Source organism: Streptomyces sp. NPDC055239, assembly GCF_053606205.1.
In genome coordinates this window covers 54364-96682 of the sequence record NZ_JBSGRD010000024.1, presented here as the reverse complement: position 1 = coordinate 96682, position 42319 = coordinate 54364, and the positions used below count along the sequence as shown (strand labels likewise).

51 protein-coding genes (1 of these 51 cut by a window edge) are annotated in these 42319 nt (G+C 69.6%); 21 read left to right on the top strand and 30 right to left on the bottom strand.

What is annotated here, in order from left to right; all coding sequences use genetic code 11:
• On the top strand, window positions 1-591 hold a 591-nt coding region (locus ACWFRJ_RS43285), incomplete at its 5' end, for a TetR/AcrR family transcriptional regulator (RefSeq protein WP_453544360.1).
• Between the two features lie 34 nt (window positions 592-625).
• Here the strand turns inward: ACWFRJ_RS43285 and ACWFRJ_RS43280 are convergent.
• A complete protein-coding gene (locus ACWFRJ_RS43280; RefSeq protein ID WP_453544358.1) occupies window positions 626-1531 on the bottom strand; it encodes an NADP-dependent oxidoreductase in 906 nt (301 codons plus the stop codon).
• A gap of 174 nt (window positions 1532-1705) precedes the next feature.
• Between ACWFRJ_RS43280 and ACWFRJ_RS43275 the strand changes: the two genes are divergently transcribed.
• Entirely contained in the window at window positions 1706-2074 is a 369-nt protein-coding gene (locus ACWFRJ_RS43275; protein ID WP_453544373.1) for a MerR family transcriptional regulator, read from the top strand.
• A 22-nt stretch (window positions 2075-2096) separates the two neighbouring features.
• On the opposite strand, the gene ACWFRJ_RS43270 is transcribed toward ACWFRJ_RS43275, so the two are convergent.
• From ACWFRJ_RS43270 to ACWFRJ_RS43255, 4 genes are all read right to left on the bottom strand, one after another.
• Window positions 2097-3014: a hypothetical protein gene (locus ACWFRJ_RS43270; RefSeq protein WP_453544356.1), complete on the bottom strand. Its 918-nt coding sequence runs from the start codon at window positions 3012-3014 to the stop codon at window positions 2097-2099.
• A 43-nt stretch (window positions 3015-3057) separates the two neighbouring features.
• Window positions 3058-3276, bottom strand: coding sequence for a hypothetical protein (locus ACWFRJ_RS43265; protein WP_453544354.1), 219 nt, complete (start codon window positions 3274-3276; stop codon window positions 3058-3060).
• Window positions 3277-3478: 202 nt separating this feature from the next.
• Window positions 3479-3769 carry a hypothetical protein gene (locus tag ACWFRJ_RS43260; RefSeq protein ID WP_453544352.1) on the bottom strand — a complete coding sequence of 97 codons (291 nt, stop codon included), beginning with the start codon at window positions 3767-3769 and terminating at the stop codon, window positions 3479-3481.
• Window positions 3769-4095 carry a hypothetical protein gene (locus ACWFRJ_RS43255; protein WP_453544350.1) on the bottom strand — a complete coding sequence of 109 codons (327 nt, stop codon included), beginning with the start codon at window positions 4093-4095 and terminating at the stop codon, window positions 3769-3771. The genes ACWFRJ_RS43260 and ACWFRJ_RS43255 overlap by 1 nt, the downstream gene beginning before the upstream one ends.
• Window positions 4096-4230: 135 nt before the next feature.
• On the opposite strand from ACWFRJ_RS43255, the gene ACWFRJ_RS43250 reads away from it, so the two are divergent.
• Window positions 4231-4494, top strand: a complete 264-nt coding sequence (locus tag ACWFRJ_RS43250; protein WP_453544348.1) for a GntR family transcriptional regulator — start codon at window positions 4231-4233, stop codon at window positions 4492-4494.
• 164 nt (window positions 4495-4658) lie between these two features.
• On the opposite strand, the gene ACWFRJ_RS43245 is transcribed toward ACWFRJ_RS43250, so the two are convergent.
• On the bottom strand, window positions 4659-5699 hold the full coding sequence (locus tag ACWFRJ_RS43245) for an AraC family transcriptional regulator (RefSeq protein WP_453544346.1): 1041 nt from the start codon (window positions 5697-5699) through the stop codon (window positions 4659-4661).
• 90 nt (window positions 5700-5789) lie between these two features.
• On the opposite strand from ACWFRJ_RS43245, the gene ACWFRJ_RS43240 reads away from it, so the two are divergent.
• The gene (locus tag ACWFRJ_RS43240; RefSeq protein WP_453544344.1) at window positions 5790-7007 is read left to right on the top strand and encodes an MFS transporter; all 1218 of its coding nucleotides are present in this window, start codon (window positions 5790-5792) and stop codon (window positions 7005-7007) included.
• Window positions 7008-7016: 9 nt separating this feature from the next.
• On the opposite strand, the gene ACWFRJ_RS43235 is transcribed toward ACWFRJ_RS43240, so the two are convergent.
• The 3 genes from ACWFRJ_RS43235 to mshA all read right to left on the bottom strand — a co-directional run bounded on the left by ACWFRJ_RS43235 (window position 7017) and on the right by mshA (window position 10699).
• Window positions 7017-8699 carry a glycoside hydrolase family 55 protein gene (locus ACWFRJ_RS43235; RefSeq protein ID WP_453544342.1) on the bottom strand — a complete coding sequence of 561 codons (1683 nt, stop codon included), beginning with the start codon at window positions 8697-8699 and terminating at the stop codon, window positions 7017-7019.
• A gap of 127 nt (window positions 8700-8826) precedes the next feature.
• Window positions 8827-9360: a YbjN domain-containing protein gene (locus ACWFRJ_RS43230; RefSeq protein ID WP_453544340.1), complete on the bottom strand. Its 534-nt coding sequence runs from the start codon at window positions 9358-9360 to the stop codon at window positions 8827-8829.
• Window positions 9353-10699: a D-inositol-3-phosphate glycosyltransferase gene (gene mshA / locus ACWFRJ_RS43225; protein ID WP_453544338.1), complete on the bottom strand. Its 1347-nt coding sequence runs from the start codon at window positions 10697-10699 to the stop codon at window positions 9353-9355. The genes ACWFRJ_RS43230 and mshA overlap by 8 nt, the downstream gene beginning before the upstream one ends.
• A gap of 281 nt (window positions 10700-10980) precedes the next feature.
• Here mshA and ACWFRJ_RS43220 point away from each other — a divergent pair, with 281 nt between their 5' ends.
• The 3 genes from ACWFRJ_RS43220 (at window position 10981) to ACWFRJ_RS43210 (ending at window position 14887) form a co-directional block, all read left to right on the top strand.
• Window positions 10981-11778, top strand: a complete 798-nt coding sequence (locus ACWFRJ_RS43220) for a class I SAM-dependent methyltransferase (protein ID WP_453544336.1) — start codon at window positions 10981-10983, stop codon at window positions 11776-11778.
• Between the two features lie 242 nt (window positions 11779-12020).
• Window positions 12021-13070: an NlpC/P60 family protein gene (locus ACWFRJ_RS43215; protein WP_453544334.1), complete on the top strand. Its 1050-nt coding sequence runs from the start codon at window positions 12021-12023 to the stop codon at window positions 13068-13070.
• 386 nt (window positions 13071-13456) lie between these two features.
• Window positions 13457-14887 carry a PP2C family protein-serine/threonine phosphatase gene (locus tag ACWFRJ_RS43210; RefSeq protein WP_453544332.1) on the top strand — a complete coding sequence of 477 codons (1431 nt, stop codon included), beginning with the start codon at window positions 13457-13459 and terminating at the stop codon, window positions 14885-14887.
• A gap of 46 nt (window positions 14888-14933) precedes the next feature.
• On the opposite strand, the gene ACWFRJ_RS43205 is transcribed toward ACWFRJ_RS43210, so the two are convergent.
• The 4 genes from ACWFRJ_RS43205 to ACWFRJ_RS43190 all read right to left on the bottom strand — a co-directional run bounded on the left by ACWFRJ_RS43205 (window position 14934) and on the right by ACWFRJ_RS43190 (window position 17864).
• Window positions 14934-15275, bottom strand: coding sequence for a DUF2516 family protein (locus ACWFRJ_RS43205; RefSeq protein WP_453544330.1), 342 nt, complete (start codon window positions 15273-15275; stop codon window positions 14934-14936).
• Between the two features lie 160 nt (window positions 15276-15435).
• Window positions 15436-16050 (bottom strand): hypothetical protein, encoded by a 615-nt coding sequence (locus ACWFRJ_RS43200; RefSeq protein WP_453544328.1) that lies wholly within the window; start codon window positions 16048-16050, stop codon window positions 15436-15438.
• A 31-nt stretch (window positions 16051-16081) separates the two neighbouring features.
• Window positions 16082-16588 (bottom strand): helix-turn-helix domain-containing protein, encoded by a 507-nt coding sequence (locus ACWFRJ_RS43195; protein WP_453544326.1) that lies wholly within the window; start codon window positions 16586-16588, stop codon window positions 16082-16084.
• Window positions 16589-16811: 223 nt separating this feature from the next.
• Window positions 16812-17864 (bottom strand): hypothetical protein, encoded by a 1053-nt coding sequence (locus tag ACWFRJ_RS43190; RefSeq protein WP_453544325.1) that lies wholly within the window; start codon window positions 17862-17864, stop codon window positions 16812-16814.
• Between the two features lie 303 nt (window positions 17865-18167).
• On the opposite strand from ACWFRJ_RS43190, the gene ACWFRJ_RS43185 reads away from it, so the two are divergent.
• On the top strand, window positions 18168-18356 hold the full coding sequence (locus ACWFRJ_RS43185; protein ID WP_453544323.1) for a hypothetical protein: 189 nt from the start codon (window positions 18168-18170) through the stop codon (window positions 18354-18356).
• 67 nt (window positions 18357-18423) lie between these two features.
• Here the strand turns inward: ACWFRJ_RS43185 and ACWFRJ_RS43180 are convergent, their stop codons facing one another.
• Window positions 18424-18870 carry a hypothetical protein gene (locus tag ACWFRJ_RS43180; protein ID WP_453544321.1) on the bottom strand — a complete coding sequence of 149 codons (447 nt, stop codon included), beginning with the start codon at window positions 18868-18870 and terminating at the stop codon, window positions 18424-18426.
• 238 nt (window positions 18871-19108) lie between these two features.
• Here ACWFRJ_RS43180 and ACWFRJ_RS43175 point away from each other — a divergent pair, with 238 nt between their 5' ends.
• From ACWFRJ_RS43175 to ACWFRJ_RS43165, 3 genes are all read left to right on the top strand, one after another.
• Window positions 19109-19870 carry a polysaccharide deacetylase family protein gene (locus tag ACWFRJ_RS43175; RefSeq protein WP_453544319.1) on the top strand — a complete coding sequence of 254 codons (762 nt, stop codon included), beginning with the start codon at window positions 19109-19111 and terminating at the stop codon, window positions 19868-19870.
• 77 nt (window positions 19871-19947) lie between these two features.
• Window positions 19948-20367, top strand: coding sequence for a helix-turn-helix transcriptional regulator (locus ACWFRJ_RS43170; RefSeq protein ID WP_453544371.1), 420 nt, complete (start codon window positions 19948-19950; stop codon window positions 20365-20367).
• 10 nt (window positions 20368-20377) lie between these two features.
• Window positions 20378-20794, top strand: coding sequence for a VOC family protein (locus ACWFRJ_RS43165; protein ID WP_453544317.1), 417 nt, complete (start codon window positions 20378-20380; stop codon window positions 20792-20794).
• Window positions 20795-20804: 10 nt separating this feature from the next.
• On the opposite strand, the gene ACWFRJ_RS43160 is transcribed toward ACWFRJ_RS43165, so the two are convergent.
• A complete protein-coding gene (locus ACWFRJ_RS43160) occupies window positions 20805-21284 on the bottom strand; it encodes a pyridoxamine 5'-phosphate oxidase family protein (RefSeq protein WP_453544315.1) in 480 nt (159 codons plus the stop codon).
• 49 nt (window positions 21285-21333) lie between these two features.
• On the bottom strand, window positions 21334-22320 hold the full coding sequence (locus ACWFRJ_RS43155) for a GlxA family transcriptional regulator (RefSeq protein WP_453544369.1): 987 nt from the start codon (window positions 22318-22320) through the stop codon (window positions 21334-21336).
• A 131-nt stretch (window positions 22321-22451) separates the two neighbouring features.
• Between ACWFRJ_RS43155 and ACWFRJ_RS43150 the strand changes: the two genes are divergently transcribed.
• The gene (locus tag ACWFRJ_RS43150; protein WP_453544313.1) at window positions 22452-23360 is read left to right on the top strand and encodes an NAD(P)-dependent oxidoreductase; all 909 of its coding nucleotides are present in this window, start codon (window positions 22452-22454) and stop codon (window positions 23358-23360) included.
• Between the two features lie 45 nt (window positions 23361-23405).
• On the opposite strand, the gene ACWFRJ_RS43145 is transcribed toward ACWFRJ_RS43150, so the two are convergent.
• The gene (locus tag ACWFRJ_RS43145; RefSeq protein WP_453544311.1) at window positions 23406-23984 is read right to left on the bottom strand and encodes a TetR/AcrR family transcriptional regulator; all 579 of its coding nucleotides are present in this window, start codon (window positions 23982-23984) and stop codon (window positions 23406-23408) included.
• 91 nt (window positions 23985-24075) lie between these two features.
• Here ACWFRJ_RS43145 and ACWFRJ_RS43140 point away from each other — a divergent pair, with 91 nt between their 5' ends.
• The gene (locus ACWFRJ_RS43140) at window positions 24076-24522 is read left to right on the top strand and encodes an anthrone oxygenase family protein (protein WP_453544309.1); all 447 of its coding nucleotides are present in this window, start codon (window positions 24076-24078) and stop codon (window positions 24520-24522) included.
• Window positions 24523-24621: 99 nt separating this feature from the next.
• Window positions 24622-25047: a DUF4267 domain-containing protein gene (locus tag ACWFRJ_RS43135; RefSeq protein ID WP_453544306.1), complete on the top strand. Its 426-nt coding sequence runs from the start codon at window positions 24622-24624 to the stop codon at window positions 25045-25047.
• A gap of 74 nt (window positions 25048-25121) precedes the next feature.
• On the opposite strand, the gene ACWFRJ_RS43130 is transcribed toward ACWFRJ_RS43135, so the two are convergent.
• The 3 genes from ACWFRJ_RS43130 to ACWFRJ_RS43120 form a co-directional block, all read right to left on the bottom strand.
• Window positions 25122-25979: an SRPBCC family protein gene (locus tag ACWFRJ_RS43130; RefSeq protein ID WP_453544305.1), complete on the bottom strand. Its 858-nt coding sequence runs from the start codon at window positions 25977-25979 to the stop codon at window positions 25122-25124.
• A gap of 22 nt (window positions 25980-26001) precedes the next feature.
• Window positions 26002-26316, bottom strand: a complete 315-nt coding sequence (locus ACWFRJ_RS43125; protein ID WP_383276138.1) for an ArsR/SmtB family transcription factor — start codon at window positions 26314-26316, stop codon at window positions 26002-26004.
• A 110-nt stretch (window positions 26317-26426) separates the two neighbouring features.
• On the bottom strand, window positions 26427-28499 hold the full coding sequence (locus ACWFRJ_RS43120) for a HelD family protein (protein WP_453544302.1): 2073 nt from the start codon (window positions 28497-28499) through the stop codon (window positions 26427-26429).
• 67 nt (window positions 28500-28566) lie between these two features.
• Between ACWFRJ_RS43120 and ACWFRJ_RS43115 the strand changes: the two genes are divergently transcribed.
• The gene (locus ACWFRJ_RS43115) at window positions 28567-29343 is read left to right on the top strand and encodes a TetR/AcrR family transcriptional regulator (RefSeq protein WP_453544300.1); all 777 of its coding nucleotides are present in this window, start codon (window positions 28567-28569) and stop codon (window positions 29341-29343) included.
• A 61-nt stretch (window positions 29344-29404) separates the two neighbouring features.
• Here ACWFRJ_RS43115 and ACWFRJ_RS43110 read toward each other — a convergent pair whose 3' ends face one another.
• Complete coding sequence (locus ACWFRJ_RS43110; protein ID WP_453544298.1) at window positions 29405-30226, bottom strand: TetR/AcrR family transcriptional regulator; 822 nt, start codon at window positions 30224-30226, stop codon at window positions 29405-29407.
• Window positions 30227-30361: 135 nt separating this feature from the next.
• Here ACWFRJ_RS43110 and ACWFRJ_RS43105 point away from each other — a divergent pair, with 135 nt between their 5' ends.
• Window positions 30362-31366, top strand: coding sequence for an ABC transporter ATP-binding protein (locus tag ACWFRJ_RS43105; protein WP_453544296.1), 1005 nt, complete (start codon window positions 30362-30364; stop codon window positions 31364-31366).
• Window positions 31359-32105 carry an ABC transporter permease gene (locus ACWFRJ_RS43100; RefSeq protein ID WP_453544294.1) on the top strand — a complete coding sequence of 249 codons (747 nt, stop codon included), beginning with the start codon at window positions 31359-31361 and terminating at the stop codon, window positions 32103-32105. Before ACWFRJ_RS43105 ends, ACWFRJ_RS43100 begins: the two co-directional genes overlap by 8 nt.
• A 23-nt stretch (window positions 32106-32128) precedes the next feature.
• Here the strand turns inward: ACWFRJ_RS43100 and ACWFRJ_RS43095 are convergent, their stop codons facing one another.
• The 3 genes from ACWFRJ_RS43095 to ACWFRJ_RS43085 form a co-directional block, all read right to left on the bottom strand.
• A complete protein-coding gene (locus ACWFRJ_RS43095) occupies window positions 32129-34000 on the bottom strand; it encodes a phosphotransferase (RefSeq protein WP_453544292.1) in 1872 nt (623 codons plus the stop codon).
• A gap of 184 nt (window positions 34001-34184) precedes the next feature.
• On the bottom strand, window positions 34185-34898 hold the full coding sequence (locus tag ACWFRJ_RS43090) for an HAD family hydrolase (RefSeq protein WP_453544290.1): 714 nt from the start codon (window positions 34896-34898) through the stop codon (window positions 34185-34187).
• A gap of 29 nt (window positions 34899-34927) precedes the next feature.
• A complete protein-coding gene (locus tag ACWFRJ_RS43085) occupies window positions 34928-35821 on the bottom strand; it encodes a GntR family transcriptional regulator (RefSeq protein WP_453544367.1) in 894 nt (297 codons plus the stop codon).
• 125 nt (window positions 35822-35946) lie between these two features.
• On the opposite strand from ACWFRJ_RS43085, the gene ACWFRJ_RS43080 reads away from it, so the two are divergent.
• Complete coding sequence (locus tag ACWFRJ_RS43080; protein ID WP_453544288.1) at window positions 35947-36135, top strand: hypothetical protein; 189 nt, start codon at window positions 35947-35949, stop codon at window positions 36133-36135.
• A 17-nt stretch (window positions 36136-36152) separates the two neighbouring features.
• Here the strand turns inward: ACWFRJ_RS43080 and ACWFRJ_RS43075 are convergent, their stop codons facing one another.
• Entirely contained in the window at window positions 36153-37028 is an 876-nt protein-coding gene (locus tag ACWFRJ_RS43075) for a FadR/GntR family transcriptional regulator (RefSeq protein WP_453544365.1), read from the bottom strand.
• Window positions 37029-37282: 254 nt separating this feature from the next.
• On the opposite strand from ACWFRJ_RS43075, the gene ACWFRJ_RS43070 reads away from it, so the two are divergent.
• On the top strand, window positions 37283-37462 hold the full coding sequence (locus ACWFRJ_RS43070) for a hypothetical protein (RefSeq protein ID WP_453544286.1): 180 nt from the start codon (window positions 37283-37285) through the stop codon (window positions 37460-37462).
• Window positions 37463-37570: 108 nt separating this feature from the next.
• On the opposite strand, the gene ACWFRJ_RS43065 is transcribed toward ACWFRJ_RS43070, so the two are convergent.
• Both ACWFRJ_RS43065 and ACWFRJ_RS43060 read right to left on the bottom strand, forming a co-directional pair.
• Window positions 37571-38566, bottom strand: a complete 996-nt coding sequence (locus ACWFRJ_RS43065; protein WP_453544284.1) for an asparaginase — start codon at window positions 38564-38566, stop codon at window positions 37571-37573.
• Window positions 38567-38628: 62 nt separating this feature from the next.
• Window positions 38629-39249, bottom strand: coding sequence for an RsiG family protein (locus ACWFRJ_RS43060; protein ID WP_453544282.1), 621 nt, complete (start codon window positions 39247-39249; stop codon window positions 38629-38631).
• A 178-nt stretch (window positions 39250-39427) separates the two neighbouring features.
• Here ACWFRJ_RS43060 and dtd point away from each other — a divergent pair, with 178 nt between their 5' ends.
• A complete protein-coding gene (gene dtd / locus ACWFRJ_RS43055) occupies window positions 39428-39865 on the top strand; it encodes a D-aminoacyl-tRNA deacylase (protein WP_453544280.1) in 438 nt (145 codons plus the stop codon).
• A 38-nt stretch (window positions 39866-39903) separates the two neighbouring features.
• Here the strand turns inward: dtd and ygfZ are convergent, their stop codons facing one another.
• The 3 genes from ygfZ to ACWFRJ_RS43040 are packed head-to-tail and all read right to left on the bottom strand — an operon-like array spanning window position 39904 to window position 41957.
• On the bottom strand, window positions 39904-40869 hold the full coding sequence (gene ygfZ / locus ACWFRJ_RS43050; protein ID WP_453544278.1) for a CAF17-like 4Fe-4S cluster assembly/insertion protein YgfZ: 966 nt from the start codon (window positions 40867-40869) through the stop codon (window positions 39904-39906).
• A 34-nt stretch (window positions 40870-40903) separates the two neighbouring features.
• Window positions 40904-41350, bottom strand: coding sequence for a Fur family transcriptional regulator (locus ACWFRJ_RS43045; protein ID WP_453544276.1), 447 nt, complete (start codon window positions 41348-41350; stop codon window positions 40904-40906).
• A 31-nt stretch (window positions 41351-41381) separates the two neighbouring features.
• Window positions 41382-41957 (bottom strand): FABP family protein, encoded by a 576-nt coding sequence (locus ACWFRJ_RS43040; protein WP_453544274.1) that lies wholly within the window; start codon window positions 41955-41957, stop codon window positions 41382-41384.
• Between the two features lie 265 nt (window positions 41958-42222).
• Between ACWFRJ_RS43040 and ACWFRJ_RS43035 the strand changes: the two genes are divergently transcribed.
• Window positions 42223-42319, top strand: partial view of a DsrE family protein gene (locus ACWFRJ_RS43035; protein WP_389915838.1) — the start only. The gene runs 266 nt beyond the window's last position; 97 of the gene's 363 nt are visible here — the first part of the coding sequence; its start codon is at window positions 42223-42225; the stop codon falls past the right edge of the window.

Here is a 42319-nt window from a genome sequence, read left to right as displayed (position 1 = left end):
GAGATCTCCCGGGAGGCGTCACGCCTGTTCTGGGAGCAGGGCGTGGACGCCACCAGCGGTGACCAGATCGCCGAGGCGGTGGGCCTGTCCACCCGCACCATCTGGCGCCACTTCCGCAACAAGGAGAGCTGCGCCGAACCCATCGTGACGCGAGGCGTCGAATGGGAGATGCGCATGCTGCGCGAATGGCCCGCGCATCTCTCGCTGGAAGAGCACTTCAGCACGGAGGCGAGCCGGTTCCGCCGTGAGGCCGACCCCGTCGAGATCGCCGACAACGCGCTCGCGATGCGGATGATCCGCCTCGCCGACACCGAACCGCCCCTGCGTACGGCCTGGTTGATGGCCTGCGACCAGGTGGAGCGCGAGATGGCCGGGATTATCGCGAAGCGGCTCGGTCTCCCTGCCGACGACCTCCAGGTGCGCTTGCACGGGGCAGCGGCCTCCGCCGCCTTCCGGGTCCTCAACGAGCACATCGGCGCGGCTCTCCTCGACGGCGTCGACCCCGCACAGTTCGCCGACGCCCCGGCACGCGTGGCAGACGCCATCCGCAGGGCCACGGGAGGGGCTGTGGGGGACCCGGTCACCGACTGATGTCAGCTTGAGCCGACCTCAGAGCCTCAGAGCCTCAGAGCCGGATCACGAGCTTCCCCCGTGTGTGCCCGCGCTCGGAGTCGGCATGGGCCTGTGCGATCTCTTCCAGGGCGTAGGTTCGCTCGACGCGCGGTGTGTAGCGGCCTTGCCCACCGAGCTCTGCCGCCTCAGCCAGCAGAGCGGAGTCGTTCACGGCGTTCACCACGCGCACGCCCAGGCGCTCGGCGTTGACGTGGTCGGCGACCGTGGAGACGCGGGCGGCGTCGCCCACGATCGCGACGAGGTCGGCGAGGGAGCCGGAGGCCGCGGTGTCGAGAGCGAGGTCGACACCGTGCGGGGCGAGGCCGGCGAGGCGCTCCGCGAGGCCTGTGCCGTAGGTGGTGGGGACGGCGCCGAGAGAGGCGAGGAACTCGTGGTTGCGCTCGCCGGCCGTCCCGATCACGGTGGCTCCCTGAGCCACGGCGATCTCGACTGCGGCACTGCCCACGCCTCCGGCGGCGCCCTCGACGAGAAGGGTGCGACCGTCAAGAGGTCCGAGCGCCTTCAGCCCGCCCATCGCGGTCACGGACGCCAGACCGGCGGCGGCCGACTCCTCGTCGCTCCACGCGGCGGGCGCGTGGGCCCAGGCCGAGAGCACGGCAAGCTCGGCCGTCGCACCAGTGATACCGCCAAGCCCGAAGACACGGTCGCCGATGGCGACGTCCCCCACCCCGTCACCGATCTCGTCGACCACACCGGCGGCATCACGCCCGGGGATCGCGGGCAGCTCAAGGGGGAGCAGCTCGCGCACCGCGCCGGCACGCACTTTCCAGTCGACGGGGTTGACTCCGGCGGCCGCGACACGGATGCGGATCTCCCCGGGCCCGGGGTGCGGTTCGGGCACCTCCTCGATCACCAGGGTCTTTACGTCGCCGTACTCATGGAAGCGGGCCGCGCGCATGAAGTCCTGCCTTCTCCGGGGCCTGAACCGGCCCGCCGTAGGGGGTCAGCGCGCTCGGAAATGATCGCGAGCGCCGATGTCCGCTACGTTAGAACCTGACGTTGACGTCAGGTGCAAGTCTGACGCGCCAACCCGTACAAAGGAGGACCGGTTCGGATGCGGATACAGATGCGGATGCGGATCGGAGAGGTCGCCGAGAAGGCGGGAGTGAGCGTCCGTGCGCTGCGCTACTACGAGGAACAGGACCTGCTGCACTCCGACCGCAGCTCCGGCGGCCAGCGGCACTACCCCGACACCGCCGTCGCCCGGGTCAAGCTGATCCAGCAGCTCTATGCCGCGGGCCTGCCGAGCAGAACGGTCCGCGCGGTGCTGCCCTGTGTGGACTCAGGCGGCGCGCCCTCGGAGGCGCTCCTGGAGCAACTGGCAGCGCAGCGCGTCGACGTCGACCAGCGGATCACCGACCTGCTCGACGTGCGCGACCGGCTCGATGACGTGATCGCGATAGCGCGGGACCCCGCCCACAACTGCTCTCCCCCGCAGTAAGAGCGGGCCGGGGATTACAGAATCACCCGTGGCCGCCCAGAGAACCCAGGGCCTCCTGCCCCATCCGTACAGCGACCTGTCCGGCGATCGTGCCCGCCGCATCGCTCAGTCCGTCGACGATGCGGCTCGTGAGCGCCCGCAGTCGGCCCGGCTTGGGCGAGCCGGACGTGGCCGCGGTGTGCAGTTCCTGGGCCGTCCGCTCCAACTCCGCACGGTCGGACTCTTCCAGACCTAGGGTCGCGCTCACCTGCCCGAGGTAGCCCGCGAGTTGGATGAACGCGCTCGGATCGATGCCCGCTTTGTTGTTCTGGGTGAAGTCCCGCTGCTCACCCACGATGACACCCTGCGCATTGGGCAGGTACGTGTTGTAGACGTTCCCGCCGCTGTGCTGCTGCGGGTTGATGAAGTCGGCCACGGGCTTCTCGCTCTCCACGCATTCGATCCCCCGGGCCATCAGTGAAACGGCCACGGCGTCTCCGCCCAAACTCCGCTTCCCCTTAACCATGGAAAGTTCTCTCAGATACGTGAAGGCCCGGGCCACCTCGTCGCTCGTCAAGGCGTCGCCATAGAAGTGCACGGCAGGATCATCGATCATGTCGGAGAGCGAGTGAGTCCGCTCCTCTTGATGGTCGTAGAGCCATCGAAGGATCACGTTGCGTACGTAGTTGTTGCGCTCCAGGCGGTTCGAACGCTGCACCCGGACGGCCTGCAGCTCCGTGACACCTGCTGGAGCGAGCGAGACATAGCGACCCTGATCAATCCCAGGATCCGTCAGGAACCCTTCGCTCGTCAGGCTGTGCACCAGAGACCGCAGTTCCATGTCCGGAACGCCCGTGCGCATTGCCCACGTCTCGGCATCCACGACTTCCGACTGGGAGTCCTGTGTGAGCTCTTCCACCCACTCCAACAACGTGATGCGCTGCCGCTCCCCAAGGCTCATGTCGCGTGATGCTAGTGAAGAAGGGCCGCTGCCAAGGGGCGTATCAGGGATCGTTACCCACGTTCGAGAACCCCTGTGCGACGTCACCCACGGCGTCCACGATTCCGTGTCCGAAGGCGGTCGGGGCGATCAGTACCCCGAAGACCAGCACGACGGCCATGGTCATCCCCGTGTTGAACCGGCTCCGGGCCAGAGGTTTTCTCCGCCACAGCAAAAAGATGATGACGGCCAGCAGGACCGCGATATCGATGCTCAGCACCATGTGGCAAGTCCCCCCATCAAGCAAGAACGGCCAGTCCTCCTATGTAGCTCGCAGGGCGTGGGGCCGTCACGTAGCTGTCCACGATTGGCGACATACCGCGCATCTTGGGCTGGATTGGTTTGTGCCAGGCGGGTATGCCGGGATGCGGGGCGCGAGGGTGGCCCCCGGTGCGCGCGTTCCGGGGGCCACCTCCCGTACTCACCTACTCGTTCAATCGCAGCCCGCGGCTCTCCGCGACGCGAAGGGCGTCGTGCAAGGCCTCGGTCAGGCGTTGCGCGAGGAAGCGGAGTTCATGTTCGGGGGTATCGGGGAGCGTTTCACGGGCGTACGCCAGCAACTGACGGCTCATGCCGAGCTGGACGGACTCCATCGCGTCGGCGACCCGGGACACGGGTCCGGTTTCGTCGCCGATGAGGTAGCAGGGTTTGCCTTCGGGGCCTGCCCAGGGCAGCAGGCGGGCGGGGCGGATCGACTCCGGCTGCGGCTGCGGCATCAGGCGACCTCCATGCCGTGGATCCAGTAGGGGCCGGGTGCGTCCAACCCCAGGGTGGCGAGCACCAGTTCGCGACGGCGTCTGCGTTGCTCGTGGGCGGTGAGGTAGGGGCGTACGAGGGGGCTCGCCTCGCCCGGGAGGGGGCCGGGGTCGAGCCCGTAGGGGCTGCGCTGGGTGAGCAGGGCAGGGGTGGCGGGGGCAGCGGGAATCGACGCGGGCCGCGTCACGCCGGGCGGCGTACCGCTGCCTCCGCCGCGACGGTGCGCGCCGTGGGGTTGCAGCAGTAAGCGTGCCCATGTCGCGATGCGGTCGATAAGGTCGTTCATGTCGTCAGCTCCTTGTACTAGCTGGTGGCCATGCCCCCCGGACGGTTGCGCCCGTCGCGGGGGTGCCAATTAACCGTGGTCTACCGCAGTCTACTGCGGTCGCACGGTAGACCGCAGTGTTTTAGCGTCCACCGCATGAGTTCGGATCTCGATCGAACACGCCCCATCTGGCGCCAGGTCGCGGCAGCCGTCACATCCCGGATCGCCGACGGCACCTACCCCGTGGGCGCGAGGGTACCGTCCGTCGTCGAGCTGTCCTCCGAGTTCGGTATCGCCGCCTCGACAGCTCAGAAAGCCCTGACCCACCTAAAGACAGAAGGGCTCATCCGGGCCGAGGTGGGCCTCGGCTCCTTCGTGGCCAGGCGGCCCGACAAGCCCAGCCAGCAGGACGGCGCGTAGGTCGCCGACGGCACCTACCCCGCGAACGCGAAAGCGCCGTCCGCCGTCGAGCTGCTGTCCTCCGAGTTCGGTATCGCCGCCTCGACAGCCCAGAAGGCCTGACCCACCTCACGGCAGAAGGGCTCGCCCACCTCGGCCGGGGTGCGACCGGGCCCCTGCCTGCGTCAGCCCCCTCTGCTCGCGCCCGGCGGCTGGCCCGTGACGCGTTTGAAGGCGCGGCTGAACGCGGCCTGCGAGGTGTAGCCGAGGCGTTGCGCCACGGACTGGATCGGCAGCGTGTCCTGGGCGAGCCACTGACCGGCGAGGAGCATCCGCAGCTCCGTGGCATAGCGGAGGGGCGGCATGCCGATCGTGGTCTGGAACCGGTCCGCGAAGACGGACCGGGAGACGTTGCATTCCGCTGCCAGCTCCGCCACGGTCCAGTGATGTCCGGGCTGCCGGTGCAGGGCCAGGATGGCGCAGGCCAGACGGGGATCGCGCAACGCGGCCACGAGGCCGGACGCGCTGTCGCACCCGCACTCGATCCAGCCCCGCACGATCATCGCCGCCGCCACCTCGGCCAGCCGGGCGAGGATGCCCGCGAAGCCCACGCGCGCGGAGCAGACTTCGCGCCTCATGGACGTGAGGATCGGCAGGAGCCCGGGGTAACGCTCTCCCCCGGCGTCGACCAGCATGACGTCGGGCATCAGCCGGCTGATGCCCTGCATTCCGCCGAGGTCGAACTCCATGTAGCCGTTGAAGAAGATCGCGCTGGGATTCGGGTCGGTGCTCGGGCAGGCGTCCACGTCACAGACCGCGTCGCCGAGGGGAATCCCGTTGAAACTGTCCATGCCCAGGACCTGCACGTCCGGCCCGGAGAGCAGCTGATGGGACTCGCCGTGGGGCATGAATACGGCATTGCCTGCCGAGAGTTCGTGCACAGTTCCGTCAGCGGTGCGCAGGACGGCGGAGCCGACGGCGAGGAAGTGGAAATAGGCGCGTCCGGGCTTGGCATCGAAATGGAGGCCGAACCGCGGGCCGACATGGACGCGCCGATACTGGACACCGCGCAGCCGCATGCTGGTCAGCAGTTCACTGATGAGGTCGGACGACAGTGCGAACTGCCCCGCAGCCCCCGCAGCCCCCTCGCCCGGAGCTCCCGGAGTCCCCTCGCCCGGAGTCCCCTCGCTCGGACTCTCGATCAAAGATTGCGGACTTTCCGTCATAGCTCATCCTGAAATTCGCGTGCAGCCTTGACTTGAACCTCTCATGCGATTCAGGAGAAGTAAAAGTTGAGCACTGATATATGCGGCTCCGTGCCCGACGCCGCACCTGGCGAATCCCCCGACAGGGAATCGATACCGCCCGAACCGGCCTCATCGTCCTGGGCAGCGGTGTTCTCGCTGGCGGTGGGTGTTTTCGGGTTGCTGACGGCGGAGTATCTGCCGACGAGCTTGTTGACTCCGATGGCCGCCGACCTGGGGATATCGGAAGCTTTGGCGGGGCAGGCGGTGACCGTCACGGCGGTGGCGGCGATGATTTCCGGACTGCTGACGGCGACCCTGACGCGGAGGATCGACCGCAGGGTCGTCCTGCTGGGCTTCACCGTCCTGATGATCGTGTCCAACCTGCTGGTGGCCGTGGCCTCCAACATGGTGATGCTGATGCTGATGCGGATCCTGCTGGGCGTCGCGCTCGGCGGCTTCTGGAGCATGGCGGCGGCGGTGGCGATGCGCCTGGTGCCCGCGGCTCTGGTTCCGCGTGCGATATCCATCATTTTCAGTGGCATCGCGGTGGCGACCATCGTGGCGGTGCCGCTCGGCAGCTATTTCGGTGAGCTGTCCGGCTGGCGCAGCACTTTCCTGGCGGCGGCCGTACTCGGGGTGCTGACGTTGGTGTTCCAGCTGTTCACGCTGCCCCGAATGGCGCCCCGTGGCGCGGCACGTCTCGGCACGTTGTGGGAGGTCCTGCGACGCCCGGGATTCGCGGTGGGCATCGTAGGAATGCTGCTGGTTCACATCGGGCACTACGCGCTGTTCACCTATATCCGGCCCGCTCTGGAAAACGTGGTGAAAGTCGACGTCGACGAGTTGGCGCTGCTGCTGTTCGTCTTCGGAGTGGCGAACTTCGTGGGCACACTCCTTGCCGGATGGCTCTTGCAGATCAGCCTGCGCCTTACGTTGACACTGACACCCGCGCTGATGGGCATCGCGGCACTGGGCTTGGCGCTGCTGCCCGCCGGGAAAGTCGGATACGTGGCTCTGGTGGTCCTCTGGGGCCTGGCCTTCGGCGGCGTATCGGTGGCGTGGTCGAACTGGGCGACGCGCATGGTGCCCGACCAGGCCGAAAGCGCGGGCGGGCTCGTGGTGGTGAGCGTTCAGTCCGCTATCGCCGGAGGGGCCGCCGCGGGCGGTGTGATGTTCGGTATCGGCGGCGCCATCACCGTATTTACGATCTCCGGCGTCCTGTTGCTCGCCTCCGCGCTGCTGATCGTGCTGCGAGTCAAGGCACCCCGGCACCTCGCAAGAAACTGACTCGTCGCTTCATGGTGATAGCTGGGCGCCTTCCCTCTGCGCCTCGTACAGATTCCCTGGCCGCACCACGCCAGTGGTCCCGTAGAGCTCGATCCGGGAATGCAGCTCTCCGGAGAAGTCCGGTACGTCGATCTGGCCGAACTCGCGGACCTCGTTGATGCCGACCGTGGCGCTGTACGGGGCCAGGCCGTCGATCTTCATCAGGCCCGCCCGCTCGTTGGTGACGCGGATGTTCCAGTGGGTGAAGCGGGCGCCGAAGAGAGGGCCCGCGCTGGCGTCTCCCCCGTGGCTGCCGGTGTTGTCGACCGTGATGTCCGTGCGGACGTTCGCGAACGGCATGCCTCTGTGGCTGTCGAACGTGCCCATCTCCATCACGCCCCGGGACCAGACGTTGTAGGAGGACAGGCCCTCGACGTTGATGCCGTGGAGTTGGGTGCCGGAGGGCGCCGGGACCGTACGTTCGTCGATCCTGAAGTCCTCTATGAGGTTGTCGTGCGAGCCCTCCCGGCAGAAATACGGGTGGTGCGCGCCCCTGCCCGACACCCGCGTGCGGCGCAGTGTGCAGGCCGACGCGCTCACCAGGCCGAAGCCGTTGTCGACGTGGCGGACCACGACGTCGTCCGCCCAGCAGTCGTACGCACACTGGAACGTGACCCCGTTGTAGCCCTTGTCCAGGAGGTGGGGGGACTGGGTCGTCTCCACCGCTTCCAGTGTCAGGGCCTCGACTCCCGCTCCCGTCAGCGCCTTTACGTGCGTCGTCAGGCGTGGGTCCCACTCCTCGCGTACGTCCAGAGGGAGGGGACGTTCGAGGGTGACCGTGCTCTTCTTTACTGAAGTGATCCGTACCGGCCACTCGTACGGGACGTACGACGTGAGTTTCGTTTTGTCGTCCCACACGTATCCCTCCGGGCCCCCTCCCCCACCCGCCATGTGCTCCAGGAGCGTGTGGTCCGCGTCGTCCGCCAGGCGCAGGAGCACAAGGTCGCCCTTGTGGAGGCGGGAGGCGTCCGTGACCCGTACGGTGCGGTCGCCGCGCTTCGCGGGGGCGACCGTCGTCAGCGTCCGCCACTCGTCCCGCTTGTTGCCCGTCCAGCCCTCGAAAGGCCACGCCTTCGCCTTGATGGCCGTCGTCAGGGACTCCCAACGGGCCTCCGGGCAGAGCCAGATGAGGCCGCCCGCCCAGGACCAGCTCGACTTGTCCCCTCCGTAGCGCGAGCCGTACGGGCCGATCAGTTCCGTGAGGCTCTTCGTCGCGTGGAGGGTGGTGCGGGTGCTGCCCGCGCCCCGCAGGACCACGTTGTCGTGGGCGATGCGGATGATGCCGTCGATGCGGTACTCGCCGGGCGGGATGACGACCGTGCCGCCGCCCCTCCTTCCCGCGTCGGCCAGCGCCCGGTTGATCGCGGGGGCCGCGTCCGACGTGCCGTCCGGCCTCGCTCCGTAGTCCCTCACGTTCGCGACCACCTTGGGGTGGGGGAAGCGGCGGGTGCCTGAGTGGGCGCCCGCGCGGGCTATGTAGGGGATCTGGGGGTGCGTGTACGGGGTTGCCTTGAACTCCCGCCAGAGGGTGGGGGTTTCACCGGACGTTTCACCGGGCCTCGCCGATGCCGTCCCGCCGGTCGCGACTGCTGCCGCCGCCACCGCTATCGCCCCGCCGAGTACGCCCCGTCTGCTGGGAAGCTCCATGCCCATGCCCGCCGCCTCAATCCATGGATGTGAACGCCATTCATGTCTGCGATGGGCGTGAGCATGCCACGGGTATCAGGAGTGCGGAAGATGTCGTACAGATCCCGCAGAGACTGCTCGGCGCGCGGCGGAACTAGCTCTGGGGCCGGGTCAGATGGGTGAACGCGTCCAGGTTCCGCGTGGACTCCCCGCGCGACACCCGCCACGCGTACTCCTTGCGGATCGCCGATGCGAAACCCAGCTCCAGGAGCGTATTGAAGGAGCCGTCCGCGTTCTCAAGGACCGAGCCGAGCAGGCGGTCAAGCTCGTCCGGGGTGACCGCCGAGAGCGGGAGCTTGGCGGTGAGGTAGATGTCGCCGAGGGAGTCGATCGCGTAACTGACGCCGTACAGGCGCAGGTTGCGCTCCAGGAGCCAGCGGTGGACCGCGGCATCGTTCTCGTCGGGGTGGCGGATCACGAACGCCGTCAGCGACAGGGCGTGCTTGCCGACCTTGAGCGAGAGCGTCGTCGACAGCTTGCGGGTGCCGGGGAGCGTCACCACGTAGGAGCCGCTCTCGGGGCTCTCCCACTCCAGTTCCGCGTCGTCAAGGGTCCGCTCGACGATCGTGTTCGGGTTCGCGGTCGGGGTCGTGGTCGTGGTCGGCGCGGTGTCAGCCTGATCAGCCATGATGCGAGCGTACGCGACGCCTGTGCTCGTGCACCGCCGCCGTGTACACGTCCGCGGTGGCGGACGCGGCCGTGTCCCAGCCGAAGGATTGAGCGTGCCGCGCGGCCGCATCGCCCATGCGGTCCACAAGGTGTGGGTTGTCGGCGAAATCGCGCAGCACGCGCGCGTAGTGGGCCGGTTCGTGGCCGTCGACCAAGAAGCCCGTCACCCCGTCGCGTACGGCGACCGGCAGACCGCCCACCGACGCCGCGAGGACCGGGGTGCCCGCCGCCTGCGCCTCTATGGCGACCAGGCCGAACGACTCGCTGTACGAGGGCATCACCAGGACCGAGGCCGCCCTGAACCAGTCCGCGAGCTGCTCCTGGCCCACCGGCGGCTGGAAGCGGACGACGTCCGCGATGCCCAGCCTCGCGGCCAGCTTCTGCAGCCCTTCCGGCTTCGCCAGGCCGCTGCCGCTCGGGCCGCCCACCACGGGGACGACGATGTTCGAGCGGAGCTCGGGGCGTTGGTCCAGGAGGACCGCGACCGAGCGGAGCAGTACGTCGGGGGCCTTCAGGGGCTGGATGCGGCCCGCGAAGAGGGGGACGAGGGCGTCCTGCGGGAGGCCGAGACGGTGCCGGGCCGCCGCGCGGCCGTCGGCGGGGCGGAAGCGGTCGAGGTTCACGCCGGGGTGGACGACGGCGACCTTGCCCGCGTCCGCTTCGTAGTGGCGTACGAGCTCGTCGGCCTCTTCGGAGGTGTTCGCGATGAGGCGGTCGGCCGCCCGCACGATCTGCGTCTCGCCGATCACGCGCGCGGCGGGCTCCGGGGTGTCGCCCTCCGCGAGGGCGGCGTTCTTGACCTTCGCCATCGTGTGCATGGCGTGCACGAGCGGCACGCCCCAGCGCTCGGCGGCCAGCCAGCCGACGTGGCCGCTGAGCCAGTAGTGCGAGTGGACGAGGTCGTAGTAGCCGGGGCGGTGGCCCGCCCACGCCTGCATCACGCCGTGCGTGAAGGCACAGAGCTGCGCGGGCAGCTCCTCCTTCGCAAGGCCTTCGTACGGTCCCGCGTCCACATGGCGTACGAGGACGCCGGGGGCCAGTTCGACGGCGGGCGGCAGCGCGCCGGTCGTCGAGCGCGTGAAGATCTCGACCTCGATGTTGATCGCCGCCAGGCGCTTGGCCAGCTCCACGATGTAGACGTTCATGCCGCCCGCGTCGCCCGTGCCGGGCTGGTGCAGCGGGGAGGTGTGCACGCTGAGCATGGCCACCCGGCGCGGGCGCCGGTGTGCCCCGGGGAGCCGGAGCCCCCTGGGCGCCGCCGGCGAGCGACGGCTGAGCCTGGTCACGTACTGGCTCACGTGGCGGTCCTCCTGGTGCGCGCGGGTATGACTGAGCGGGCTTGGCTCAAGCGGGCATGGCTTAAGGGAGGGCGTGCACGGTCCTCCAGAGGGTGAACATCGGAAGGGACAGCTCCATTTCCGCTTTACCAAACAATTACCGGCTACGGCTCAACCAATGACCCGGTCGGTGATCACCCCATGGCCCCGCTGGGCTCGGCGCGTGCCCCCGCTGAGCTCGGCGCGTGCCCCCGCCGGGCTCGGCGCGTACCCCCGCCGCCAGGGCGCATACCCTTTCCACCATGGCCTCCCGCACCCCTTCCCGCCCCGTGGGAACGGTGACGCGCGGGACCACCAACCCCAACCGTCTGCGCCGCATGGACCGCTGGATCGCGGCCACGCACGGTGCCGAGATGCGGCGCTCCGAAGACCCCGTCGCCGTCGACCTCGGCTACGGGGGCGCCCCCTGGACAGCCCTGGAGCTGCTCGTCCGGCTGCGGACCGCCGCCCCACGCGTGCGCGTGGTCGGCGTCGAGATCGATCCGGCGCGGGTCGCGGGCGCGAAGCCGTACGAGAGGGAAGGGCTCTCCTTCCGGCACGGCGGCTTCGAGGTGCCGCTGCCGGGCAGGCCCCTGCTGATCCGCGCGGCGAACGTGCTCCGGCAGTACGACGAGGAGCAGGTCGCCGCCGTGTGGGAACGGCTCTGCGGGCGGCTCGCGCCGGGCGGGCTGCTCGTCGAAGGGACGTGCGACGAGATCGGGCGGCGGCACGTCTGGGTCGCGCTCGGCCCCGACGGACCGCGCACGGTGACCTTCGCGACCCGCCTCGGATCGCTCGACCGGCCGTCCGACCTCGCCGAGCGTCTGCCCAAGGCGCTGATCCACCGGAACACGCCGGGCGAGCCTGTGCACGCGTTCCTGCGCGACTTCGACCGGGCCTGGGCCGCCGCCGCGCCCTACGCCTCGTACGGCGCCCGGCAACGGTGGATCAGGGCGGTGCGGGACCTGTCGGCGGACTGGCCCGTGGTCGACCGGGGTTCGCGGTGGCGGCAGGGCGAAGTGACCGTGTTGTGGGAGGCCCTTGCACCCCTTCAGGGGTGAACTCGCGGGGTACCGGGGGGCGAACTCGCGGGGTGCCCGCGGGTGAACTCCGCGTGCGACGCGCCGTAAAGGGAACGATCTCCGCGTTCCGCACGTCACATGAGCGGATGGCGGGTGGGGGCCGGTCGGGCTTGCTGCGATCGGACTTGCTGTCGCGCTCTGTCGTATTGCGCGTCGGCATGGCACCATCCGCGGGGCAACCGTAAGTTACTGACGGTAAATCAGCTTTGGGGGAGGCGGACGTGACCGGCAAGCGGAGTTCGACTGTGGCTGGCCTGGCGCTGATCTGCGCCGCAGCGGTGCTGAGCACACCTGCCGCGGCCTACGCGAGCCCGGCGAAGCCAACGCCCGGCAACACCAAGTCCCTTGAGGACCTGCGCAAAGAGATCGAGAAGCTCTACCACGACGCGGGCGTCGCCACAGACGCGTACAACGCGGCGGAGGAGAAGAGCGAGAAGCAGTCCAAGCAGATCGTGAAGCTCGCCCGCTCCATCACCAAGGGCCAGCAGAAGCTGGACAAGCTCAAGTCCCGCGCGGGCGCCGCCGCCCGCGAGCAGTACCGAAGCGGCGGGGTGTCCTCCGAGGCCCGGCTGATGCTGAGCGACGACCCCCAGGAGTTCCTGGAGAGCGCCGGACGGATGCGGCAGGGCCACAAGGCCACCAAGGGCATGCTGACGGAGATGGAGCGGACGCAGGAAGACCTGCGGATCTACGCCAAGGACGCCACCGCCCAGTGGAAGAAGCTCGAAACCAACCGCAAGGCCAAGGCCGAGTCGAAGAAGAAGATCAAGAAGAAGATCGCGACCGCCGAGGAAATGGAGTCGAAGCTCGAGAAGAAGGAGCTCGAGCGGCTCCGGAAGCTCGAGGAAGAGGCTCAGCTCAAGAAGCAGTCGGCGTGGGTGAGTTCCGGCGTCCTGAAGGACATCAAGGGCAAGGCGACAGGGCCCGGCAAGAAAGCCGTCGAGTTCGCCACCGCCCAGCTCGGCAAGCCGTACGTCTGGGGCGCGGAGGGCCCGTCCTCGTACGACTGCTCCGGGCTCACCTCCAAGGCCTGGGCCGCCGCCGGCAAGGGCATTCCGCGTACGTCACAGGAGCAGTGGAAGCAGCTTCCGCACGTCGACATCAAGAACATGCGCCCCGGCGACCTGATCATTTATCACGCGGACGCCAGCCATGTCGGGATGTACGTGGGCGACGGCGCGATCGTGCACGCGCCGCGGCCCGGCCGCGATGTCACCGTCGCGGGCGCGGGATCGATGCAGATCCTCGGGGTCGTGCGGCCCGACAAGTAGGGGTATCGGGCTCCACGAGCGGCGTTACGGCAGAGGCCACGGCACAGGTACGGCAGAGGCACGGCACAGGTACGGCAGAGGCACGGCGCAGGCACGGCAGAGGCACGGCACAGGTACGGCGCAGGGCCGGCCGCCTGTGCCGTACCTGTGCCGTACGTCATGTGACCCACCGCACCCTCGCCCCGCCTCTCAACCCTTCAGGCGTGATGTTCGTCATTCCGGTCAGGACCTGTCGTGCCCAATTGCGGTCCTTGTTCCGGCATATGACGGTGGCTGTTTGCCGTGCGGCATTCCAATCGGGGCGCGGCTAACGCTATGGTCCCCGTCGGTGAATCGTTCGACCGTCGATCACTGTGCCCTCGGGGGGAGGGAAGGAAACCGAAGCCATGCCCGTACCCATACCGCGGCAGAGGGCGATCCCGGCCGCGGAAGGCGGTCAGGCTCACGCTCTGCCGACACCGACGCCCGCACCCGAGCCGGCGCCCGGATCCGTACCCACGCCCGCTCCCACGCCCGCTCCCACGCCCGTGGAGCCCGCGCCCACGTCCCTTGAGCCCGTACCCGCGCCCAGGGACATGGACCAGCAGGCGAGCGGCCCTGGACTCAGCCTCCTGGTGATCGAGGACGACCCGGCGGGCTCCCTGAGCCTGCCCCGGATGCTCGACGCCATGGGCAAACCCATCCGTATCCGCACCGCCCGCAACCTCACCGAGGCCGAGCGGCTGCTCACCGACGACGTGCACTGCATCCTGCTCGACCTCGCCATGACGGCCCCCGCGTCCGCTGCTTCCGCCGCTGCTTCCGCCGCGGCTTCCGCGCTCTCCGCGGCCCCCGAGGAGCACGAGGACGAGCTGGCCACGCTCAAGCACGTCCTGCGCCTCGCGCCCCGGCACGCCGTCCTCGCGCTCACCGCGAACGGCGACTCCGAGCGCGGCGCCGAGGCCGTGCGGGTAGGCGCCCAGGACTATCTCTTCCGTGACGAGCTGGACGGGCGTCTCCTCAGCCGCGCCATCCGGTACGCCGTGGAGCGCAAGCGCGCGGACGCCGCCCAGCGCCAGCTGACGGAGTCACGGCTTCGCGCCCAGGAGAACGCACGCCTGGAGCGCGGCCTGCTTCCGACGCCGCTCCTGGACGGCTCACCGCTGAAGTTCGCCGCGCGCTACCGCCCCGGCCGCTCACGGGCGCTGCTCGGCGGCGACTTCTACGACACGGTGCGCACCCCCGACGGCTCCGTGCACGTCATGATCGGCGACGTCTGCGGCCACGGCCCCGACGAGGCCGCGCTCGGCGTGGAGCTGCGCATCGCCTGGCGGACGCTGACCTTCGCGGGCCTGTGCGGCGACGAGCTGCTCAGCACACTGCAGAAGGTCCTTGAGCACGAGCGCGCCGACGACGAGATCTTCGCGACGCTCTGCACGGTCGACATCGCCCCGGACGGGCGCAGGGCCGGGCTCTGCCTGGCGGGCCACCCCTCACCGCTGATCGCCCGCGACGGCCGCCTCGCCGAGCTGCTTCCGTACGAGAACAACGGTCCCGCGCTCGGACTCCTGCCGAACGCCCGCTGGCCGCGCCGCCAGGTGGAACTGGGCGGCAAGTGGAGCCTGATGCTCTACACGGACGGCCTGATAGAGGGCCGCATCGGCCAGGGCAACCAGCGTCTTGGGCAGGACGGCATGGTGAAGATGCTCCGCCGCCAGATCGCCGCGGGCCTGCGGGGCGACGAGCTGCTCGAGGCCGCGGTCAACGAGGCGCGGGAGCTGAACGGGGGCGACCTGACGGACGACGTGGCCGTGCTGCTCCTCGACCGCGACCGCTGAGGGTTCCCCGCGCCCCTTGGAGGGCTTCCCCTTACGGGGCTGCTGGCTAGCGGCCGCCGTTGTACGGCCCGTACGGACCGTCGCTGCTGGAGCCGCCGCGGCGTCCGCCGCCGCCTCCGCCACCGGTGATCTGCCGCAGTGCGGGCCGTACGTCGACCATGTAGACGATGGTCGCGACGAGCCCGATGATCGGCAGGAACGACAGGATGTTGAAGATCAGGTTCACGATGAAGGCGAGCCCGAGGATGATCAGCCAGAACGGCTTGGTCTTCTTGTCCGCCGCGCGATAGGCGTCCTCACGCCGCACCGCAGCGTCGACGAGCGCGAAGCCGCTGAAGACGATCAGCGCCAACGACAGCAGCCACATGAAGTTTGCGAACCCCTGCATCAGCACAACGTCCACCACCAGTCTCGGCTCTTGAAGCCACTTGAGGCCATACAAATCATCGAATCGTCGAGTACGCGGACACCGTACCCGCTACCCGGTGAACGGGCCGGACACTCCGCGAGTGCCCGGCCCGTTCAACCGGTGAATGCCGTACGCGGGCCTACTTGGCGGGCGGCGTGGTCTTCTTCGCCGTGGGCTTGCGGGCGGCCGGGGCCTTCTTGGGGGCGGGCTTCTTCGCCGTAGCCGGGGCGGCAGCGGCCTTCGGAGCTGCGGACTCCGACGTGCCCGGCTGCGAATCGGCGGCGGCCGACTTCTCATCGGCGTCCGGCTCGACGGCCACGGCGAGCTCGGTGATCTCCTCGGCGACCTCGCCGCGCCAGGTCTTCACGGCCTGCTCGCCGTGCTCGGCGACCTCTTCGTACTTCTCGCGCGCCTTGACGGCGTACTCGGCGGCCACGCCGACCGAGCTGAGGGCGAAGCCCTGAGCGCTCTCGCTCAGCTTCTTCAGGTCGGTGTCGAGCGTGCCGAGCAGCTCGGAGACCCTGGCCTGGATGGTCTCCTGCGCCCCCTTGGCGCGGGCGACGGCCTTGTCCTGAACGGCCTTGGTGTCGGTGTTGCGCACGGCGTCGATACGGGCCGGCGCCTCGGCGATCAGCTGCTCGATGGCACCCGGCACCCGCTTCGCCTGCTGGAACGCCAGATCGGCGGTGCCGACGACGAAGTAGGCGGGCGTGGTGTCGGTGAGGGTGTTGCGCAGGTCGTCCTTGATGGCCATGGTGATGGTCCTCCCGGATTCGCGTTCGCGTTCAGCTTGAGGGATGGTCCTTGGGGCTTGCATCACTGCCGTCGGCCGTGCGGGGGCCGTCAGCGGTGGCGTCCGTGCCGTCGGCGTCGTCCGCGTTCTCCGTGTCCGTGTCCGCGTTCTCCGTGTCCGCGTACGACGCCTCATCCGCGTACTCCGAGACCTCGAAGCCGTTCTCTTTCCTGAACGACTCGTAGATCTGCAACAGGACCTGCTTCTGACGCTCGTTGATGGAGGGGTCGGCGAGGATGACGGCGCGCGTCTCCAGCTCGTCCCGCTCCTTCTCGTCGAGGATCCCGGCCCGGACGTACAGCGTCTCGGCGGAGATTCGCAGCGCCTTGGCCACCTGTTGCAGCACGTCGGCACTGGGCTTGCGCAGGCCGCGCTCGATCTGGCTCAGATACGGATTGGACACCCCGGCGGCGTCGGCGAGCTGCCTGAGCGAGAGCTGCGCGTTGCGCCGCTGCTCACGCAGATACTCACCGAGATTGCCGACGTTGAGTGATGCCATGCGTCGATAGTGCCTGCCGCTTGCTAACTTTTGCAAGCAGCTGCTTGCAAAAGTGCGCTACGCCACTACTGGGCCGCCCACGTCTCCCGAAAGTCTGGGCAATAGATGCGATGTCTCAGGCTTCTGTGGGCATCCCGGCCTGGGAGATCACTGCCCTTGCTGATGGAGATCCTTGCCCGGAGCCAGTGTCGGTATGAGTCTTGTGGTGACCAGCCATGGATCGTCATTGGTGCATCCAGATCTTGCCGCTGGTGTCTTCGTCGTAGCCTTCGCAGCAGATGCCCACGGCAACGACCTGGGACGTGCCGGGGATGGTAGCAAGGCCGGTGATCGAGTGGTCGGAGGCGACATGTTCGCTCGACCAGTTCCGGCCGTCGTAGTGGAAGACCAGATCGTCGCCGCTCGCGGAGAATGCGGAGACAAAGATCCCGTCCTGTCCGTCGGCGGTGGCATTGATGAATTTCCCGGCGACGCCGGAGCCGACCACACTCACCCACTTGTGCCCGTCCCAGCGCACCGCGACAGGCCCGACGACGTCCCCCATTCGACCCGTGCGGCCGACCGCCCAGAGCTGCGTCGGCGACTGTGCGGCGAGACCGCGCAGCTCTCCGGCTGGCCCCGCGACCTCGGGCGGCAGCGGCACCGTGCGCCACCTCCGCCCGTCCCAGTGCAGAGTTACCGGTCGGCCCCGGCCCTCGCCCACGGCCCAGACATCCCGAGGCGACAGGGCATGCATGGCATGCACGCACACCACCGACGGCAGGGCGACGGCCGACCAGCCCGCAGCCGTATGGTGCCGGAGGAAGGAACGGCAGGTGCCATCACCGCCCCGCCGCCGCGCCGCCACCCACACGTCGTCGGGCCCCGCGACAGTTGCCGCGTCCACCACGGAGTTGGGCTCACGCCAGGCGAGTGTCCACCGGCTTCCGTTCCACCGTGCTGCCCGTGATTCCTGTCCGCCGGTCAGCTGCGCGGCACCGAAGACCCACACGTCACCCGGCCCCGAGGCTGCGACGACGCGCAGGCTGTTCAAGCCGAGTTGCCCGGGTACATCGAGACCCGTCCACGTCCCGCCGCGCCACCGCATGACGACCGGCTCGTTGTTCTCGTCTCCCACCGCCCATGCGTCTTGCGCGCCGGTAGCCACCACGCCGTACAGGTTCCCGGGGTTGCCGGTGTGACCCACCGGCCGCCACGGCCCGGAATCGGCCTTCCCGCTCTGATGTGCCGTCGGACGAGGCGTGCCCTTGTCCGCCGCACAACCACCGCCCGTCATCGCCAACACTGTGCTGAGCACAGCAATCACAAAGCGGCGCACTGGCCGCCCCCCCTCTTCGCCCCCACCTTGAAGCGGGATCGTATGAGAACTGACAGCTTTCGTCAGCCAGAGCGTCCCCGGCCTTGTGCGCACTGCCTCCAGCGCGCTCGTGTGGTGATGGGAGCGACGCAGGCTGCGGTGCCCACACATATCTGAGACAGGACACCGGGAAGCGGCGTTGTCGGTGGGCTCTGCAAGGGTGCGCGTCGTGGATGAACTGGTGGAGCGTGTCGACGATCAAGATCGCGTGCTGGGGTCGGCGTGCACGAAGCCGTGGTGCCGGACGCCGTGGCCGCCGATCCCGATGAGGTCGCCCGGCACGGCTGGCTGACCGAGCCGGAACTGCGGTCGGCCCTCCAGGAGTGGAGCTTCACCACCCCTGACCGCCCTGGCCATTCGCGGCCGGGAGCAGGGCGGTTGCAGGAAAGTCCCGGTGAGGGCGGCATTTAGCGGCGTGTCACCGGGACTTTTCTGCAATCGGCCGGTGGGGGGGGCGACCGCCCCGTCCGTCACACCTCTAATGGGCCGCCTTGCCGACGAGCCACCTCCAGCGGCGCCGCTCCGTGACGAGGGTGACGGCCGCCGCCAGGGACACCAGGACCGCCGCCCACGTCGGCCAGGCCAGCCACGAAGAAGTCACCGCCGCGACGATCTGGAGAAGCACGAGAAGGATGGTGACCCAGCCGGGTACGGCGATGATCACGCTCGCCTTGTCACCTGGAGTGGAGAAACACGTGGGAAGGCCGATCAGGAGCACCACGGACAGGACGGCGAGCAGCCACGAGTGGCCGGCCAGCGCCCAGGGGGTCGCCACCCAGGCGACGAGTTCCACCGCGAAGCGCAGAGCGGATGCGACGCGGTCGTCGGGCCGGTCGTCGGGGCGGTCGTCGGGCCGGCCGTCGAGTTGGGCATCAGGTCGGTCGTCGCGTCGTGCCGAAACCGATTCACCCGCAGCGTCGGACATCCCAGGAAGATCTCACGGTCCGCACCCAACGGCCAGGCCATGTGCGGTCGTTCACGTGGGGGTGAAATCGGGCCAACCCGCACCGTTTCGGCCGCCGTTCGCGGAGAGTTGTCCGCGAACTCCATCGGAATTGTCATTGACCGGTAACGGGTGCATCCTTCCGTCGCCGTACCTCGTCCCCCCTGGTGGGTCGCACGTGACCAGGGGATCGGCGAGGACAGTACGCAAAGGGGCGGACATGGCACGGCACAGCAACGCACGGGGCTGGTACGGCAAGATGATCGGTGCGGCGCTCGGCGTGACACTGCTGGCCACCGGCGCATCGGTGTGGACCGCGCAGGCCGGTACCGAATCGTCGCCCAAGGCGAACGCCCCCGCCACGTCGAAGGTGAAGCCGGTCTCGGCGGCCATCGTGCACGCCTCGGACAAGGGCGAGCGCGGCGTCAACATCACCATCGACGACGGTCCCGACCCCAAGTGGACTCCTGAAGTGCTCGAGTTGCTGCGGGAGTACAAGGTGAAGGCCACGTTCTGCATGGTGGGTACGCAGGCGCAGGCCCACCCGGACCTCGTGAAGAAGGTCGTCGCGGACGGGCACCGTCTCTGCGACCACACGGTGTCGCACAACACCGCCATGGACAAGGAATCCGAGGCCTACCAGTCGAAGCAGATAGTCGACGCCGAACGCATGATCACCAAGGCGTCCGGGGGCGTACGGCCCATGTACTACCGCGCGCCCGGCGGTGCCTTCACCCCCTACAGCCGCAAGCTCGCCGCTTCCCACGGCATGCGCCCCCTCGGCTGGAACGTGGACACCAAGGACTTCGAGCACCCGGGTACGGACGCCATCGTCGCCACCGTCCGGCGCGAGCTGCCCAACGGCCCGACGCTCCTCTTCCACGACGCGGGCGGCGACCGCACCCAGACCGTCGAGGCCCTGCGCCAGGTCCTGCCCCAGCTCAAGCAGGACGGCTACACCTTCGGCTTCCCGGTGCGCTGAGCCCCGCCGCACCCTAGGGATTTCCCCGTGCCTGAGGGGTCTTCACGGGGTGTCTCGGTAACGTTCCCCGTGTGCCTGTGTCTCTCCCCGACCTCGTCCTCCTGCGCAAGGCCCGTGACCGGATGGACCGCGACTACGCGGAACCCCTGGACGTCCCGGCTCTGGCGCGGGCCGCCCTCATGTCCCCCGGCCACTTCTCGCGCAGCTTCCGCGCCGCCTACGGAGAGACGCCGTACAGCTATCTCATGACCCGCCGCATCGAGCGGGCCAAGGCGCTGCTGCGGCGCGGGGACCTGTCGGTGACGGAGGTCTGCATGGCCGTGGGCTGTACCTCGCTGGGCTCCTTCAGCACGCGGTTCACCGAGTTGGTCGGCGAGAGCCCGAGCGCGTACCGGGCCCGCGACCACGGCCACGGCGCCGCCATCCCGGCCTGCGTCGCCAAGACCCGCACCAGGCCGGTCAGAAACGGAGAAGCGAAACCCGACGCCGGTACGTAGCGTCGTACCCATGGAAATCAGCCTCTCCCAGTGTTTCATCGCCGTCGACGACCACGACAAGGCGCTCGCCTTCTACCGCGACGTACTCGGCCTCGAAGTACGCAACGACGTCGGTTTCGAGGGCATGCGCTGGGTGACCGTCGCCTCGCCGTCGCAGCCGGACGTGGAGATCGTCCTCGAACCGCCGCTCGCCGACCCGAACGCATCCGCCGCCGACCGGCAGGCCGCTGCCGAACTGCTCGCCAAGGGCATGCTGCGGGGCGTCATCTTCCGGAGCACCGACATCGACGCCACCTTCGAGCGGATCCGTGCCGCGGGCGGCGAGGTGCTGCAGGAGCCGATGGACCAGCCGTACGGCGTCCGCGACTGCGCCTTCCGCGACCCGTCCGGGAACATGCTCCGCTTCAACCAGCCGCGCAAGCAGTAGAAGCGCGCCGCTACACCACCCACGCCCCGTCCCGCATGAGGACCCTGCCGTGCTGCTCGTGCTCGCCGTGCCAGGCCCGCACCGTTCTCGGCGTCACGCGCAGGTACAGGAACGGGGCCTCCTCCTCACGCGGGTCCCAGCCGAACTTCCCGGCGAATCCGTCCGCGTCCTCCGGCGGAACGTCGCGGGCCTTGAAGCACTCCGCCTCGCCCTGTACGAGCACCACGTCGGCGGTGTCCGGCAGTGCGAGGCGCACCCGTGGCTCGGCCCGCGCGTTGCGGGCGGTCACGGAGGCCTCGCCGGTGCACATCCACAGCGCCCGGCCGTCCCAGCGGAACCACAGGGGCACCTGGTGCGGGCCGTGCTCCGGGTGAGACGTCGACAGCCATATGTCCCGCTCCCGGTCGAGGCGTGCCAGCGTCTCGCGCCTGCGCTCGGGGCCTTCACGACGAACAATCTCCGCGTGACCAACAATCTCCGTGTTCCGCATGAGCGCCGACACTAATCAGCGCCCTCGATGCGCACATGAGGCGCAGGTCCTACTCCCAGCGACCGAGACCCGCTCCCACGCTCGCCCCGAAGGCCCGCCGGTAGTCCCCCGGTGACACCCCTACCTGCTTGAGGAAATGGTGGCGGAGGTTGTTCGCCGTGCCGAGGCCGCTCAGTTCCGCGACCTTGTCGATCGGGGCGGCCGTCGATTCGAGGAGGCTCTGGGCGCGGGCCAGGCGCTGGTTGAGCAGCCACTGGAGCGGAGTCGTGCCGGTGGCCGCCTGGAGGCGGCGGTAGAGGGTGCGCGGGCTCATCGCCGCCCGGCGCGCCAGGTCGTCGACCGTCAGGGGGCGGTCGAGGCGGGCGCGCGCCCAGTCGAGTACGGGGCCAAGGCCCTCGTCGTCCGCAGCGGGGACGGAGAGGTCGATGAACTGGGCCTGGCCGCCGGGTCGGTGGGCGGGCACGACCATACGGCGGGCCAGCTGGTTGGCGACGTGCGCGCCCAGGTCGCGGCGGACCAGATGCAGGCACAGGTCGAGGCCCGCGCTGACGCCCGCGCTGGTCAGGACGTCGCCGTCGTCCACGTAGAGGACGGAGTCGTCGACCTCCACCTTCGGGTAGCGCGCGGCGAGCTGGGCCGTGTGCATCCAGTGCGCGGTTGCCCTGCGGCCGTCGAGGAGCCCCGCCTCGGCAAGGGCGAAGGCGCCGGTGCACAGGGAGACCATGCGGGCTCCCCCGTCGTACGCGCGGCGCAGGGCGGCGGCCAGGCCGTCCGGCAGCGGACGCCCCTCCTCCACGCAGGCGTCCGGCACGGACGTGACGATGACCGTGTCCGCCCCGACGATGTCGTCGAGGCCGTACGGGGTGCGCACCGTCATGCCGAAGGTCTCGCCCCCGGCCTCGTACGCGGCGCTGCACAGCCGGAAGTCGTACCAGTGCTCCGACAGGTCCGGCTGCGGCTTCCCGAACACCGTGCAGGGGATGCTCAGTTCATACAGATCCCAGGACGGGATCGCTATCTCCTCGGTCACGACCAAGGCCACGGAACCAGCGCTCATACGGTGAGACTAAGCCGCTGCAGAACCCCCGCGGCGCGTGGCAGGAATTTGGTGGCCGCCGTCATCCCTGTCACTGTCCGGCGCCGCCGCCCGCTGCGAGCGTGGTCCGCATGAGCACAGAGCACACGAGCACAGAGAACTCGTTCAGTACGCAGAAGCCCCCCGTCACCGTCATCGGCCTCGGCAACATGGGCGCCGCCCTCGCCGCCACCCTCCTGAAGCAGGGCCACCCCACCACCGTCTGGAACCGCTCTCCCGCCAAGGCCGAACCCCTCGTCGCCCAGGGCGCCCGCCTCGCCGCCACCCCTGAAGAAGCCGTCGCCGCGAGCCCGTTGATCCTTGCCTGCGTGCTCGACGACGACGCCCTGCGCGCCGTCCTGAACCCCATCGCCGGGTCCCTCGCTGGCAAGGCCCTGGTCAACCTCACATCCGGCTCCCCGGAGCAGGCCGGCGAGGCGGCGTCGTGGGCGCGTTCGCTGGGCGTCGGCCATCTCGACGGGGCGATCATGACGACGCCGCCGGGGGTCGGCAACCCGGAGATGATGTTCCTCTACAGCGGCTCGGCAGAGGTGTTCGAGGCGCACCGCCCCACCCTGGCCGCCCTCGGCGATCCCCTGTACCTGGGCGCGGAGCCCGGCCGTGCCTCGCTCTACGACGCCGCCCTGCTCGGCCTCATGTGGTCCACGTTCACCGGCTGGCTGCACGGCACCGCCCTGGTCGGCGCCGACGCGACCAAGGCCGCCGACTTCACGCCCGTCGCCGTCCGCTGGCTGACGAACGCGGTCACCGGGTTCCTCGGTACCTACGCCGCCCAGGTGGACGCCGGGCACTATCCGGGCGACGACGCCACCGTCGACGTACAGATCGCGGCGATCGGACACCTCATCCACGCGGCGGCCGACCGTGGCATCGACAACGCGCTGCCGGAACTCCTGAAGGCCACCATGGAGCGCACCAGCGCCGCCGGGCACGGCTCCGACAGCTACGCGAGCGTGATCGAGGTCCTTCGACCATCCTGACGGGATCGACCGTCCTGACGGGGGCGACCGTCCTGACGGAGTGCGTCAGACCGCGGCGAGCCGGTCCACGAGGAGTTCCACCCTCGGCTCGATGTACTCGGGCGGCAGCCGTCCCGCTCGGGTGAGGGTGGCCAGGCCGTGCAGGGCCGCCCAGAACGTCTCGGTGAACAGTCCCGGATCGACGCCGTCCCCGGCGACCTCACCGAGGCTCTCCAGCAGGGCGGCGAACGCGTCCTTGAGAGGTTCCGGCGTGTCCTCGTCCGCGAACGCCAGGCCTCCGTCGAGCTGGAACAGGGCGTCGTAGACCGCCGGGTTGCGTGCGGCGAAGTCGAGGTAGGCGCGGGCGAGGGCGTACACCCGGGCGCGCGGGCCGTCCGCGGCGGCGGTCGCGGCCCGCACCGCCGCGGCCAGCTCGGCGGCGCCTTCGATGGCGACGGCGCCGATGATCTCGCGCTTGCCGCGGAAGTGGCTGTAGAGGACGGGCTGGCTGTACTCGATGCGCTCGGCGAGCCGGCGGGTGGTGACCGCGTCCCAGCCCTGCTGCTCGGCGAGTTCACGGGCCGTCGCCACGATGAGGCGCTCGCGCTCCGCCCGTTCGCGCTGCTTGCGTTCCTGTACCGACATGATTCGATCCTAGCATCGCTAGACAATCGAGCGGCAGTAGAGCTAGCGTTGCCTCATCAGCTAGCAACGCTAGATGCCAGGAGAGGTCATCATGCTCAACGCACTTGAGGTGTTCACCGTCGTGATCTTCGGCGTGATGGTGGGGGTGGAGTTCTCTGTCGCCTTCGTCATGAACCCGATCCTCAACGCACTCCCCGAGGACAGCGGCCAACTCGGCAACGCCCACGGGGGCCGGATGCTCGGCGCCGTGATGCCGTTCTGGTACATCGGCTCGCTCATCCTCATGGCGGTCTGGGTCGTCGCCGGATGGCACCACCACGGCACCGGCCTCGTCATCACCGCGGGCGCGCTGCTGCTCCTCAGCGTGATCATGTCGCTTCTGCTGCTCGTCCCGATCAACAACCGGAACAAGACGTGGACCCCTGAGAACCGGCCCGCCGACTGGAAGGAGCAGATGAACCGCTGGAACCGCTTCCACTACGTCCGCGTCGCCGTCCTCATCGCCGCCTTCGCCCTGCTGGTCGCCGCCCTCGCCTGAGCCGACTCAACACGCTCCACGAATCTCAGCACGCTCCTCAAAGCTCAGCACGCTCCACGAAGGCCACCAAGCCCGCGAAGACTCGCAAGGAGACGAACAATGCCGCTGAAGAAGCTCAACACCGTTCTGGCCGCCGCCTTCATCCTCTTCATCCTCTGGTTCGGGACGGAGTTCATCGTGAGCCCGGAGACGACGGCACCGGGCTTCGGACTGCCGAGCTGGCCGTCCGGCGACGGTGACGGCTTTCTGATCGTCAAGGGAATCCGTGACGTCGTCATGGCCCTGGTCCTGGGCATCCTGCTGGTGACGGGCCAGCGCAGAGCCCTTGGCTGGGTGCTCCTCGTGGAGGCCTTCGCCGCGTACGGCGACATGACCACCGTCCTTGCCCACCACGGCTCCGTGGCCATCGCGCTCGGCATCCACTGCCTGACCGCGACACTGATGGTGGTCAACGGCCTGCTGATACTGCGCGAGACCCGCAAGGTCGCGGCCGCTCCGGCGGCGCCCGCCCTGCAGCCCGCCTGACGCCACCGCCACCGCCACTGCCACCGCCACTGCCGCCGCCACTGCCGCCGCCGCCGCCGCCGAGGGAGCCTGCCTCAGCCCTCCAACAGCCGTCCCGCCAACCGCTCGATGCGGGCGTGCCAGGCGGCGAGCGCCTCCTCCGTGGCCGCCGCGCTGCCGAAGGGGCCGGTCTGCGTGAGGACGAGCCGGGTGCCGTAACCCGTGCCCTCGCCGAGCTCCCAGCGCACCTCACCCTTGGGATGCACGGCGTACGTGAGCGACACCGGGGCCCGCAGCGCGGTGACCGGGCCCGCGGAGACGCCGTCCGCCAGGAATCCGTCGGGGGCCGTGTCGCCCTCCAACGGCTCCTCGCCGGAGCAGAGTTCGGCCCACACCGCGTCCGCGGAGCGCACCAGCTGACGCTCGAAGCGGATGCCGCCGTCGGTGATCTGCCCGTGCCCCAGGTCGAACTGCTCCAGATACGCCTCGTGCAGCTCGCCCGCGTCCCGGCTCACCTCGGCCTTCCCGCCGTCCAGGAACTGGCCGAGCGCCGAGACGCACAGCTGCCAGCCCGCGGCGAAGCTCGGGGCGCCGAAGCGGTCACCGAAGGTGTGGACGAGGGTGAGCAGCGAGTTCCGGCCGTCGGGTCCTTCCGGGGTGATCTCCCAGCGCAGGTGGTCGTCGCCCCAGCTGAAGGCGAAGAGGCGCGGCTCGTCGGCGTCGGTGACCTCGCCGGTCATGCCGGGGCCCTCGTCGCCGGGAAAGTGGAAGCCCATCGCGCCGCCGGGCCGCAGCTCCAGGGTCACCTCGGAGGGGAACCACTGGGCGAGGTGCTCGGGGCGGGTGATCGCGGCCCAGACCTTGGCGGGCGGGTGCGCGAGGCGGCGCTCCATCCGCAGGACGCTGCGGCCGCCTTCCTCGTCGGGGCCGAGGGTGTCGGAGTGCGGGTTCATGAGGAGTCACCATCCATGTTCATCAGGACTCACCGTCCATGACGTCGAGGTGCCGTTCGAGGGCGTCGATCCTGCCCGCCCAGAGGTGCCGGTAGTGCGCGAGCCACGCGTCGAGCTCGGCGAGGGGCTCGGGCCGCAGCTCGTACCAGCGGCGCTGCCCGTCCTGCCGCACCTTCACGAGACCCGCGTCGCGCAGGACCCGCAGATGCTTGGACGTGCCGGGCTGGCTCAGACCGAGCCGCTCGGTGAGCTCACCGACCAGATGAGGACGCTCGAGGAGCAGATCGAGGATCTTCTGGCGGCTGGGCTCGGCGAGCACGTCGAACGGTATGGGCATACCTCGAACATACCTCGCTGGCTATATAACCGCAAAGGCATGTACCCGTGAAGAGCCCGTGAAGAGCCCGGACGATCGCCCCCTTAGCGCCCCCCCTTGGCGCCCCCCTCTTACGCCTCCCACGGAAGCGGCCTGCTGTGCAGCACGTCGAGCCGCGAGACCGCCCTGGTCAGGACCACGTACAGACGGCTGGGCCCCCGTCGTTCCGCCTCCGCGATGGCGGCGGGCTCGACGGCCACCACATGGTCGTACTCAAGGCCCTTCGCCACGGACGCGGGCAGCACCGTCACACGCGCGCCCAGATCGTCCGGGCCCGCGCTCTCGATGCCCGCCGCGGTGAGGGCATCGCGCAGGCGGTCGGTGTCGGCGTCGGCGGCGATGACACCGACGGAACCCTCGCGGGACAGCGCGTCCCGCACCACGCCGACGGTGGCGGCGCCCAGATCCCGTACCTCCTTGATCCTCAACTCACCGTCCCCGCGCAGCGATCGCGCGGGCGGTACGTCGACGTCGAGCGAGGCCAGTACGCGATTGGCGAGCCCCACGACCGCCTTCGGAACGCGGAAACCGATGGTCAGAGGAGTGACGGAGGCGTCGGGTTTGCCGAGGTGGGCGAGGAGTTCGGGCCAGCCGCGGGCGGCCCACGGGGTGGTGCCCTGGGCGAGGTCACCGAGGACGGTGAGGGAGCCGAAGTCAGCGCGGCGGGCGATCACGCGGGCCTCCATCGGGGAGAGGTCCTGGGCCTCGTCGACGACGATGTGGCCGTAGCCGTCGGGCCGTTCGAGCAGACCCGCGATCTCGTCGAGCAGGACGAGATCGGCGGCGGACCACTTCGCCGACTTGTACGAGCGCGGGGGCTTGGCCCACCGGATCGCCCGCTGCTCGTCGGCGTCGAGAATGCCGTCGGACGCGGCGGCGAGGGCCCGCGGGTCCGCGAGCAGCGCGGCGAGCACCTCCTCGGGCCTGACCTTGGGCCAGGCCTCTTCGACGAACGCCGAGACGGAGCGGGCGCGGGAGATCTTCTGCAGCCAGGTGTTGTTCACGGGGCCCGCGCGGCGCTCGGCCTGCTCCTGGATGTACCGGACGGCACGGGTGCGCACGCGCTCGCGGCCGACGGCGTACGGGGGTTCCTCGGCGCGTACGTCCGCGATGATCCGCTCCAGGTCGCCGAGCGCGACCCGCCAGGTGTACGAACCGTCCTGCACCGCGACGGAGTTGGCGGGCGGCGCGACGCGCGAGTAGAGCGCGCAGCGCAGGACGGCCGCCATCCGGGCGTCGTGCTTGACGCTCGCCGCGCTCTCGCCGTCCTGGGCCCGGACGGGGGCCTCGGCCCTGGCGATCTCGTCAGCGACGGTGGACTGACGCACGCCGGTCTCGCCGAGGGAGGGGAGCACCTCGGCGATGTAGCGCAGGAAGGTGCGGTTGGGGCCGAGGATGAGGAGTCCGGCGCGCTGTACTCGCTGGGGGTGGGTGTAGAGGAGGTAGGCGGCGCGGTGCAGGCCGACGGCCGTCTTGCCGGTGCCGGGGGCGCCCTGGACGCAGACGGACGCGGTGAGTTCGCCGCGGACGAGGTCGTCCTGCTCGGGCTGGATGGTGGCGGCGATGTCGCGCATGGGGCCGACGCGGGGGCGTTCGATCTCTCCGGCGAGGATGCGGCTGCCGGGTACGGGCGGGGTGCTCGGGGCGAGGTGCGCGGGCTGGGCGGCAAGCGGCTCGTCCTCCAGGCCCGTGAGGTCGGCGGAGTCGCCCTTGCTGCCGGGCGCCCAGCCGAAGCGGCGGCGGACGGAGACGCCTTGGGGGTCGCGGGCCCCGGCCTGGTAGAAGGCGCGGGACACGGGGGCGCGCCAGTCCACCACGAGGGGCGGGGCCGAGGGGTGTTCGGTGATGCGGAGACGGCCGATGTGGTAGCTCTGCCCGCGGTGATCACCGGCTTCGGCGGCTTGTGGCCCTTCGGCGGCGAAGTCGAGGCGGCCGAAGAAGAGCGGGGCCTCGGGGAGTTCACGCATCGCTTTGGCGTGGCTGCGGAACTGGTAGCCGAGGACTTCGGCGTCGGCGCCGGACGCGGAGACGTCCGCTCCGCTGACGACCTGATCCTCGGCGCCGTCGACCATGCCGGTGAGGGCGGTGCGGCAGGTGTCGTGGTAGCGGCGTTCCTGGGACAGGGCTTCGTCGGGTCGCGTCATACCGGCGAGCATAATGTAACTCGGTTAAATTTATTACCGAGAATCAAGAATGGGATAGGCTGCCGCCATGGCAGACGAAGAAGTGGACAGCGGCATGGGTTCTGGTACCGGCACCGGCACCGTTACCGATGTCGTCGGTACCGGTACCGGTACCGGTACCGGTACCGACGGCCTCGGTCTCCGCGAGCGCAAGAAGCAGCGGATGTACCAGGCGGTCTCCGACGCGGCGATCGCGCTCTTCCTGGAGAAGGGCTTCGAGAAGGTGCCGGTCGCGGAGGTGGCAGCCGCCGCCGACATCTCCAAGCCGACCCTGTTCCGGTACTTCCCCGCCAAGGAGGACCTCGTACTCCACCGGTTCGCCGACCATCTGGACGAGGCGGCGCGGGTCGTCACCGCGCGCCCCGCGAAGCGCTCCCCCCTGGACGCCCTGCACCGCCACTTCCTCGACGGCCTGGAGCGCCAGGACCCGGTGACGGGCTTGTGCGACAACGTCCACGTACTGGCCTTCCACCGGCTGCTGTACGGGACGCCGTCGCTGGTGGCGCGGCTGTACGAGTATCAGGAGCGGTCGGAGAAGGCGCTGGGGGACGCGCTGAACGAGGCGGCGTCGGGCGGGGCGGCGTCGGGAGCGGCGTCGGGCGGAGCGCCGGACGGAGCGGCCTCAGACGCACTCGCCGCGCGCCTGGCCGCCGGCCAGATCATCGCCGTGCAACGCATCCTCGCCCTGGACATCTGGCGCAGGGTCGACGCGGGCGAGAAGGCGGAAGCGGTCTGGCCGGACGCGGTGGTGGCGACGAACCGGGCGTTCGGACAGCTGCGGTCGGGGCTGACGCGGTACGCGTGAGGACGTGCGGGCTTGAGGACGTGAGGGCTTGAGGGCGTGAGGGCGTCAAGCGGCCTCGCCCCTACGCGCCCCCCGCCCCCTCCCCATCCACCATCACGGCCACCCCGTCGAGCACCCGTCCGATCCCGAACTCGAACTCCGCGTCCTCGGCGTCGGCGACCTCCAGTACGCCCACCGCGAGCAGCCGACGCAGCGCGGGGAAGCGGTCCGGGGCGGCAGAGGTGAGCGCGTCGACGGTGCGGGCGTACTGCCGCATCACCTCGTCGGGCTCCTGGCCGCCGGACAGCATGCCCGCGTCCAGGTCGGCCATGAGCGTGACCTCGTTGCGCACGAAGCCGCCGATGAGCATCAGGACGGACGGCTTCCAGCCCTCCTCAAGGCCGCTCCCGTCGAGCGCCGCGAGCCCCTGTTCCATCCACTCCAACTGGCGGGGCGTCGCGGGCGGCCCGCTGATGGGGATGCGTACGAGCCACAGATTGCGCCGGAAGACATCGCGCTGGGCCCGCGCCCACCACTCCAGGCGCGCCCGCCACCCCACGACGTCGGACGGCAACTCGGGCGGCGACCCCGTGGCGGCGTCCTGCATGAGGACGTACAGCTCGTCCCGCGAAGAGACGTACCGGTAGAGGGACATCGGCGAGACGCCGAGCGCCTTGGCGACCCGCCCCATGGAGACCGCACCGATCCCCTCCGCAGCGGCGATGGCGACGCCCGCGTCGACGATGCGGTCCAGGCTCAGCCCCGGCTTGGGCCCCTTCGACGGGCGTTCTCGCAGCCCCCAGGCCGTTTCGAGGGTCGCGGAGAGCCCTGTGTCCCCCGCGACCTCACCTGCGGTCCGGCCCACGACCTCGCCCGCATCCGCACCTTCACGATCCGCCGCCATGATCCGCCGCTACCTCCTCCTGAGCTGCCGTGCTTGACGCACATCGTAGTTCTGCGTAACCCTTACTCAATAATGCGTAGACCTTACGCAATAGGCAAGTGCGCAGCCAGAGCGCCACCAACCCGGGGGAAAGCCATGCCACCCGCACCACCAGCCATCGAGGCGAAAGACCTCACCAAGTCCTACGGATCGGGATCCCGATCCGGCTCGGGCGCCCGAGCCGTACCCGTCCTGCGCGGCATCGACCTCCACGTCCCGCCGGGCACCGTCTTCGCCCTCCTCGGCCCTAACGGCGCCGGCAAGACGACAGCCGTCCGCATCCTCACCACGCTCACCACGCCCGACGCGGGCACGGCACGGGTGGCGGGCCACGACATCCGTACCGGGCGGCGCGAGGTCCGTAGCGCGATCAGCCTCACCGGCCAGTTCGCGGCGGTCGACGAGACGCAGACCGGCGCGGAGAACCTCCGCATGATGGCGAGGCTCGCGGGCCTGCCCCGCCCCGACGCCCGCGCCAAAGCGGCCGACCTCTTGGCCCGCTTCAGCCTCACGGAAGCGGGAGACCGCCTGGTCCGCACGTACTCGGGAGGCATGCGCCGCCGCGTCGACCTGGCGGCGGGCCTGGTGGGCGACCCGGAGGTCATCTTCCTCGACGAGCCGACGACGGGCCTGGATCCGCGCAGCCGCCAGGAGATGTGGCAGGTGGTACGCGACCTGACGGCACAGGGCACGACGGTCTTCCTGACCACTCAATACCTGGAGGAGGCAGACCAACTGGCCGACCACATAGCGGTGTTGCACGAGGGGAAGATCGCGGCAGAGGGATCGCCTTCGGCACTCAAGTCCCTGGTGGCGGGCCACCGCCTGGACGCGACGGTCACCACCCAGGAGGCCTACCTCCGCCTCTCCCCCCGGGCCACGCACCACTCCCCCGACACCCTGACGCTCGGCTTCCCGACGGACGGCACGGCAAGCAACGTACGAGCCCTACTGGACGAACTCGACCCGCACCGGACCGAGTTGGAGACCTTCGCCCTGCGCACGGCAACCCTTGACGACGTCTTCCTGGCCCTCACGAACCCGTCCACGAACCCGTCGCAGCCGAACGAGCCGGAGAAGAAGGGGATGACCCATGTCTGAAGCCCTGATCATGACCGGCCGCGCGATCCGCATCAGCCGCCGCAACGTGGACGCCCTGATCACCTCCATGGCGCTCCCCGTGATGCTCCTCCTGATCTTCGTCTACTTCTTCGGCGGCGCGATCAAGACGGACACCAAGTCGTACGTCACGTACGTGGTCCCCGGCGTCCTCCTCCTCTGCGCCGGATTCGGCTCGTCGAACACGGCGATCGCGGTCACGGAGGACCTGAAGGGCGGCATCATCGACCGCTTCCGCTCGCTCGACATCGGCGGCACCCAGATCCTGACGGGCCACGTCATCGCCTCCGTGGCCCGCAACCTCATCGCCACGACCCTGGTACTCGCCCTGGCCTTCGCGATCGGCTTCCGCCCTTCGGCGACGCCCGCGGCCTGGCTCGCGGCGACGGCCATACTCCTGGCGTTCATCCTGGCCCTGTCCTGGCTCTCGGCGACGGTCGGCCTCCTGGCCAAGTCACCGGAGGCGGCGGGCGGCTTCACGTTCTTCGTGAGCTTCCTGCCCTATCCGAGCAGCGCCTTCGTCCCGGCGGACTCGATGCCCGGCTGGCTCAGGCCCTTCGTCGACAACCAACCGGTGACCCAGGTCATCGACTCCCTCCGCGGCCTGCTCCTCGGCCAGCCGGTGGGCTCGACACCCTGGGTGGCCCTGGCCTGGTGCGCGGGCATCCTGGCCGCCTCGGTGGGGGCTTCGGGGGCGCTGTTCAGGAGGCGGACGGCGTGAGGAGCGTAAAAGACGTGAAGGGCTCAGCGCTCCCGGCGCAACCCCAGTGAGGCCTTCGCCGCGTCCAAGGTCATCGCGTACGAATCGACGGCGCGCCGCACGTTCGGGCTGTCCACGGCGTCGCTCTCCAGCCGGTCCAGGTCCACGTAGGCGGACCGGACGAGTTCGATCCAGCGGTACACCCGCCAGTCCTGCTCCCACCCCTTGGTGTACTCGGGCGGGAGCACGCGGGCCCACCGCGCGAACAGACGCTGCCTGATCTCGACCCGCGTCGGTGTGAGGTGCAGATGGCGCACCAGGTCGTAGAGCGGATCGCCGATCATGGCCAACTCCCAGTCGATCATGGTGAGTCGGCCGCCGGACCCGGACCGCACGAGGTTCCACGGGTTGAGGTCGCCGTGGAGCAGTACCGAGGGGCGTGACGTGGTGTCGTGCCTGCCGAGGATCTCCTGGAGCCGCCACCCGTTCGGGAGTCCGCGGGAGCGGGCCTGGCGCTGGGTCTCCTTGGACAGCGAGTGCACGAACCGGACCAGTTCCGCGCTGAGCCTGCTGTAGAAGCCGGTCTGCGGTGCGGCCGGATCGAGCCCCCGGTGGTCGACCCGGGTCAGCGCGTGGAGCTGGTCCACGAGGTTGTCCGCCTCGTTGGGCAGCAGGCCGTGGACAGGGTGGTTCGGCGGCTGCTCGCCGACCAGCGGGCCTTCGTAGGAGTGGACGGCGAACAGGTCGCCCCGGCCGCTGATCCCGAGGGCCAGGATCTTCGGCGCGCTGACCCCGGCCCGCGACTTCTCGATGGCGGCGAGCACGGCGTGTTCGCTGAGGAACCCGCCCTCCTGGCGGGGCGCCGCACCTGCCTTGCGCCTCACCACGACGGGCCGCTCGACCCCGTCCACGCGCACCACCGTGTTGAGATGGGCCGTGCCCTTGAACACCCGGTGCTGCTGCGCTGCGCCCTCCGCGGCAAGCGCCTTCAGGACGGCGGTCCGGGGGAAGTCGGGGCGCTCCGGGACGCGTTCGTCGGGCTGCCAGGAGAGGGTGGACACGGGCGGCGGGCCCTCGGCCGACGCTGCCGCGTGCCGGCTCTCGATGCGGGCCGCCTGCCACCGGAAGAGCGCCTGCTCGACCACGCTCACCTCGGGCAGCCGGGTGAGACCGAGCGGCTTCTCCGCCGAGTGCAGGCACTGGCGTACGGATTCGGCGGCCGCGCCCAGACGTGTGCTGTCGAGCGTCTCCCCCAGGGAACCCGCCGCCCTCATCACGTCGAGGTGGACGGCACGGACCTGTTCGAGGGCGATGTAGCTCCAGACATCCGCCCGCACCCTCTTCACGGACGCGGGTCTCCGCCTGCTCATGGCGCAGACCCAGGCGTCGATCACCTCCGGCCACTGGAATTCGGGATACCGCATGCGCACCAGATGGGACGCCAGGTCGTAGGCGGGGTCGCCGTAGACCGCCCGGGACCAGTCGAGGCTCACCGCGAGATCCTGGTCGAGGACCGTGGCCCGGCTCAGGTCCGTGTGCAGGAGGCTGTACGGGCGCCGCGCCATCGAAGGCGACCGCCCTGCGCACTGGACCAGGGCATCAGGGCCGATCCCGAACGCGTCGAAGAGGCCGCCGAATTCGGCCCGCACCGGCCGCACGTCACGCTCGTGCGTGTGCCGGGCGAGGTCCCGCAGGAACCCTCCGCTGTCCCTCTCGTCGTGCGGCCAGCCGCCGACGGGGCTCAGGAGTGACTCCTTGCGCACCAGGGCCAGCTGCGCGAGCAGCTCGGCGATGGCCTTGATCAGCTGCGAGTCGACGGGCTTCCCGTCCTCGGGGGTGAGCAGGTGGCCGGGGAGCACGGGGCGGTGGACGTCACGGAAGACCGGGGATCCGTCCGCCCAGGCGCTGATCGACACGTGCTGCTCCTGATGCTCGCGCGCGTACACGAAATTGCCGCACAGCCTTAATTACGCACACTCTTCCACGCGGCGCGAGGGCAGCACACGGCGGAGAGTAGCCAAGGACGTGACGCGCTATGTAACGCGCTCAACCGCCGGGCGTTACTCAGTCCCGTACTCAGCCCCGTGCGCGGCCCCGCACTCAGCCCCGTGCGCGAAGGATCTTGAGAACGGGCTCGAGGGATCTGACGATGTGCTCGGGCCTGACCCCCGCGGCCCGCAGCAGCTCTTCCTTGTGATCGCTGCGCGCGTAGCCCAGGAAGCTCACTCCGGCCCGCGCCGCGGCTTCGTGGTCGGTGGGTGCGTCGCCGATCATCAGCGCCGTGGAGGGGGCGGCACCCATGGCGCTCAGGGCGCGGGTGATGCAGTGCGGGTGGGGTTTGAGCAGATCGAGGTTCTGGGTGCGGCCGTAGACGTGCGGGGCGAAGCAGCGCATCAGGTTGCGCGATTCGAGATACCTCGTCACCGCACGCGCGGAATTGTTGGTGGTGATCGCGAGCCGGGTGTCGGCATTGACCCAGGTCTGGATCACGGGGTCGGCGTACGGAGTCGGATACGCGGTCCCCGTCGCCGTCAGCTCCTCCAGAGTGAGCTGCTCCTCGATCTCGGTGATCAGATCGCTGCCGGGGTGCCGGGCTGCGACGGCGCGCATGACGACCTGTGGGTCCGCCTCCGCCTGCATCTCATCGGACAGCAGACCGCGCAGGCCTCGCTCCGCCAACCCGCGCAGCATGCCCGCCGCGATCCGCTCGGCCTTGTGCTGCGCGAACAGCTGGCAGATGGGCCCGTCGAAGTCGAAGAGGACGAAGCGGGCGCGAACGACCAGCTCTCGCAGATTCTTGATCTCTTCTGTCATCTGTTCGGTCTGCGTCGTATCAGGAGTCACTAAGAGAGTGTCAGCTCCGTCGCGATGGTTGCCCAGAGCGCGTCGAACCATTTCTGGGACTCCTCCACGAAGGCGGCGTCCCGGGGGGCCGCGCCCTTGTCGAAGGAGAACAGGGGCGACTTCAGCCCCGCGACGTCGAACGCCTCCATCTCCGCGCTGCCGAGGTCGAGCGTGCTGCGCTCGATCGTGTAGTAGGCGAGGAGCGCCTCCCGCTGGTTGAGCAGATAGAGCTTGACCGGCGGTGTGAACGGCAGCGCGCGGAACGACACGTCGACGTCGATGCCGTGCGAGGCGCGCAGCACCCGCAGGTTGTGGCGCAGGACCTGTCCCTGGGTGTTGCGCAGCGCCAGCCAGCGCCGGTGGACCTTGCCGTCCTCGTCCCCCTGGCCGTCGACGGCCCTGGGGAACGCCAGGTTGATGTCGCTGCTGGGCAGCAGGATGCGGACGCTGATCGATTCCGGGTGGATGAGTCCCTCGTGGATGCGGCGCAGGGGATCGCCGAGCGCCAGGATCAGCGTCTCCGCCGTGTAGGACACCACGTCGATCCGTACCTGGGGCTCCGAGAACGCCGCCGCGAGCCGTGGCGCGAGGCCGACCATCGAGGCCTGCGGCTCCTCGCCCGCCGACGTCGATACGGGCGGCTCCGCCGCGATGCGTGGCGGGCTGCCCTTGCTCACGTTGGCCAGGAGGCCGTCACCCTGCAGCGTCTTCAGCGCCTGTCGAACCGTCCCCCGCTCCACGCCGAACTCCTCCGCGAGCACCGCCTGCGTGGGGAGCCGGTCGCCCGGCTTGAGGTCGCCGGAGCGGATGCGGTCACGAAGGATGTCTGCGATGTCCTGGGGAGTGAGCTTTCTGCTGCCGTTCACTGCAACGTTCTCCTGGGTCACAACCAGACGATACAACTCCTCGCCATCTCAGGGCAGTTGTCTTGAAGTTGTTTATGTTGCGTGACCAAGAGGGGACAACTTAAGTGAAGTTGGTTGCCAACTCGTTTGAGATGGCAGAAGGGGGAACCATCATGGCAGTCCTCACCCTCCTCATATCCTTGTCCACGGTCGGCTTCGAGCAGTTCGTGCAGTGGCGGTACGGCACCACGGGCATCGTCGGCCTGCTGTTCCTGACCGTCGGAATCAAGACGAAGAGCCACACGTGCAGCTCCATCGGCGCGGTCGTGCTCGCGCTGGTACTGACCGGGCCCGCGATCTAGTCACGAGCGGCCACGCGTCAGCCCTGCGCCAGTTCCAGGTCCTGGCTGATCGTGCTCCAGAGCGCGTCGAACCAGAGGTGGGACTGCTCCACGAACGTCGTGTCCCGCAGCCCGTCGCCCTGGTGGAAGGGGAAGAGCATCGACTGCGCGCCCTGGGCGTCGTACATCTCCAGGTACTCGTGGTCGATCTCCTCGCTCTGCTTGGCGAGGGTGTAGTACGCGAAGAGCGCCTCGGATCCGTTGAGGAGATACAGCTTCACCGGCGGCGTGAACGGCAGCGCGCGGAACGAGACTTGTACGTCGACGTCGTGCGAGGCCCGCAGTGCAAGGAGGTTGTGGCGCAGGACCTGCCCCTGTGCGTTGCGCTGGTCGAGCCAGTTCCTGTGCACCTGGCCGCCCTCGTCGTCCCCGCTGTCCACCGGCGCGGGAAAGGCGAGGTCGATGTTGCGACTCGGCAGCAGTACGCGGACGGTGACCTTGGCCGGTTTCCGCTGTCCGGCGTGAATCTGGCGGAGCGGTTCGCCGATCGCCATCGTGAGGGAGACGGAGGTCAGGCAGAGCGCGTCGATCTCCACATGGGGGGCCTCGAACGCGGCGGCGATGCGCGGGGCGAGGCCGACCATGGTCGACTGCGGCTTGGCGCCGCAGGGCCCGGAGAGGCCGTGCCCCGCGGGTTCGGCGACCGTGGCCGGGCTGCCCTTGGACACGTTCGCCAGCAGGTTCTCGCCCTGCAGGGTGCGCAGCGCCTCACGTATCGCGCCACGCTCTACGCCGAACTCGTCGGCCAACTCGGCCTGAGTGGGCATGCGTTGGCCGGGTCGCAGCGACCCGGACCTGATCCGGTCGCGAAGCTCGTCGGCCACCTCGTGGTGAGACCTGTGCGGCCTCTTCATCCCCTTGACAGGGGCAGGTTCCGTGCTCACAACCAAACGGTACAACTTCGGGCCAACTTTGGGGAGTTGCTGTGAAGTTGCTCAGAAGGTGGTTACTAATCGAGCCATCGCGGAGATAACTCAGGTGAAGTTGGTGGCCAACTTAGGCAGCCTGGCAGGAACCCTGAGGGGTTGGCGGCCGGCGGTTGCCCATCGGATGGCCGTCGACCGAGCAGGACAGGGTTTCGCCGCCCCGTCCCGGAAGGGGGAACGTCATGCCGCTCATCGCCATCGCCGCCGTCGCCATCGGATTCGAGCAACTCGTCCAGTGGAAGTACGGCCCGATGGGCATCGTCGCCTTCGTCCTGCTGACGGTGGGCATCAAGGCCAGGAACACCAAGATCAGCGGCGTGGGGGCTGCGCTCCTCGTCCTGTTGCTCGCCCAGTCGGGCTGACAAGTGCTGGCTGACCGGGTTCTCCCATCCGGAGGGGAGCCGGGAGCCCGGTCAGTCATTGATCCGAGGGAGGGGGGGAGGGGAGCGGGGGGAGGTCTCGGGCGGAGGTTAGAACGCCGCCCGGATCTCCCCCACCTCGGTGGGGCCGCCGAGCAGGGGCGCGTGGCCGACGCGGGTGAGTACGTCCGCCTCCACGCCCGCCAGACGCAGCGCACGGGCCAGGACGGGGCCCAGGGCCCGTATCCCGCCGTCGTCCACCTTGAAGGCCAGCGCACGGCCGTCCGGCAGCGCGAACGCCTGGACCGCCTCGGCGCCCATCTTGGAGAGCGCACCGGGGATCTCCCGCATGAGCCACGTGTCGGGCCTGCGCGTCCCTGCCACGTACTCGGGGTGGGCCCGCATCGCGTCCGCGACCCGGCGCTCCGCCGTCTCCTCGGGGGCCAGGACGAAGTGGCGGAAGGCGCGGGCGAGGCCGATCAGGGAGATCGCCATCAGCGGGGCGCCGCAGCCGTCCGTACCGACCGCCGCGACCTTCTCCCCCGCCGCTTCCTCGACCACCGTCAGGATCAGCTGCTGCAGGGGGTGCTGCGGGTCCAGGTAGGAATCCGTGGGCCAGCCGTTCAGCTCGCACACCGCCAGCATCGACGCGTGCTTGCCGGAGCAGTTCATCGTGACCCGGTCACGAATGGCGCCCGCTGCCAAATATGTCTCGGCCTCGACCGCGTCGAGCGGGAGGTCGGGCGGGCACTGCAGGTCCGCCGCCGTCAGGCCGTGCTCGGCCAGCATCTTCTGTACGAGGTCCCGGTGGAACCCCTCCCCGGAGTGGCTCGCCGCCGTCAGCGCGAGCCGCTCGCCCGAGAGGTCGAGCCCCGCCCGCAGCACACCGGCCGCCTGCATCGGCTTGTTGGCCGACCTCGGGAAGACGGGGGCGCTCACGTCCCCCATGGCCAGCTCCACGCTGCCGTCCGCCGCGAGCAGCACCAGGCTTCCCCTGTGGCGGCCCTCGACGAAGCCGGAACGCACGACCTCGGCGAGGACCGGGGCCGGGGGTATCGCCGGGGATATGGCAGGGGTGGCTGCGGACTCGGCAGACGTCGAGGTCATCTTCGGCCTTCCGGGGCGGGGGGTGGCGTGACGGGCCGCCCGCGAAAGCCGGGGTCACCGGGTCAGGCGAGCAGGTCGTCCACTTGTGCTTCGCCTTCACGGTACCTGCGGGCGATCTCCGCGCTGCAATCGTCCGCCGTGCGCTGGAGCTGCTGGCGGCGCCGGGAAACCTGCTGTTCGTAGCGGGTGAGCCGCCCCATGGCCGTGTGCAGCTCGTCGTCCGTACGGGCGTCCAGGTCGGAGAGCCCGACCTCGGCGAGCATCTCCGTGGCCAGGAGGCCGTACTCCGCGCTGTGCGGCGTGCCGAGCGTCACATGCCGGGCCGACGAGCGGTGCCGGGCGGGGCCGTCCGTGAGGATCTCGGAGAGCCGCAGCACGAGCGGCCCCTCCGGACCCGGCGCCGTCGGGTCCTTACGGCGCGCGACCTCGGCCCGCAGGATGTCGATCCGCCCCTGGAGGAGGCGCCGGACATAGCTCAGGTCCGCCTCGTTCTGCTGCGCGTCCCTGCGCAGCTCACGCAGCTCGCGCAGGAGCAGCGCGGCAAGGTCGTGCTCGGGCTGCTCGGACAGCACCGCACCGCCCTTGCGCTGCACGGGCGGCCGCGGCACGTTCGTACGCCCCGCGGCGCTCATGCGGGTCAGCGACACAGATGCGGGCGGCTGTCCCGTACTTGGTGTGCTCATGTGGCTCTACCGTCCCCTCGACCGGCGCGGTACACCGCGTGTTGAGCATGGTGCCACCCCGGGTGGCCACTATGTGAGCGAGTGCCCCAATCAGCCCCAGATGGGGGGTTCAGGGCACTCCCGCGGGCGGCGCATCCGGCGGCCCTCACGGCCGTACGGAGCAGGCATGATGGGCCATATGCGTGCTGTGGTGCAGAGGGTGGACGGAGCGAGCGTCGTCGTCGAGGGCGAGGACGGCCCCGAGACGGTCGGCGAGATCAGTGGCGAGGGCCTGTGCGTCCTGGTGGGGGTGACCCACGAGGACACCAAGGAGAAGGCGGCCCAACTCGCCCGCAAACTCTGGTCCGTTCGGATGCTGGCCGACGAGAAGTCCTGCTCGGACATCGACGCGCCGCTGCTGGTCATCAGCCAGTTCACGCTGTACGGCGACGCGAGGAAGGGCCGTAGGCCCACCTGGAACGCCGCCGCGCCCGGCGATGTCGCCGAGCCCCTCGTGGACGAGGTCGTCGCCCAACTTCGGTCGCTCGGCGCAACGGTGGCGACGGGGCGCTTCGGCGCCCAGATGCGGGTGTCTTTGACTAACGACGGGCCGTTCACGGTGCTTCTGGAGATGTGACGGGCCCGAACTGAACCGCCCAAGGCCAGCCGCCCAGGCTACGGCTCGACCACTACCTCCTGCGAAGCCGCCACCGCCCCCGCGAGCAGCCCCGCGTCGAGCGACACGTTCCGCTTCACCAGGGCCAGGGCGATCGGGCCCAGCTCGTGGTGACGTACCGCCGTCGTGATGAAGCCCAGCTTCCGGCCCTCCTCGCCCTCCGAGGCGAGACGCAGCTCGGTTCCGGCCGCCGGCAGGAGGACCTCGCTGCCGTCCAGGTGGAGGAAGACAAGGCGGCGCGGGGGCTTGCCCAGGTTCTGGACGCGGGCGACCGTCTCCTGGCCTCGGTAGCAGCCCTTCTGCAGGTGCACCGCCGTGCCGATCCAGCCGAGCTCGTGCGGGATCGTGCGGTGGTCCGTCTCGAAGCCGAGCCGCGGCCTGTGCGCCTCCACGCGCAGCGCCTCGTAGGCGAGGATGCCGATCGCGGGGCCGTTCTCGTCGGCGTACGACTCGAGCGACGTACGCGGCAGGAACAGATCGCGGCCTTGCGGCGTCTCGCGTACGACGACGCCTTCCGGGACCGGGGCGATCGAACCGGCGGGCAGGTACACGACCGCGAACTCGTCCGTGCGGTCGGCGACTTCGACGCGGTTGAAGAACTTCATGCTCTCCAGGTACGCGACAAGGGCGTCCTGCGTGCCGGGCTCGACGTGCGCCCACACCGTCTCGCCGTCGTCGACGAGATAGAGGACGTGCTCGATGTGTCCGTTCGCGGAGAGGATCAGCGCCTCGGTGGCCTGCCCGACGGGCAGCTCGGTCACGTGCTGCGTGAGCAGCAGGTGCAGCCAGCTCAGCCGGTCGGGTCCCGAGACGGTGACGACACCGCGGTGCGAGAGGTCGACGAAACCGGTGCCGTCGGCGAGGGCGCGCTGCTCACGGAACAGATCGCCGTAGTGGGCGGCGACGCCTTCGTCCACGCCCTCGGCGGGGACGGCGCCGGGCAGGGACAGGAGGGGGCTCTTCATGTTCACCCACACTACGACCCGGTAGCGGGCGTTCTTATTCCGCGTCGCCCGCGGAGGCCTTGCGGGAGCAGTCCTCGCAGCGCCCGAAGATCGCGAAGTGCTTCAGGTCCGTGTCGAAGCCGAACGTGTCCCGCAGCTTCGCGGTGAACTCGGCCGCCACGGAGACATCGGCCTCGATGACGTTCGTACAGTCCCGGCAGACCAGATGGATGTGGTGGTGGCGGTCCGCCAGGTGGTACGTCGGCGCGCCGTGCCCCAGGTGCGCGTGGCTGACAAGACCCAGCTCCTCAAGGAGCTCCAGGGTCCGGTACACCGTGGAGATGTTGATCCCCGACGCCGTCTTGCGCACTTCGCAGAGGATGCCGTCGGGGGTCGCGTGCTCAAGGGCGTCGACGGCTTCGAGGACGAGCTGACGCTGCGGCGTCAGCCGGTAGCCGCGCTGTCGCAGGTCGCTCTTCCAGTCGAAGTCGGTGCTCGCCACACAGGCAGTCTAGGCCAGAAGCGACTGAGGCCTACTTGAAGAAAGCGATGCCGTCGTCCGGCAGATCGCCGCCCAGGCCCCTGGCCATCTCGGCGACGTCCTCGGGCGAGACGACCTTCTTCAGCTGCGCCGACATGTACGGCCGCAGCGGCACCTCGGGGGTCTGCTTCTCGCCGACCCACATCAGGTCGCCCTTCACATACCCGTACAGACGCTTGCCGCCGGTGTACGGGCCGGAGGCCGCCGTGCGGGCGACCGCGTCCGTGACGATGTCGATCTGCGGCTTCTGGTCGGCGAGCTCGCCGTACCAGACCTCGACGACGCCGTCGTCGCGGACCATCACGGTCTCGACCTTGCGGTCCTTGTCGATGCGCCAGAAGCCCGACTCGGACTCCAGCGGCTTGACCTTGTTGCCCTCGGCGTCGAGCACCCACGTGTGCGAGTGGTACTCGATGAAGTTCCGCCCGTCATGGGAGAAGGACACTTCCTGACCGAAGTTCGCCTTCTCGGCGCCGGGGAAGTCGGTGACACCCGCGCCGGCCCAGTTGCCGAGGAGCCACACGAGGGGCACGAGGTCGGGGTGCAGGTCGGACGGAATCTCGATCATGGGAAGCTCAGGCGATCTCTAGGTGGCGTACGGGGTGTACGGGGCCTACGGGCGTACGGGGCTCAGCGCTGACCCTGGTACAGCTTCTTCACGGACAGTCCGGCGAAGGCGAGAACGCCGACGCAGACCAGAACCAGCAGGGCGGAGAAGAAGGCCTCAAGCACGGGGTGCTCCTCGGTGAGCTATTGGGGCAGTTATCAGAGCCGGTCCCACTGTAGTCGTGCGCGCCGTACACCTCTCTGCGAGGTGGCCTTACGATCTGGCCATGGCGAAGAAGCTCGTGATCAAGGTGACCGCCGGGGCCGACGCCCCCGAGCGCTGCTCGCAGGCGTTCACGGTGGCGGCCGTTGCCGTGGCCAGCG

What these genes read in the sequence shown, in the direction of transcription:
- ACWFRJ_RS43280 (WP_453544358.1), bottom strand. Translation starts at nt 1,531, where the DNA reads ATGCGCGCGGCCCGCTTCCATGAGTACGGCGACGTAAAGACCCTGGTG.
- ACWFRJ_RS43275 (WP_453544373.1), top strand. Translation starts at nt 1,706, where the DNA reads ATGCGGATCGGAGAGGTCGCCGAGAAGGCGGGAGTGAGCGTCCGTGCG.
- ACWFRJ_RS43270 (WP_453544356.1), bottom strand. Translation starts at nt 3,014, where the DNA reads ATGAGCCTTGGGGAGCGGCAGCGCATCACGTTGTTGGAGTGGGTGGAA.
- ACWFRJ_RS43265 (WP_453544354.1), bottom strand. Translation starts at nt 3,276, where the DNA reads ATGGTGCTGAGCATCGATATCGCGGTCCTGCTGGCCGTCATCATCTTT.
- ACWFRJ_RS43260 (WP_453544352.1), bottom strand. Translation starts at nt 3,769, where the DNA reads ATGCCGCAGCCGCAGCCGGAGTCGATCCGCCCCGCCCGCCTGCTGCCC.
- ACWFRJ_RS43255 (WP_453544350.1), bottom strand. Translation starts at nt 4,095, where the DNA reads ATGAACGACCTTATCGACCGCATCGCGACATGGGCACGCTTACTGCTG.
- ACWFRJ_RS43250 (WP_453544348.1), top strand. Translation starts at nt 4,231, where the DNA reads ATGAGTTCGGATCTCGATCGAACACGCCCCATCTGGCGCCAGGTCGCG.
- ACWFRJ_RS43245 (WP_453544346.1), bottom strand. Translation starts at nt 5,699, where the DNA reads ATGACGGAAAGTCCGCAATCTTTGATCGAGAGTCCGAGCGAGGGGACT.
- ACWFRJ_RS43235 (WP_453544342.1), bottom strand. Translation starts at nt 8,699, where the DNA reads ATGGGCATGGAGCTTCCCAGCAGACGGGGCGTACTCGGCGGGGCGATA.
- ACWFRJ_RS43230 (WP_453544340.1), bottom strand. Translation starts at nt 9,360, where the DNA reads ATGGCTGATCAGGCTGACACCGCGCCGACCACGACCACGACCCCGACC.
- ACWFRJ_RS43220 (WP_453544336.1), top strand. Translation starts at nt 10,981, where the DNA reads ATGGCCTCCCGCACCCCTTCCCGCCCCGTGGGAACGGTGACGCGCGGG.
- ACWFRJ_RS43210 (WP_453544332.1), top strand. Translation starts at nt 13,457, where the DNA reads ATGCCCGTACCCATACCGCGGCAGAGGGCGATCCCGGCCGCGGAAGGC.
- ACWFRJ_RS43205 (WP_453544330.1), bottom strand. Translation starts at nt 15,275, where the DNA reads ATGCAGGGGTTCGCAAACTTCATGTGGCTGCTGTCGTTGGCGCTGATC.
- ACWFRJ_RS43200 (WP_453544328.1), bottom strand. Translation starts at nt 16,050, where the DNA reads ATGGCCATCAAGGACGACCTGCGCAACACCCTCACCGACACCACGCCC.
- ACWFRJ_RS43195 (WP_453544326.1), bottom strand. Translation starts at nt 16,588, where the DNA reads ATGGCATCACTCAACGTCGGCAATCTCGGTGAGTATCTGCGTGAGCAG.
- ACWFRJ_RS43190 (WP_453544325.1), bottom strand. Translation starts at nt 17,864, where the DNA reads ATGACGGGCGGTGGTTGTGCGGCGGACAAGGGCACGCCTCGTCCGACG.
- ACWFRJ_RS43180 (WP_453544321.1), bottom strand. Translation starts at nt 18,870, where the DNA reads ATGTCCGACGCTGCGGGTGAATCGGTTTCGGCACGACGCGACGACCGA.
- ACWFRJ_RS43175 (WP_453544319.1), top strand. Translation starts at nt 19,109, where the DNA reads ATGGCACGGCACAGCAACGCACGGGGCTGGTACGGCAAGATGATCGGT.
- ACWFRJ_RS43165 (WP_453544317.1), top strand. Translation starts at nt 20,378, where the DNA reads ATGGAAATCAGCCTCTCCCAGTGTTTCATCGCCGTCGACGACCACGAC.
- ACWFRJ_RS43160 (WP_453544315.1), bottom strand. Translation starts at nt 21,284, where the DNA reads ATGCGGAACACGGAGATTGTTGGTCACGCGGAGATTGTTCGTCGTGAA.
- ACWFRJ_RS43150 (WP_453544313.1), top strand. Translation starts at nt 22,452, where the DNA reads ATGAGCACAGAGCACACGAGCACAGAGAACTCGTTCAGTACGCAGAAG.
- ACWFRJ_RS43145 (WP_453544311.1), bottom strand. Translation starts at nt 23,984, where the DNA reads ATGTCGGTACAGGAACGCAAGCAGCGCGAACGGGCGGAGCGCGAGCGC.
- ACWFRJ_RS43140 (WP_453544309.1), top strand. Translation starts at nt 24,076, where the DNA reads ATGCTCAACGCACTTGAGGTGTTCACCGTCGTGATCTTCGGCGTGATG.
- ACWFRJ_RS43135 (WP_453544306.1), top strand. Translation starts at nt 24,622, where the DNA reads ATGCCGCTGAAGAAGCTCAACACCGTTCTGGCCGCCGCCTTCATCCTC.
- ACWFRJ_RS43130 (WP_453544305.1), bottom strand. Translation starts at nt 25,979, where the DNA reads ATGAACCCGCACTCCGACACCCTCGGCCCCGACGAGGAAGGCGGCCGC.
- ACWFRJ_RS43125 (WP_383276138.1), bottom strand. Translation starts at nt 26,316, where the DNA reads ATGCCCATACCGTTCGACGTGCTCGCCGAGCCCAGCCGCCAGAAGATC.
- ACWFRJ_RS43120 (WP_453544302.1), bottom strand. Translation starts at nt 28,499, where the DNA reads ATGACGCGACCCGACGAAGCCCTGTCCCAGGAACGCCGCTACCACGAC.
- ACWFRJ_RS43115 (WP_453544300.1), top strand. Translation starts at nt 28,567, where the DNA reads ATGGCAGACGAAGAAGTGGACAGCGGCATGGGTTCTGGTACCGGCACC.
- ACWFRJ_RS43110 (WP_453544298.1), bottom strand. Translation starts at nt 30,226, where the DNA reads ATGGCGGCGGATCGTGAAGGTGCGGATGCGGGCGAGGTCGTGGGCCGG.
- ACWFRJ_RS43105 (WP_453544296.1), top strand. Translation starts at nt 30,362, where the DNA reads ATGCCACCCGCACCACCAGCCATCGAGGCGAAAGACCTCACCAAGTCC.
- ACWFRJ_RS43100 (WP_453544294.1), top strand. Translation starts at nt 31,359, where the DNA reads ATGTCTGAAGCCCTGATCATGACCGGCCGCGCGATCCGCATCAGCCGC.
- ACWFRJ_RS43090 (WP_453544290.1), bottom strand. Translation starts at nt 34,898, where the DNA reads ATGACAGAAGAGATCAAGAATCTGCGAGAGCTGGTCGTTCGCGCCCGC.
- ACWFRJ_RS43080 (WP_453544288.1), top strand. Translation starts at nt 35,947, where the DNA reads ATGGCAGTCCTCACCCTCCTCATATCCTTGTCCACGGTCGGCTTCGAG.
- ACWFRJ_RS43075 (WP_453544365.1), bottom strand. Translation starts at nt 37,028, where the DNA reads ATGAAGAGGCCGCACAGGTCTCACCACGAGGTGGCCGACGAGCTTCGC.
- ACWFRJ_RS43070 (WP_453544286.1), top strand. Translation starts at nt 37,283, where the DNA reads ATGCCGCTCATCGCCATCGCCGCCGTCGCCATCGGATTCGAGCAACTC.
- ACWFRJ_RS43065 (WP_453544284.1), bottom strand. Translation starts at nt 38,566, where the DNA reads ATGACCTCGACGTCTGCCGAGTCCGCAGCCACCCCTGCCATATCCCCG.
- ACWFRJ_RS43060 (WP_453544282.1), bottom strand. Translation starts at nt 39,249, where the DNA reads ATGAGCACACCAAGTACGGGACAGCCGCCCGCATCTGTGTCGCTGACC.
- dtd (WP_453544280.1), top strand. Translation starts at nt 39,428, where the DNA reads ATGCGTGCTGTGGTGCAGAGGGTGGACGGAGCGAGCGTCGTCGTCGAG.
- ygfZ (WP_453544278.1), bottom strand. Translation starts at nt 40,869, where the DNA reads ATGAAGAGCCCCCTCCTGTCCCTGCCCGGCGCCGTCCCCGCCGAGGGC.
- ACWFRJ_RS43040 (WP_453544274.1), bottom strand. Translation starts at nt 41,957, where the DNA reads ATGATCGAGATTCCGTCCGACCTGCACCCCGACCTCGTGCCCCTCGTG.